Annotated in this window: 53 protein-coding genes and 2 tRNA genes (1 of these 55 cut by a window edge); 23 read left to right on the top strand and 32 right to left on the bottom strand. The window is 67.2% G+C overall.

Going from position 1 to position 55,558, the window contains the following annotated elements:
• The 6 genes from KO490_RS10570 to KO490_RS10545 all read left to right on the top strand — a co-directional run.
• Window positions 1-2,031: the 3' portion of a 3-hydroxyacyl-CoA dehydrogenase NAD-binding domain-containing protein gene (locus KO490_RS10570; protein WP_216019385.1), read on the top strand. 156 nt of this gene lie to the left of the window's left edge; only the last 2,031 of its 2,187 coding nucleotides appear in the window; its start codon lies beyond the left edge, outside the window; the stop codon is at window positions 2,029-2,031.
• A 127-nt stretch (window positions 2,032-2,158) separates the two neighbouring features.
• Complete coding sequence (locus KO490_RS10565) at window positions 2,159-3,334, top strand: toxic anion resistance protein (RefSeq protein WP_216019384.1); 1,176 nt, start codon at window positions 2,159-2,161, stop codon at window positions 3,332-3,334.
• Between the two features lie 2 nt (window positions 3,335-3,336).
• A complete protein-coding gene (locus tag KO490_RS10560) occupies window positions 3,337-4,377 on the top strand; it encodes a DUF2927 domain-containing protein (RefSeq protein WP_216019383.1) in 1,041 nt (346 codons plus the stop codon).
• Window positions 4,378-4,450: 73 nt separating this feature from the next.
• Window positions 4,451-5,572 carry an SPFH domain-containing protein gene (locus KO490_RS10555; RefSeq protein WP_216019382.1) on the top strand — a complete coding sequence of 374 codons (1,122 nt, stop codon included), beginning with the start codon at window positions 4,451-4,453 and terminating at the stop codon, window positions 5,570-5,572.
• 2 nt (window positions 5,573-5,574) lie between these two features.
• Window positions 5,575-6,741, top strand: coding sequence for a zinc ribbon domain-containing protein (locus KO490_RS10550; protein WP_216019381.1), 1,167 nt, complete (start codon window positions 5,575-5,577; stop codon window positions 6,739-6,741).
• A gap of 26 nt (window positions 6,742-6,767) precedes the next feature.
• Window positions 6,768-7,679 carry a carbohydrate kinase gene (locus KO490_RS10545; RefSeq protein WP_216019380.1) on the top strand — a complete coding sequence of 304 codons (912 nt, stop codon included), beginning with the start codon at window positions 6,768-6,770 and terminating at the stop codon, window positions 7,677-7,679.
• Between the two features lie 30 nt (window positions 7,680-7,709).
• Here KO490_RS10545 and hflX read toward each other — a convergent pair whose 3' ends face one another.
• From hflX to dusB, 9 genes are all read right to left on the bottom strand, one after another.
• Complete coding sequence (hflX, locus tag KO490_RS10540; protein ID WP_216019379.1) at window positions 7,710-9,044, bottom strand: GTPase HflX; 1,335 nt, start codon at window positions 9,042-9,044, stop codon at window positions 7,710-7,712.
• Window positions 9,045-9,278, bottom strand: a complete 234-nt coding sequence (gene hfq, locus KO490_RS10535; RefSeq protein ID WP_216019378.1) for an RNA chaperone Hfq — start codon at window positions 9,276-9,278, stop codon at window positions 9,045-9,047.
• A 118-nt stretch (window positions 9,279-9,396) separates the two neighbouring features.
• Window positions 9,397-11,019 carry a TrkH family potassium uptake protein gene (locus KO490_RS10530; RefSeq protein WP_216019377.1) on the bottom strand — a complete coding sequence of 541 codons (1,623 nt, stop codon included), beginning with the start codon at window positions 11,017-11,019 and terminating at the stop codon, window positions 9,397-9,399.
• Between the two features lie 11 nt (window positions 11,020-11,030).
• Window positions 11,031-12,407: a Trk system potassium transporter TrkA gene (trkA, locus tag KO490_RS10525; RefSeq protein ID WP_216019376.1), complete on the bottom strand. Its 1,377-nt coding sequence runs from the start codon at window positions 12,405-12,407 to the stop codon at window positions 11,031-11,033.
• A gap of 82 nt (window positions 12,408-12,489) precedes the next feature.
• Window positions 12,490-13,881: a sigma-54 dependent transcriptional regulator gene (locus KO490_RS10520; RefSeq protein WP_216019375.1), complete on the bottom strand. Its 1,392-nt coding sequence runs from the start codon at window positions 13,879-13,881 to the stop codon at window positions 12,490-12,492.
• Entirely contained in the window at window positions 13,878-16,136 is a 2,259-nt protein-coding gene (locus KO490_RS10515; RefSeq protein ID WP_216019374.1) for an ATP-binding protein, read from the bottom strand. Before KO490_RS10515 ends, KO490_RS10520 begins: the two co-directional genes overlap by 4 nt.
• A 75-nt stretch (window positions 16,137-16,211) precedes the next feature.
• Window positions 16,212-17,669 (bottom strand): sigma-54 dependent transcriptional regulator, encoded by a 1,458-nt coding sequence (locus KO490_RS10510; RefSeq protein ID WP_216019373.1) that lies wholly within the window; start codon window positions 17,667-17,669, stop codon window positions 16,212-16,214.
• Between the two features lie 11 nt (window positions 17,670-17,680).
• Window positions 17,681-18,793, bottom strand: a complete 1,113-nt coding sequence (locus KO490_RS10505) for a nitrogen regulation protein NR(II) (RefSeq protein WP_216019372.1) — start codon at window positions 18,791-18,793, stop codon at window positions 17,681-17,683.
• Window positions 18,790-19,794 carry a tRNA dihydrouridine synthase DusB gene (gene dusB, locus KO490_RS10500; RefSeq protein WP_216019371.1) on the bottom strand — a complete coding sequence of 335 codons (1,005 nt, stop codon included), beginning with the start codon at window positions 19,792-19,794 and terminating at the stop codon, window positions 18,790-18,792. The genes KO490_RS10505 and dusB overlap by 4 nt, the downstream gene beginning before the upstream one ends.
• 256 nt (window positions 19,795-20,050) lie before the next feature.
• Here dusB and KO490_RS10495 point away from each other — a divergent pair, with 256 nt between their 5' ends.
• The 4 genes from KO490_RS10495 to KO490_RS10480 all read left to right on the top strand — a co-directional run bounded on the left by KO490_RS10495 (window position 20,051) and on the right by KO490_RS10480 (window position 24,955).
• Window positions 20,051-21,433: an L-serine ammonia-lyase gene (locus KO490_RS10495; RefSeq protein WP_216019370.1), complete on the top strand. Its 1,383-nt coding sequence runs from the start codon at window positions 20,051-20,053 to the stop codon at window positions 21,431-21,433.
• 108 nt (window positions 21,434-21,541) lie between these two features.
• Window positions 21,542-22,102 carry a COG3650 family protein gene (locus KO490_RS10490; RefSeq protein ID WP_216019369.1) on the top strand — a complete coding sequence of 187 codons (561 nt, stop codon included), beginning with the start codon at window positions 21,542-21,544 and terminating at the stop codon, window positions 22,100-22,102.
• A gap of 37 nt (window positions 22,103-22,139) precedes the next feature.
• A complete protein-coding gene (locus KO490_RS10485) occupies window positions 22,140-24,326 on the top strand; it encodes a YjbH domain-containing protein (RefSeq protein ID WP_216019368.1) in 2,187 nt (728 codons plus the stop codon).
• On the top strand, window positions 24,323-24,955 hold the full coding sequence (locus KO490_RS10480) for a YjbF family lipoprotein (RefSeq protein ID WP_216019367.1): 633 nt from the start codon (window positions 24,323-24,325) through the stop codon (window positions 24,953-24,955). Before KO490_RS10485 ends, KO490_RS10480 begins: the two co-directional genes overlap by 4 nt.
• 153 nt (window positions 24,956-25,108) lie before the next feature.
• Here KO490_RS10480 and KO490_RS10475 read toward each other — a convergent pair whose 3' ends face one another.
• From KO490_RS10475 to KO490_RS10460, 4 genes are all read right to left on the bottom strand, one after another.
• Window positions 25,109-25,399, bottom strand: coding sequence for a hypothetical protein (locus tag KO490_RS10475; protein WP_371822299.1), 291 nt, complete (start codon window positions 25,397-25,399; stop codon window positions 25,109-25,111).
• 111 nt (window positions 25,400-25,510) lie between these two features.
• Window positions 25,511-26,293, bottom strand: coding sequence for a metal ABC transporter permease (locus KO490_RS10470; RefSeq protein ID WP_216019366.1), 783 nt, complete (start codon window positions 26,291-26,293; stop codon window positions 25,511-25,513).
• The gene (locus tag KO490_RS10465) at window positions 26,286-27,053 is read right to left on the bottom strand and encodes a metal ABC transporter ATP-binding protein (protein ID WP_216019365.1); all 768 of its coding nucleotides are present in this window, start codon (window positions 27,051-27,053) and stop codon (window positions 26,286-26,288) included. Before KO490_RS10465 ends, KO490_RS10470 begins: the two co-directional genes overlap by 8 nt.
• A complete protein-coding gene (locus tag KO490_RS10460; RefSeq protein WP_303463018.1) occupies window positions 27,050-27,547 on the bottom strand; it encodes a Fur family transcriptional regulator in 498 nt (165 codons plus the stop codon). Before KO490_RS10460 ends, KO490_RS10465 begins: the two co-directional genes overlap by 4 nt.
• A 115-nt stretch (window positions 27,548-27,662) precedes the next feature.
• On the opposite strand from KO490_RS10460, the gene KO490_RS10455 reads away from it, so the two are divergent.
• Together KO490_RS10455 and hemP are read left to right on the top strand one after the other, a co-directional pair.
• Window positions 27,663-28,679, top strand: coding sequence for a zinc ABC transporter substrate-binding protein (locus tag KO490_RS10455; RefSeq protein ID WP_252727130.1), 1,017 nt, complete (start codon window positions 27,663-27,665; stop codon window positions 28,677-28,679).
• Window positions 28,680-28,815: 136 nt separating this feature from the next.
• Window positions 28,816-28,992 carry a hemin uptake protein HemP gene (gene hemP / locus KO490_RS10450; protein ID WP_084686456.1) on the top strand — a complete coding sequence of 59 codons (177 nt, stop codon included), beginning with the start codon at window positions 28,816-28,818 and terminating at the stop codon, window positions 28,990-28,992.
• 59 nt (window positions 28,993-29,051) lie between these two features.
• Here the strand turns inward: hemP and KO490_RS10445 are convergent, their stop codons facing one another.
• Window positions 29,052-30,677, bottom strand: coding sequence for a pseudouridine synthase (locus KO490_RS10445; protein ID WP_252727129.1), 1,626 nt, complete (start codon window positions 30,675-30,677; stop codon window positions 29,052-29,054).
• Window positions 30,678-30,790: 113 nt separating this feature from the next.
• On the opposite strand from KO490_RS10445, the gene KO490_RS10440 reads away from it, so the two are divergent.
• Window positions 30,791-31,249 (top strand): nucleoside deaminase, encoded by a 459-nt coding sequence (locus tag KO490_RS10440; protein WP_252727128.1) that lies wholly within the window; start codon window positions 30,791-30,793, stop codon window positions 31,247-31,249.
• A gap of 44 nt (window positions 31,250-31,293) precedes the next feature.
• Window positions 31,294-31,367 (top strand) — tRNA-Gly (locus KO490_RS10435).
• 77 nt (window positions 31,368-31,444) lie between these two features.
• On the opposite strand, the gene KO490_RS10430 is transcribed toward KO490_RS10435, so the two are convergent.
• Window positions 31,445-32,287 (bottom strand): fumarylacetoacetate hydrolase family protein, encoded by an 843-nt coding sequence (locus tag KO490_RS10430; protein ID WP_216019362.1) that lies wholly within the window; start codon window positions 32,285-32,287, stop codon window positions 31,445-31,447.
• 122 nt (window positions 32,288-32,409) lie between these two features.
• Window positions 32,410-34,797: a phenylalanine--tRNA ligase subunit beta gene (pheT, locus tag KO490_RS10425; protein ID WP_216019361.1), complete on the bottom strand. Its 2,388-nt coding sequence runs from the start codon at window positions 34,795-34,797 to the stop codon at window positions 32,410-32,412.
• Between the two features lie 177 nt (window positions 34,798-34,974).
• Between pheT and KO490_RS10420 the strand changes: the two genes are divergently transcribed.
• The 3 genes from KO490_RS10420 to KO490_RS10410 all read left to right on the top strand — a co-directional run bounded on the left by KO490_RS10420 (window position 34,975) and on the right by KO490_RS10410 (window position 37,047).
• On the top strand, window positions 34,975-36,210 hold the full coding sequence (locus KO490_RS10420; RefSeq protein WP_216019360.1) for a DVUA0089 family protein: 1,236 nt from the start codon (window positions 34,975-34,977) through the stop codon (window positions 36,208-36,210).
• Window positions 36,211-36,290: 80 nt separating this feature from the next.
• Entirely contained in the window at window positions 36,291-36,593 is a 303-nt protein-coding gene (locus KO490_RS10415; RefSeq protein ID WP_216019359.1) for a TM2 domain-containing protein, read from the top strand.
• Window positions 36,594-36,711: 118 nt separating this feature from the next.
• Entirely contained in the window at window positions 36,712-37,047 is a 336-nt protein-coding gene (locus KO490_RS10410; protein WP_216019358.1) for a TM2 domain-containing protein, read from the top strand.
• Between the two features lie 3 nt (window positions 37,048-37,050).
• Here KO490_RS10410 and KO490_RS10405 read toward each other — a convergent pair whose 3' ends face one another.
• The 8 genes from KO490_RS10405 to pyk form a co-directional block, all read right to left on the bottom strand.
• Window positions 37,051-37,341, bottom strand: coding sequence for a YrhK family protein (locus KO490_RS10405; protein ID WP_216019357.1), 291 nt, complete (start codon window positions 37,339-37,341; stop codon window positions 37,051-37,053).
• Complete coding sequence (pheS, locus tag KO490_RS10400) at window positions 37,338-38,420, bottom strand: phenylalanine--tRNA ligase subunit alpha (RefSeq protein ID WP_216019356.1); 1,083 nt, start codon at window positions 38,418-38,420, stop codon at window positions 37,338-37,340. Before pheS ends, KO490_RS10405 begins: the two co-directional genes overlap by 4 nt.
• Window positions 38,421-38,502: 82 nt before the next feature.
• A complete protein-coding gene (locus KO490_RS10395) occupies window positions 38,503-39,909 on the bottom strand; it encodes a sodium:alanine symporter family protein (RefSeq protein WP_216019355.1) in 1,407 nt (468 codons plus the stop codon).
• A gap of 74 nt (window positions 39,910-39,983) precedes the next feature.
• Complete coding sequence (locus KO490_RS10390; RefSeq protein WP_216019354.1) at window positions 39,984-41,357, bottom strand: cytochrome P450; 1,374 nt, start codon at window positions 41,355-41,357, stop codon at window positions 39,984-39,986.
• A gap of 132 nt (window positions 41,358-41,489) precedes the next feature.
• Entirely contained in the window at window positions 41,490-41,849 is a 360-nt protein-coding gene (gene rplT / locus KO490_RS10385; protein WP_216019353.1) for a 50S ribosomal protein L20, read from the bottom strand.
• Window positions 41,850-41,863: 14 nt separating this feature from the next.
• Complete coding sequence (rpmI, locus tag KO490_RS10380) at window positions 41,864-42,064, bottom strand: 50S ribosomal protein L35 (protein ID WP_022708492.1); 201 nt, start codon at window positions 42,062-42,064, stop codon at window positions 41,864-41,866.
• 109 nt (window positions 42,065-42,173) lie between these two features.
• The gene (locus KO490_RS10375; protein WP_216019352.1) at window positions 42,174-42,401 is read right to left on the bottom strand and encodes a hypothetical protein; all 228 of its coding nucleotides are present in this window, start codon (window positions 42,399-42,401) and stop codon (window positions 42,174-42,176) included.
• On the bottom strand, window positions 42,398-43,843 hold the full coding sequence (pyk, locus tag KO490_RS10370; protein WP_216019351.1) for a pyruvate kinase: 1,446 nt from the start codon (window positions 43,841-43,843) through the stop codon (window positions 42,398-42,400). The genes KO490_RS10375 and pyk overlap by 4 nt, the downstream gene beginning before the upstream one ends.
• Window positions 43,844-43,957: 114 nt before the next feature.
• Between pyk and KO490_RS10365 the strand changes: the two genes are divergently transcribed.
• Complete coding sequence (locus KO490_RS10365) at window positions 43,958-44,698, top strand: N-formylglutamate amidohydrolase (RefSeq protein WP_216019350.1); 741 nt, start codon at window positions 43,958-43,960, stop codon at window positions 44,696-44,698.
• A gap of 4 nt (window positions 44,699-44,702) precedes the next feature.
• On the opposite strand, the gene KO490_RS10360 is transcribed toward KO490_RS10365, so the two are convergent.
• Complete coding sequence (locus KO490_RS10360) at window positions 44,703-45,563, bottom strand: D-amino-acid transaminase (RefSeq protein WP_216019349.1); 861 nt, start codon at window positions 45,561-45,563, stop codon at window positions 44,703-44,705.
• 153 nt (window positions 45,564-45,716) lie between these two features.
• On the opposite strand from KO490_RS10360, the gene KO490_RS10355 reads away from it, so the two are divergent.
• Window positions 45,717-46,676 carry an L-malyl-CoA/beta-methylmalyl-CoA lyase gene (locus KO490_RS10355; protein ID WP_216019348.1) on the top strand — a complete coding sequence of 320 codons (960 nt, stop codon included), beginning with the start codon at window positions 45,717-45,719 and terminating at the stop codon, window positions 46,674-46,676.
• Here the strand turns inward: KO490_RS10355 and KO490_RS10350 are convergent.
• Together KO490_RS10350 and KO490_RS10345 are read right to left on the bottom strand one after the other, a co-directional pair.
• A complete protein-coding gene (locus KO490_RS10350; protein ID WP_368500172.1) occupies window positions 46,663-47,547 on the bottom strand; it encodes a TIGR02186 family protein in 885 nt (294 codons plus the stop codon). The two genes, KO490_RS10355 and KO490_RS10350, sit on opposite strands and share 14 nt — an antisense overlap.
• Complete coding sequence (locus KO490_RS10345; protein ID WP_216019347.1) at window positions 47,547-48,464, bottom strand: sulfite exporter TauE/SafE family protein; 918 nt, start codon at window positions 48,462-48,464, stop codon at window positions 47,547-47,549. Before KO490_RS10345 ends, KO490_RS10350 begins: the two co-directional genes overlap by 1 nt.
• Window positions 48,465-48,676: 212 nt before the next feature.
• On the opposite strand from KO490_RS10345, the gene surE reads away from it, so the two are divergent.
• Genes surE through KO490_RS10330 form a run of 3 tightly spaced genes read left to right on the top strand, consistent with a single transcriptional unit; the run spans window position 48,677 to window position 51,290 of the window.
• Window positions 48,677-49,492: a 5'/3'-nucleotidase SurE gene (gene surE / locus KO490_RS10340; RefSeq protein WP_216019346.1), complete on the top strand. Its 816-nt coding sequence runs from the start codon at window positions 48,677-48,679 to the stop codon at window positions 49,490-49,492.
• Complete coding sequence (locus KO490_RS10335) at window positions 49,489-50,145, top strand: protein-L-isoaspartate(D-aspartate) O-methyltransferase (RefSeq protein WP_216019345.1); 657 nt, start codon at window positions 49,489-49,491, stop codon at window positions 50,143-50,145. Before surE ends, KO490_RS10335 begins: the two co-directional genes overlap by 4 nt.
• Window positions 50,146-50,180: 35 nt before the next feature.
• The gene (locus KO490_RS10330) at window positions 50,181-51,290 is read left to right on the top strand and encodes a LysM peptidoglycan-binding domain-containing protein (protein WP_252727127.1); all 1,110 of its coding nucleotides are present in this window, start codon (window positions 50,181-50,183) and stop codon (window positions 51,288-51,290) included.
• A gap of 3 nt (window positions 51,291-51,293) precedes the next feature.
• On the opposite strand, the gene KO490_RS10325 is transcribed toward KO490_RS10330, so the two are convergent.
• Genes KO490_RS10325 through KO490_RS10315 form a run of 3 tightly spaced genes read right to left on the bottom strand, consistent with a single transcriptional unit; the run spans window position 51,294 to window position 53,839 of the window.
• The gene (locus KO490_RS10325; RefSeq protein WP_216019344.1) at window positions 51,294-51,782 is read right to left on the bottom strand and encodes a hypothetical protein; all 489 of its coding nucleotides are present in this window, start codon (window positions 51,780-51,782) and stop codon (window positions 51,294-51,296) included.
• An 18-nt stretch (window positions 51,783-51,800) separates the two neighbouring features.
• Entirely contained in the window at window positions 51,801-53,180 is a 1,380-nt protein-coding gene (locus tag KO490_RS10320; RefSeq protein WP_371822298.1) for a TolC family outer membrane protein, read from the bottom strand.
• A 5-nt stretch (window positions 53,181-53,185) separates the two neighbouring features.
• A complete protein-coding gene (locus KO490_RS10315) occupies window positions 53,186-53,839 on the bottom strand; it encodes a protein-L-isoaspartate O-methyltransferase (protein WP_216019342.1) in 654 nt (217 codons plus the stop codon).
• A gap of 147 nt (window positions 53,840-53,986) precedes the next feature.
• Between KO490_RS10315 and KO490_RS10310 the strand changes: the two genes are divergently transcribed.
• A tRNA-Cys gene (locus tag KO490_RS10310) sits at window positions 53,987-54,060 on the top strand.
• 68 nt (window positions 54,061-54,128) lie between these two features.
• Here KO490_RS10310 and KO490_RS10305 read toward each other — a convergent pair.
• Window positions 54,129-55,199 (bottom strand): site-specific integrase, encoded by a 1,071-nt coding sequence (locus tag KO490_RS10305; RefSeq protein WP_303463027.1) that lies wholly within the window; start codon window positions 55,197-55,199, stop codon window positions 54,129-54,131.
• Window positions 55,186-55,440, bottom strand: coding sequence for a hypothetical protein (locus KO490_RS10300; protein WP_216019341.1), 255 nt, complete (start codon window positions 55,438-55,440; stop codon window positions 55,186-55,188). The genes KO490_RS10305 and KO490_RS10300 overlap by 14 nt, the downstream gene beginning before the upstream one ends.
• Window positions 55,441-55,558 lie beyond the last annotated feature (118 nt).

The raw sequence follows: 55,558 nt of genomic DNA, 5'->3' as shown, positions 1-55,558 counted from the left end.
GTCATCACCAGCGGCAAGAAGGACTTTGCCGCGGGAATGGACCTGAACGTCATCGCCGGCATGCGCGATCAGGGCGGTGCGCAGGGCGTCTTCGACGGCGTCATGGGCCTGCACCACCTGCTGCGCAAGATCGAGCTGGCGGGCATGGACCGCAAGACGAAGAAGGGTGGCAAGCCCATCGCAGCCGCCCTGCCCGGCACCGCGCTTGGGATCGGGCTGGAACTGCCGCTGGCCACGCATCGCATCTTTGCCGCCGACAATGCCCGCGCCAAGATCGGCCTGCCCGAGATCATGGTCGGCATCTTCCCCGGATCGGGCGGGACGATCCGCCTGACGCGCAAGCTGGGCGCGATGGCCGCGGCCCCCTTCCTGCTGGAGGGCAAGCTGTCGGACCCGAAGAAGGCCAAGGCCGCGGGCATCATCGACGAGGTGTCCGAGGATCCGGTGGCCGCGGCCCGCGAATGGGTGCTGAACGCGACCGATGCGGATATCGTGAAACCCTGGGACGCCAAGGGCTACAAGATGCCGGGGGGCGAACCCTTCCACCCCGCGGGCTTCATGACCTTCGTGGGCGCGTCCGCGATGGTGCATGGCAAGACGATGGGCGTCTATCCGGCGGCCAAGGCGCTTCTATCGGCGGTCTATGAGGGCGCGATGGTGCCCTTCGACCAGGCGCTCAAGATCGAGGCCCGCTGGTTCACCAACGTGCTGATGAACCCCTCCAGCAGCGCGATGATCCGCAGCCTGTTCATCAACAAGGAAGCCCTGGAAAAAGGCGCGAACCGCCCCGAGGCCCCCGATCAGAAGGTGAAGAAGGTCGGCATCTTGGGCGCGGGCATGATGGGCGCGGGCATCGCCTATGTCAGCGCGATGGCGGGCATCGAGGTCGTGCTGATCGACGCGGCGCAAGCCAGCGCCGACAAGGGCAAGGCCTATTCGGAAGGGCTGCTGGACAAGGCGATCAGCCGCAGGAAATCGACCGAGGAGAAGAAGGCCGAGGTGCTGTCCCGCATCACCGCCACGACCGATTACGATGCGCTGCAGGGCTGCGACCTGATCGTCGAGGCCGTGTTCGAGGACCCCTCGGTCAAGGCCGAGGTCACCAAGAAGGCCGAGGCCGTGATCCCCGAGGACGCGATCTTCGCGACCAACACCTCGACCCTGCCGATCAGCGACCTGGCCCGCGCCAGCAGCCGCCCCGAGCAGTTCATCGGCATCCACTTCTTCAGCCCGGTAGACAAGATGCTGCTGGTCGAGATCATCAAGGGCCGCGAAACCGGCCCCCGCGCCGCCGCCAAGGCGCTGGATTTCGTCCGCCAGATCCGCAAGACGCCCATCGTGGTCAATGATGAACGGTTCTTCTATGCCAACCGCTGCATCATCCCCTACATCAACGAAGGCATCCGCATGGTCGGCGAAGGTGTGAACCCGACCCTGATCGAGAATGCCGCCAAGATGATGGGGATGCCCCTTGGCCCGCTGCAACTGGTGGACGAGACCAGCATCGACCTGGGCGTCAAGATCGCCAAGGCCACCCGCGCGGCGATGGGCGATGCCTATCCCGACGATGCGGTCGACGAGGTGATCTTTGCCATGGCCGATGCGGGCCGCATGGGTCGCAAGGCGAATGCGGGCTTCTACGACTATGACGACAAGGGCAAGCGCCAGGGCCTGTGGGCGGAACTGGACACGCGCTATCCCCAGGCGGACGATCAGCCCGAGCTGACCGAGGTGCAGCACCGCCTGATGTTCGCACAGACGCTGGAGGCCGTGCGCGCCCTCGAGGCCGGCGTGCTGGAGGATATCCGCGAAGGCGATGTCGGCGCGATCCTGGGCTGGGGCTTCGCGCCCTGGTCGGGTGGCCCCTTCGGCTGGCTGGACATGCTGGGCGCCGCCCGCGCGGTCGAGATCTGCGATGGGCTGACCGAACGCCATGGCGACCGCTTCAAGGCCCCCGCCCTTCTGCGCGAGATGGCCGAGAAGGGCGACAGCTTCTATGGCCGCTTCGGCGCGGGCAAGCAGGCCGCCTGACGTGTCATGATTGCAAGGGGGCGATCAATTCGCCCCCTTGTCACGTTGCGAATGCGCGATTTCCCCATATGCTGCGTTGCGACAGGGCGTGGCATCCTCGCCGCGCCATTGGACAGGGAAGTTTGTGATGAGTGACGAAATTCGCCGCCGCGCCGAGGCCCTGCGCGAGGATATCGAAAGCGTGACCTCGACCGCGCTGCCCGAACCCGCCCCCGCCGAAGACCTGATCGACGCGCAGGATCCGACCGTGCAGGCGCAGGTCCGCCAGCGCATGGACGAGATCGACCTTGCGGACAGCAGCTCGATCCTTCGGTTCGGCACGCGTGCGCAGGGCGATCTGCAGCAGATCAGCCAGCAGATGCTGGGCGATGTCAAAAGCAAGGATGCCGGCCCCGCGGGCGACAGCCTGCGCGAGGTGGTGACGACCATTCGCGGATTCTCGACCCAGGAACTGGACGTGCGCCGCACGCGCAGCTGGTGGGAAAAGCTGCTGGGCCGTGCCGCGCCCTTCGCCAAGTTCGTCGCCAGCTATGAAAAGGTCCAGACCCAGATCGACCGCATCACCGCCGAGCTGGAAAGCCACGAGCAGACGCTTCTGAAGGACGTGAAATCGCTCGATCTGCTCTATGACCGGACGCTGAACTTCTACGACGAACTCGCGCTCTATATCGCGGCGGGCGAGGCCAAGCTGCAGGAACTGGATCGCAAGGTGATCCCCGCCAAGATCGAGGAGGTCGCCGCCCGCCCCGAGGGCGAGCAGGTGATGGAGGCGCAGGAGCTGCGCGACCTGCGCACGCTGCGCGACGATCTGGAACGCCGGGTCCACGACCTGAAGTTGACGCGGCAGGTGACGATGCAGTCGCTTCCCTCGATCCGGCTGGTGCAGGAAAACGACAAGTCGCTGATCACCAAGATCAATTCGACCCTCGTGAACACGGTGCCGCTGTGGGAAACCCAGCTGGCGCAGGCCGTCACCATCCAGCGCAGCGCCGAGGCCGCGCGCGCCGTGCGCGAGGCCAGCGATCTGACGAACGAGCTGCTGACGCGCAATGCCGACAACCTGCGCAGTGCCAATGCCCAGATCCGCACCGAGACCGAGCGCGGCGTCTTCGACATCGAAGCCGTCAAATCGGCCAATGCCCAGCTGATCGCCACGATCGAGGACAGCCTGCGCATCGCCGACGAGGGACGCGCCCGTCGCCGCGCCGCCGAAGAGGAACTGACCCGGATGGAGGGCGACCTGCGCGTCGCGCTGTCCTCGGCCCGCGCGCAACCGGCGGCAACACAAGGCAAGGCGGGCTGAACATGGCGCAGATCCTGGCCCGACTGCGACCGGGCTTCGTGGCGGCGCTGACGGGCGCATTGATGCTGGCCGCCTGCGATCGCGGACCCGATGCCCCCACCTCGCCCCGGCCGCAACCGGCCCCCGAAGGGCTGGCACCCCCGTCCGAGGCGCCCACGCCCAGCCAGGCGGAACTGCGCCAGGCAAGGGCCGAACGCAATCGGCAGGCCAACAACCAGAGCGCGTCCGCCGTGCCCTCGGATCTCAGCGACGCACAGCGGCAATACTATGCCTCGGTCGAGGCGAAGCTGCTGTCGCGCGGCAAGCTGCGCCGGGACCGCGCGCCGTTGGATGCGCCCATCGACGCCGATACGTTGGCGCGCAATTTCATGGCGATCGCGCTGCATGACGAATACAGCCCCACCGCCGACGGCCTGGTGGCCAAGGGTCGCGACGCGCCCCTGCGCCGCTGGTCGCAGCCCGTTCGCATCCAGCCGGCCTTCGGGACCAGCAACGGGGCGGGCGAACAGGCGGTCTGGCGGTCCGAACTGGCGCAGATGGCGGGCACCCTGTCCCAGGCGACCGGGCACCCCGTGTCCATGTCCGGCGGCGGCGGCAATTTCGTCGTTCTGGTGATGACCGAGGATGAACGCCGCGCCGCATCCGCCCGCATCGCGGAACTGGTGCCGGGCATTCCGGCCCGCGATATCGGCGTGCTGACGGGGCTGCCCGCCTCGATCAGCTGCACGGTCTTCGCCTACAGCCGGGGCGGCGCCGCCGATTACGCCCATGCCATCGCCGTCATCCGGGCCGAGCTTCCGCCCCTGCTGCGGACCTCGTGCATCCACGAGGAGCTGGCCCAGGGGATGGGCCTGTCCAACGACAGCCCCGCCGCGCGGCCTTCGGTCTTCAACGACGACGAGGAATTCGCCCTGCTGACACGGCATGACGAACTGCTGCTGAAGATCCTCTATGATCCGCGCCTGCGCCCCGGCATGTCCGAGGCCGAGGCCGCCCCCATCGTCCGCCGAATCGCGGCCGAGCTTCTGGCCCGCGAGGCGTGATCCCCCGCGACGCTTGATCCCCGCGCCCCCGCGCCCCATACATGGGCGCGGGGTCATCTGAACGGGGAACATCATGTCCATCTTCGACATCCTGGGCGGCGAATTCATCGAGGTCATCGAATGGGTCGAGGACAGTCCCGACACGATGGTCTGGCGCTTCGACACGGTCGGCCGCGCGATCAAGTACGGCGCCAAGCTGACCGTCCGCGAGGGGCAGGCCGCCGTCTTCGTCCACGAGGGGCAGCTGGCCGACGTCTTCGGGCCCGGGCTCTACCTGCTGGAAACGAACAACCTGCCGGTGATGACCCGCCTGCAGCACTGGGATCACGGTTTCCGCAGCCCCTTCAAGTCCGAGGTGTATTTCGTCGACAAGACGCGCTTCACCGACCTGAAATGGGGCACGCGCAACCCGATCATCGCACGCGACCCGGAATTCGGCCCCGTGCGCCTGCGCGCCTATGGCACCTATTCGATGCGGGTGACCGACCCTGCCCGCTTCATGTCCGAGATCGTCGGCACCGATGGCGACTTCACCCGCGACGAGATCGCGCTGCAGATCCGCAACGTGATCGTGCAGGAGTTCTCGCGCGCGATCGCCTCCTCGGGGATCCCGGTTCTGGACATGGCCGCGAACACCGATCAGCTGGCGCAGCTGGTCGCCAAGGCCATCGCCCCGGTCATCGACAGCTACGGCATCACCCTGCCCGAATTCTGGATCGAGAATATCAGCCTGCCCGCCGCGGTCGAGGCGATGCTGGACAAGCGCACCTCGATGGGGATCGTGGGCGACCTGGACCGCTTCGGTCAATATGCCGCATCCGAGGCGATGCTGGCCGCCGCCCAGAACCAGGGTGGCGCCGGTGCGGGCTTCGGCGCGGCGATGGGGGCCGCGATGGGCGCGACCATGCGCGGTCCCTGGGGCGCGGTCCCGCAGCAGGCGGCCCCGCAACCGGCCGCCGCAGCCCCCCCGCCCCTGCCCGGAAAATCGGTCGAGACAGTGTGGCACGTGGCGATCGACGGCCAGGCGCAGGGCCCCTTCGGGCGCGGACATCTGGGCCGCATGGTCGCGGATGGCAGCTTTACCCGCGACACGCTGGTCTGGACGCCGGGCCAGGACGGCTGGCTGCCCGCGGACCAGGTCGATGAACTGGCGCAGCTGTTCACCATGATGCCGCCCCCCCTGCCCCAAGCCTGAACATGCCGGACAGCCCACAGGAACACCGCTTTCCCTGCAGCAGATGCGGGGCAAGCCTGCGCTTCCGGCCCGGCCAGCAGGAGATGGTCTGCGACTGGTGCGGCCATGTCCAACCCATCGGGCCGGGCGATGCGCGCGCACCCGGCCGTCAGCCCGAGGCCGGTCCCCAGGATCCCGCCCTGCAATGGGACGCCGCCCACAAGACCCCCGAGCTGGTCGAGATCCCGCTGGAACGCGGCCTGCATCTGGATGCCACGGGCAGCGACATCACCCACGAGGTCCGCACGCTGTCCTGTCCCAATTGCGGGGCGCGGATCGACCTGGACGATACGCATCACGCCGGGGCCTGCCCCTTCTGCGCGACGCCCGTCGTCACCGATACCGGGGCCACACGGCGCATCAAGCCACAGGGTGTCCTGCCATTTCGCCTGACCGAGGCCGAGGCCCGCAAGGCCATGTCCGACTGGCTGGGCGGGCTGTGGTTCGCCCCGTCGGGGCTGGTGGCCTATGCCCGCAAGGATCGGCACCTGACGGGCGTCTATTCGCCCTTCTGGACCTTCGATGCCGACAGCACCTCGCGCTATTCCGGGCAGCGGGGCGATGTCTATTACGAAACGCATTGGGTGACTGAGACGGTGAACGGCAAGTCGCGTCGCGTCGCCCGCCGCGTGCCGAAGGTCCGCTGGCGACCGGCGCAGGGCCGGGTCGCGCGCAGTTTCAACGACGTGCTGGTGCCTGCCTCGACCGCGCTGCCGCAGCGTTTCACCGGCGCGATGGCGCCCTGGGACCTGTCCCATCTTGCGACCTATCGCCCCGATTTCCTGGCCGGGTTCGAGGCCGAGGGATATACCGTCGCACTGGCCGACGGGCACGGCGCGGCCCGCGCGCAGATGGCCCGCGTGATCGAGGGTGACGTGCGGCGCGACATCGGCGGCGATCAGCAGCGCATCCATGCCGTGAACAGCGATTTCAGCGCCGAGACCTTCAAGCATATCCTGCTGCCGATCTGGACGGCGGCCTACCGCTATAACGGGCGCAGCTTCCGCTTCGTGGTGAACGGACAATCGGGCCGGGTGATGGGTGAAAGGCCTTGGTCGGTCTGGAAAATCGCCGGTGCCACGCTTCTGGCGCTGGTAGCGCTAGCGATTATCATGTATTTCACGCGCTGAATCCACACGCCAAGGGAGGGAATGCCATGATCCTGTGTGCCGGTGAATCGCTGATCGACATGGTGCCGCAGAACGGCAGTTTCCGCCCGCTGGCGGGTGGTGCCGTGTTCAATACCGCCATCGCGCTCGGTCGCCTGGGGATCGATGCGGGCTACCTGTGGCCCATCAGCCGCGACCCCTTCGGTGAACAGATCCTGCGCCCCCTGGCCGAGGCCGGGGTGAATACCGATCTGTGCCCGCGCACCGACCGGCTGACCACGCTGGCGCTGGTCACGCTGGAAAACGGCGATGCGCGCTATTCCTTCTATGACGAGGGTTCGGCGGGCCGGATGATGACGCGCGACGACATCGCCCCCCTGCCCGACGAGGTGACGACGATCTTCGCGGGGGGTATCAGCCTGGTGCCCGATCCCTGCGGCGCGACGGTCGTATCGCTGATCGCCGATCATCATGCCGACCGCGTCGTCATGATCGACCCCAATATCCGCCCCTTCTTCATCACCCAGCCCGATGCCTATCGCGCGCGGCTGGAGCGGCTGCTGCCCATGGCCGATATCGTCAAGCTGTCGGCGGACGACCTGGAATGGCTGCATCCTGACCTGTCGCCCGAGGATGCGGCGCGCAAGGTCCAGGCATCCGGCCCGCGCATGGTCCTGCTGACCGGGGGCGAAACCGGCGCCCGCGCCTTCTGGGACGGTGAAACCGTCAGCGCGCCCGCCGTGCGCACCACCGTGGCCGACACGATCGGCGCGGGCGACACGTTCAACGCGGGTTTCATGGCCAGCCTGTCCAAGCAGGATCTGCTGTCGAAACCGGCGCTGGCGGGGATCACGCCCGACCAGATCCGCGCGGCACTGACGCTTGGCGCGCAGGCGGCTTCGGTCACGGTGTCCCGCGCGGGGGCGAACCCGCCCTGGGCGCACGAGATGCCCGCCTGAAACGAAAAGGGGCCCCTGAGGGCCCCTTCTTCATTCGTGATCCGGCTGATCCATCGCCTCGAACCCGGCGCGCTGCCTTGCGGTCCATCGCAGATGCAGCCGCAGCCCGTCCTCGGTCGCCTCCTCGCGTTCGACGACGCCCGCCTCGTGCAACCAGGCGCGACGACGACCGTCGGCAAAGTCCAGCACCACCTGGGCTTCCTCGCGCGGCTCGTCCAGCGCCAGTTCCAGATGCGCCTCGATCGCCTCGATCAGCGGGGCCAGCCCCTCGCCCGACAGGGCGCTGACGGCCTGCACACCCTCGGTCCGGGCATCGGTCCGCTGCAGGGCAGCCCGCGTGTCGGGTCCAAGCGCGTCGATCTTGTTCCAGACCTCGATCAGGGCCACATCCTCGTCCACGCCCAGGCTTTCGAGGATGTCGGCCACATCGCCCGCCTGTTCCTCGGTCTCGGGGTGGCTGATGTCGCGGACATGCAGGATCAGGTCGGCCTCCAGCACCTCTTCCAGCGTTGCGCGGAAGGCCGCGACCAGTTCGGTCGGCAGATCGCTGATGAAGCCCACGGTATCTGACAGGATGATCTTGCGACCGGAATTGCCGCCCCCCGCATCGGGCAGGCGGATGGCGCGCATCGTCGGGTCCAGCGTGGCGAACAGCATGTCCTTGGCCATCACCTCGGCCCCGGTCATGCGGTTGAACAGCGTGGATTTCCCCGCATTGGTGTAACCCACCAGCGCGACGATGGGATAGGGCACCTTGGCCCGCGCGGCGCGATGCAGCGTGCGCGTCTTGACCACGCGTTCCAGCTGGCGACGCAGGCGGGTCATCTGTTCGTCGATGGCGCGGCGGTCGGCCTCGATCTGGGTTTCCCCCGGACCGCCGACAAATCCCAGGCCGCCCCGCTGCCGTTCGAGGTGCGTCCAGGCGCGAACCAGCCGCGTGCGCTGATAGGACAGCGCGGCCAGTTCCACCTGCAGCACGCCTTCACGGGTGCGGGCACGGTCGGCGAAGATTTCCAGGATCAGCCCGGTCCGGTCCAGAAGCTTGACGCCCCAGTCCTTTTCCAGGTTTCGCTGCTGAACGGGGGTCACGGGACCGTCGATAAGGACCAGTTCGGCCTCGACGGCTTCCAGGCGCTCTCGGATCTCGGCAAGCTTGCCCTTGCCGAACAGCATGCCAGGGTTGGGGTCTCTCAGACGCGCGACTTCCTCGCCCACGATCTCGATGCCCGGCAGGGCATGGGCAAGCGCCACGGCCTCGGCCAGGGCATGCTCGGGCTCTCGGCGCTGCGTGCGCGAGTTCCCCAAGTCGGGGTGAATGACGTAGGCGCGTGTCGGCTTGGCTTCGGTAGAGGTCGGCTCGGCCAATCAGTCCTCGGATTCATACAGATTGATGGGCTGGCCCGGCATGATCGTGCTGATGGCATGCTTGTAGACCAGCTGCGACTGTCCGTCGCGGCGCAGCAGGACGCAGAAATTGTCGAACCAGGTGATCACACCCTGCAGCTTGACGCCGTTGATCAGGAAAATGGTGACAGGCACCTTCGCCTTGCGGACATGATTGAGAAACGCGTCCTGAAGGTTCTGTTTGTCACCGGCCATTATTTGTCGTCCGTTTGTCACTATCCCGATCGGTTCAACACTTAGGCGGTACCGGCACCCCATGCAAGCGCGCGGGGCGACATGGTTCATATTATCGTCAGATTGCTGCCAAAGCGCCTCAGCGGCGCCAGAATTCGGGCGACAGCAGCGCCAGCAGCGCCAGCGTCTCGATCCGGCCGACGATCATGGCCAGCGCAAGAACCCCCTTGGTGAAGTCCGGCAGGCCCGACCATCCCTCCCACGGGGCCGAGGCGATGCCCGCGGTCCCCTCGAAGGCCGGGGTCAGGGGAATGGCGGCTGCAAGCGGGCCGGTATTGGTCAGCGCGGCGATGGACAGGATGGTCGCGGTCTCGAACTCGATCTGGTGGATCGAGACCAGCGCGACCACCACCGCGATCGAGGTCGCGAACAGCATGAAGAAGATGAAGGCCAGATAGGCGCCTTCCCGACGCAGGCGCCGCGCGATGCGCCCCCCGCCCGACACGGAGCTGGGATGGATGATCCTCTCCATCTCGCGCTCTCCGTGGCGCGCAAGGGCATAGACGCGCAGCAGCTTGACCCCGCCCGCCGTGGTGGCGACGCCCCCGCCCATCATGGCAAGCCCCGCAAGGATCAGCCCCGGCGCGGTCAGACCCGACCAGGACCGCGCGCCCTGCCAGCTGACCGAGTTCCAGCCCGTCGTCGTGAGATAGCTGAGCGCGTTGAACATGCCCCCCCACAGCGCCGCCAGCCCCAGCCCGATCCGGTGCAACGGATCGTCATCCTGCATCGGCAGCTCGATCGCGCCCAGGAAGTGGCGCAGGAACAGCACGATGGTGACCAGCGCGACCAGGCCCAGGGCCATGCGCAGTTCGGGATCGTCGCGCAGCTTGTCGGTGGCGCGCAGCTCGGCCCCGCCCGGCCAGAAGCGCCGCGACAGCGCCGGCACGAGGAAGACGAAGACCAGCATCTCGCCCGGAACGCCTGTCACCTCGCCGGGGGGGCCCACCACGGGCGAGATCCCCGAGGTGGACAGCGTTCCCATCGCACGGGTCAGCGCAAGAAAGGACGGATCGCCCAGCAGCAGCAGCCCTACCCACAGCGCCAGCGTCAGCGCCAGATAGATCGGTCCCACCTCGACGCCCGCGCGCAGCAGGCGCAGCGCCGGATCGGCCAGGGGACTGTCATAGACGGGATCGGACAGATGCGGCTGACGCGTGCGCGGATCCGACGATTGCGGCAGCCTTTCGCGGTATTCCTCGCGCCCCGAAGGGCTGGACATGATCTCGAACCCGCCGACGCGCAGGGGTGCAAGGATCGCGACCGCCGCGACCAGGATGAAAAGCCCGCCCATCCAGCCGACCATCGCCCGCCACAGATGCAGCGGTTCCGGCAGCAGGTCCGCCGAATAGAGCGACGCCCCCGTGGTCGTCAGCGAGGACACCATTTCCCACCACGCGTTGACATAGCCCGTGTCGGGCAAACTCTCGGCGAAGGGGAAGGCCATCAGCACCGGCAGCAGGCCGAAGACGCCCAGCATGGTCAGAAGCGTCTCGCGCGATCTTTGCGGGCGCGGGTTGGCATGGGTCGCCAGCCCGATCAGCCCGCCCACGATCAGGATCAGCAGGGACGCGTAAAGAAACGTCCGCGCGATCGCGTCCTCATCCGTGACCGAGGCATAGGATGCGGGGATCAGCATCATCAACGCGACCCCCACGCTCAGCAGGATCAGCAGCGGCAGTCGGGACAGGGTGCCGATCATGGCATGCGCCTTCAGAAGAAGTCGATCGAGACCTGAAGCAGGCGCTCGACCTCGGGGACGTCATGGGTCAGCGCGAAGATGAGGACGATGTCGCCTTCCTCGATGCGCGTGTCGGCGGTGGGCTTCACGACGCGGTCGCCCTTGCGGACAGCCCCCAGAAGCGCGCCTTCGGGGAAATCGATGTCGCGGATCGCACGGCCCGACATCGGGCTGGTGGACAGGACCTGCGCCTCCATCACCTCGGCCTCGGCATCGCCCACGGAATAGATGTCGCGCACCCGCCCGTGGCGGATATGGCGCAGGATCGTCGAGACGGTCGTCGCACGCGGGTTGATATAGGCGTCGATATCCAGCGCCCCCATCAGCGGCACCAGCGTCGGGTCGTTGATCAGCGCGATGGCCATCTTCGCGCCGGACTGCTTGGCACGAACGGATGCAAGGATGTTCGTCTTGTCGTCATCGGTCACGGCCAGCACCGCATCGGCACGCGGGACGCCCGCCTCGTCCAGCAGTTCCGCCGACAGCCCGTCGCCGTTCAGCACGATGGTCCGTTCCAACCGGTCCGCGGCGAATTCGGCACGTCCGCGATCCCGCTCGATCAGCTTGGCGCGGATCCGTTCGGTCCGGCGTTCCAAGGTCTGCGCGACCGCAAGGCCCACGTTCCCCGCCCCGATGATGGTCAGGCGTTCCTGCTTCTGGGGCGGCTTGCCGAAGATGTCGAGCGTGCGCCCCACATCCTCGGCATGGGCGAAGACATAGATCTGGTCGCCCGCGAACAGCTGATCGCCCGGTTCCGGCGCGAACAGCCGCCCTTCGCGACGCACCCCCGCCACGATGGCCCGCAGGCTTGAGAACAGCTCAGTCAGCTGGCGCAGTGGCGTGTTCAGCGCCGGGCAATCGCGTTCCAGGTCGATCCCCAGCAGCTGGATCTTGCCGTCCATGAAGGTCTCGACATCGAAGGTCGAAGGCGCGGATAGGCGCTGCAGCGCGGCCTTCGCGACCTCTTGTTCGGGGCTGATGACCACGTCGATGGGCAGATGTTCGGTGCGATAGAGGTCGCTGTAGATCGCATCCAGATAGGCCGCGCTGCGCAGGCGGGCGATCTTGCGCGGGACCTGGAAGACGGAATGGGCCACCTGGCAGGTGACCATGTTCACCTCGTCCGAATGGGTGGCGGCGATGATCAGGTCGGCATCGCGCGCGCCGGCCTTGTCCAGGATGTCGGGATGGCTGGCAAAGCCCGTCACGCCCTGGACGTCCAGCGTATCCGTGGCGCGGCGGATCAGTTCGGGGTTGTTGTCGATCACCGTGACGTCGTTGCGTTCCCCGGCCAGGTGGCGCGCGATCTGCCAGCCGACCTGCCCTGCGCCGCAGATGATGATCTTCATGTCGTGCCCCCGAATGGCCCATGCGCGTGGCGCGCCCTGCCCCCTTGCCTATGACGCGGGGTCGGGGCGCGCAAGCGTGGCTCTATTTGCCCAGCACCATCTCTTCGTCGCTGCGCGCGCCGCCGACGACCCCGAGCGATTTCAGCTTGCGATGCAGCGCGCTGCGCTCCATCCCCACGAATTGCGCGGTGCGGCTGATATTGCCGCCGAAGCGGTTGATCTGCGCGACCAGGTATTCGCGCTCGAACAGCTCGCGCGCCTCGCGCAGCGCCATCGAGGTGATCTGCGGGCCGAGGCTCAGCGCGTCGCCATTCTCGGGCGTGGCGCCCTGGGGCTCCAGTTCCGAGGGCTGGATCGCGCCGCTGCCCTCGGCCAGGATCAGCACCCGCTCGATCACGTTGCGCAGCTGGCGGATATTGCCGGGCCAGCGCATGGATTGCAGCGCCGCGATCGTCTCTTCGGGCAGGTCGCGCGGGGTCAGGCCCTGCTGCTGGTGGAACACCTCGATGAAATGCCGCGCAAGATGGCCGATATCCTCTCGGCGGTCGGCCAGCGACGGCACGGCGATGGGGACCACGTTCAGCCGGTCGTACAGTTCCTGCCGGAACCGGCCCGCCGCAATCTCGGTCGGCAGGTCGCGATTGGTCGAGGACAGGACCCGCAGATCCACCCGCACCCGGTCGGTGCCGCCCGCGCGCATGAACTGCTGTTCGGTCAGCACGCGCAGGATCTTGGGCTGGGTGCCCACGGGCATGTCGCCCACCTCGTCGAAATAGATGATGCCGCCATGGGCCTGTTCCAGCAGCCCCGGTTCGATCCCGCGTTCCGGCGTCTCGCGACCGAACAGCACCTCCTCCATGCGCTCGGGTTCGATGGTGGCGCAGGGAACGGTGATGAAGGGCGCCGAGGCACGCGGGCTGTGCGCATGGATATAGCGCGCGGCCAGCTCCTTGCCGGTACCGGGTTCGCCCGACAGCATCACCCGGCCGTTCGACTTGGCGACCTTGTCCAGCCCGTCGCGCAGGCGCTTGAAGGCGATGGACTGGCCCAGCATCTCGGTGTTGCGTTCGCCACCGCGGCGCAGGGTGCTGTTCTCGCGGCGCAGGCGGCTGGTTTCCATCGCGCGGTTGATGACCACCATCAGCTGGTCGATGTTGAAGGGCTTCTCGATGAAATCGTAGGCGCCCTGCTTGATGGCCGCCACCGCGATCTCGATGTTGCCATGCCCCGAGATGATGATCACCGGTACGTCGGGATTGTTGCGCTTGACCTGCTTCAGGATGTCGATCCCGTCCATCCGGCTGTCCTTCAGCCAGATGTCCAGGATCATCAACGAGGGCTCCTGTTCGTTCAGCGCGCCCACCGCCTCGTCGGAATTGGCGGCCAGACGGGTCTCGAAGCCCTCGTCCTTCAGGATGTCCGAGATCAGTTCACGGATATCGCGTTCGTCATCGACGATCAGGATGTCACTCATGCAGTCGCCTCGCTGTTTTCCTGTCTGCTCTTCTTGGCCGCGCGCACCGGATGGCGTTCGCGCGGCAGTCGGATTTCGGCCAATGCGCCCTGCCCGTCGGGCGCATCCGTCAGGGTCAGGCTGCCGCCATGTTCCTCGACGATCTTCTTCACGATGGGCAGGCCCAGCCCGGTCCCCTGCGCCTTCAGCGTCACATAGGGCTCGAACAGGCGCGACCGGTCGGCGGGCAGGCCGGGGCCGTTATCCTCGACCTGCATCACCACCATCTCGGGTTCGGCCTGCATCCGGACCTCGATCCGGGGCCGCCACCCCTCGGGGGCGTCGGCCGCCCTTTCCTCGACCGCCTCGCCCGCGTTCTTGAGGATGTTCGTCAGTGCCTGCCGCAACATGCCCGGATCGCAATCGACGATCACCGGCTGATCGGGGATCCGCGTCACCACGCCGCCCGGCAGCGCGTCCTGCTGCAGGATCACGATCTCGGACAGAAGGGCCGCGATGTCGGTTTCGGCGCGGTCGGGTTCGGGCATCCGGGCAAAGCGGCTGAACTCGTCCACGATGCGCCGCAGGTCGTTCGTCTGGCGGATGATCACCTCGACATACTGGTCCAGCGCCGGGCGGTCCTCTTCGGGGGCCAGGGGCGCGAACTTGCGGCGCAGACGCTCGGCCGACAGCTGAATCGGCGTCAGCGGGTTCTTGATCTCGTGGGCGACACGGCGCGCGACATCGCCCCATGCGGCCATGCGCTGCGCGCTGACCAGCTCGGTCACGTCGTCGAAGGCGACCACGTAACCCTCCAGCGCGCCATCGTTGCCGCGCCGGACCGCCATGCGCACCAGCAGGCTCTCCAGTCGCGACTGGCGCATCAGGCGCACCTCGTCCTGCACGGTTTCCGCGACCGAGGAGGACAGCTTCTCGAACAGCGGCTCGAATTCGGGGACCAGCTCGGACAGCAGCGCGTCGATATCCAGCTTGGGGTCCAGCCCCAGCAGGCGGCTGGCCGAGCGGTTGACGAAATCGATCTCTCCGGCGGCATCCAGGCCGATCACCCCCGAGGTGACCGAGCCCAGCACGTTGTCGAACAGGCGGCGCTGCTCGTCGCTGACGCGGTAGCTCTCGATCAGCTCCTCGCGCTGCGCCTTCAGCTGCCGGGTCATGCGGTTGAAGGACTGCCCCAGGGTCTGGATCTCGTCGCCGGTCCGGGGTTCGGGGATCTGCAGGTCCAGATCGCCCCGGCCCACCTGTTCGGATGCCTGCGCCAGCAGCCCGATGGGCCGCGACAGGCGGCTTGCGAACCACAGGCCCAGCCAGATCGCCACCGCCACCAGCAGCAGCGCGAAGCCCAGATAGACCAGCGAGAATTCCAGCAGCACCTGGCTGCGCATCTCCTCGAGCTGGCGGTAATCGCCGGCCGTCGCGCGGGTGTCGTCCACCAGCCCCAGAAGGCTGCCATCGACGTCCCGCGTCACATAGAGGTATCGGTCGGCCAGCGGCGGCAGCGCCACGAGGGCGCGGAACTCGTCATTGTCCCAATCCTCGATCAGGACCAGCCCGTCGGTCTGCGCCCGGTCCAGATCGTCGCTGCCGGGCTGTTCGTACCAGAACAGGTAGCTGCGTTCGCCGCGCGCGCGGATCTCTCCGGCGCCGTTGATGATATAGGCCTCGCGCAGGCCGCGCTGGATCAGGCTCTGGCCCTGCGCCAGCAGCTGGCGCATCTCGCCATCCTCGATCAGCGGGTTCGCCCGCCCCGCTTGCATCAGGACGCCCGCCAGGGCGCGCGCATCCTCGGCCAGGTCGCTGCGATGTTCGGCCTGATAGGCCTCGGCCGCGGCCTGCGAGGTGGTCACCACCTGCTGCACCCGGTCCGAGAACCAGCCCTCGAGCCCGATATTGACCAGAAAGCCCGCGAACAGCGCCACCAGCACCGTCGGGATCAGCGCCAGCCCCGCGAAGATCGCGACCAGCCGCGCATGCAGCCGGGACGCCGGCGCCGCACGTCTGCGCGCCGAGATCAGTCGTGCCATGCGGGCCACGATGAAGGCCACCAGCACCAGAAGATACAAAAGATCGGCCAGCAGAACGGCACGCAGCATGTGCCCCGGCCAGTCCCGTCCGAAGGGGGTCATCACGGCGAATGTCGCGACGGCCAGCACCATGCCGGTGATCAGCACGATCCAGGTCGTCGCGCCCCGCCAATGCCGCGGCAGGCGCAGACGCGCCAACCTGTCCCAGCTCAAACCTGCCACGAGGCCCGACATAACCCCCACTTGCCGTCTGACGCGGCTTCCAGAATGGCCAGCGCGTTGTATTCGCGCTGCGCCCCTGTGGCGGTTTTACATCAGTTTGCGGCGCCGTGTCACCTCGATATTCAGCTCGGTCAGCTTCTTGCGCAACGTATTGCGGTTGATGCCCAGCAGATCCGCGCAGCGAAGCTGGTTTCCGCCGGTGGCATCCAGCGCCACCTGCAGCAGCGGACGCTCGACCTCGCGCAGGATGCGGTCGTACAGCCCCGGAGGCGGCAGGCTGTCGCCATGCAGATCGAAATAGCGCTGAAGGTGCTGTTCCACCGAATCCGACAGGTTCGCGCCCGTCCCGTGGCTGGCCATCGGCGTCGCTGCAGGTTCGCTGTAATCGGGCATGGCGGCAGGGGCCGCGGCCTGCTGCGCCGGGGCGCCGCGACCGCCGCCATGCTGGGCCAGCGCCTCGCGCATCTCGTCGATGCTGATGACCGGACCGCTGGCGGTCAGCGCCAGGCGGCGCATCATGTTCTCCAGCTCGCGGACATTGCCGGGGAAGGGATGGGCGCGCAGAAGCGCTGCCGCATCGTCCGACAGGTTGCGTTCCGGCAGGCCGTAGGCCTGCGCGCGTGCCAGCAGATGCGCGGCCAGCGGCAGGATGTCATCCACCCGCGACCGCAGCGGCGGCACGCTGATCGTCACCCCCGCCAGGCGATAGTAGAGATCCGAGCGCAGGCGCCCCGAGGACACGTCCGCCTGCGGATCGGGTCCGGTGGTCGCCACGATGCGGGGGGCGTTGGCGCGGTCGGGACCGGTCTCCATCGCCTCGATCAGGCCGATCAGGCGGGCCTGTGCCGCGGTGTCGAAACCTGCCGGGTTCTCGATCACGATGGTGCCGCCGCGGGCCTTCTCGGCGGCACGAGAGACCGCATCCTCACCCGCATCGGCCGAGGTCAGGAAGGCCAGCCCCCCGTCGCGGCGATCGGACAGTTCGTGGAAGCTGCGCGCGATGGTCGTCTTGCCGACGCCGGCCTCGCCCGCGATGATCACGGCCAGATCGGCGTTCAGCACCCGCGCGACCATGCGGAACAGCGCCTGCATGGCCGGGGCATGACCGATCAGCGGCATGGCGGGATCGGCCGCCTCTCGGGATATCTGCAGCGGCTCGGGGACCGGGTCCGACTTGCGCGGGCGGCGCGACAGGGCCTGATTGGCCTTGGTCATCAGGTCCGGCAGATCGAAGGGCTTGGGCAGGTATTCGAAGGCCTCGGCCTCGGTCGCGCGGATCGCGGTCACGATGGTGTTCTGCGCCGAGATCACGATCACCGGCAGGTCGGGCCGCGCCTCTCGCATGGCGGGGATGCGGTCGATGCCGTTGCCGTCGGGCATCATCACGTCGGTGATGACAAGGTCGCCGCGCCCCTCGTCGACCCATTTGGCCAGCTGCGCAAGGCTGCCCGTGGCATGGACCCTGCATCCGGCGCGGGTCAGCGCCTGGGTCAGCACCGTGCGGATGGTGCGGTCGTCATCAGCGATCAGAACGGTTCCGTCCATGTGTCGGGTCCTTATGCCTTGGGCAGAGAAATGCGGAAAACGGTGCGTCCGGGGCGGCTGTCCACCCGGATCAGCGCACCGTGGTCGGTGACGATCTTGCTGACCAGCGCCAGCCCCAGGCCGGTGCCGTTCTCGCGCCCCGAGACGAAGGGCTCGAAGACCTGATCGGCGATCTCGGGGGGGAAGCCCGGCCCGTTATCCTCGATCTCGATCTGCAGGGGCAGCGCGCGGCCGGCGGGGTCGGCGTCGCTCGGGGGGCGGCGCAGCGTGTGGTCATAGAAGCTGTGCAACCTGATCGTGCCGCCGGCCTTGTCCTTCAGCGCCTCGGCCGCGTTCTTGACCAGGTTCAGGCAGACCTGCATCAGCTGGTCGGCATCGGCCAGCGCCACCGGCAGCGACGGGTCGTAATCGGTGACGATCTTCACGTCCTTGGCAAAGCCCACCTGCGCCGAGCGGCGCACCTGTTCCAGCACGTCATGCACGTTCAGCGGGCCCAGCGCCGGAGGAGAGGTGTCGCCGAAGCGTTCCACCTGGTCCAGCAGCGCCACGATGCGGCGGCTCTCGCTGACGATCATCTCGGCCATCTCGCGATCCTCGGGGGATGCGTTCATGCCCATCAGCTGCGCGGCCCCGCGAATGCCCGCCAGCGGGTTCTTGATCTCGTGGGCCAGCATCTCGGCCATGCCGATGGCGCTGCGCGCGACGCTGCGCACGCTGCGGGTCTGGTTCATCGCGTCGGCCTCGTCGGGGACGATCATCAGGCTGACGCCGCCGCCCAGACCGGCCGAACCCGCATGGATCGCCGCGCGGCGCGACTGGTGACCGCCCGCGCGATCGCCGATCTCGAACACCGCCTGGCTGTGATAGAAGGCATCCTCGGTCGTATCGACGCGGGCCACCAGCGACGCCACCGGGGGCGAGATGCGCAGCCGCGTCGCCATGTCGTCGCCTTCCAGATGCTTGCCCAGCGACCAGTTGCGCGACACGTTCAGCCAGAATTCGGCCGCGTCGTTCATGGCGGCCACGCGCCCCTCGGCATCGAGGATCACGGCAGGCAGCGGCAGCGAATGCCAGCAGGGTCCGGGATCGGCCTCGATGAAGTCGCGGGGGCGCGGTGTCGTCATGCGGCGGCCTCGGTCGTGGTATCGGTGAAGGCCTGCCGGATCAGCGCCAGCGTCGCCTCGGGGGTGGGCGCGCGCAGCATCTCGGCACGCAGCGGTGCGCCGTTTGCCTCGGCATACCAGCCCAGATGCTTGCGCGCGACGCGCAGGCCCAGCTCGGCCCCGTGGAAATCGAGGATGTCCTCGTAATGCTCGGCCACAAGATCGGCCAGGGCGGCACCCTGCGGGATGACGGGCGCGGGCGTGCCCCACAGCTGATGTGCGATCTGCGCCAGGATCCAGGGCCGACCCTGCGCACCGCGCCCGATCATCACCGCATCGGCGCCCGATTGCGCGAAGGCGCGGCGGGCGCTGTCGGCATCGACGATGTCGCCATTGGCCACCAGCGGCGGGCGGTTCGGCAGATCGGCCACCGGGCGGATCGCGTTCCAATCCGCCTGGCCCTTGTAGAATTGCGACCGCGTGCGGCCATGCACCGTCAGCATCGCCACACCCGCATCCCGCGCCCGCGCCGAAAGCTCGGCGGCGTTCAGGCAGGTCTCGTCCCAGCCAAGACGCATCTTCAGCGTGACGGGCACGTCCACCGCCCCCACCACCGCGTCGATCAGGCTCAGCGCGTGGTCCAGATCGCGCATCAGCGCCGATCCCGACAAGCCGCCCGTCACCTTCTTGGCGGGGCAGCCCATGTTGATGTCGATGATGCGCGCACCCATGCCCTCGACGATGCGGGCGGTTTCGGCCATGGCCCCGGCCTCGCGGCCCGCGATCTGGACGCTGACGGGCAGCGCGCCCTCGGTCAGGGCCTTGGCGCGCACGGCGGCACGGGTCGAGGGGCGCGGGGTCACCATTTCCGAGGACGCGACCATCTCGCTAACCAGCAGGCCCGCGCCAAAACGCGCGACCGCCCGCCGGAAGGGCAGATCGGTGATCCCCGCCATCGGCGCAAGAAAGACCGGTGCGCCGAGCGTGTTGTCCCCAAGTATGATCGGTTCGGGTCGCTGCATAACTGTTCCTTCACCTTGGTTGATAACGCCCGCAAGTCGGGCAGAGCGGCCATCGCCTGCCTATTTCGCAGGCGCGGCCTTGCTGTTCTTTATTTGTGCATCATGCCATAATAACAGGCAGACTGGACAGCCCACCAGAACCGCATCGCGATGTCGCAACCGGTGGGCGAAATGGTCGCGGGAGGCATGGCGGCATGGTCGTCGTCGTGCTTGGATGGCCCGCAAAGCGCAACCCCCCAAAGGCAGCGAGGGCAGCATGTTCCTGTCGGTTTTCGACCTTTTCAAGGTCAGTGTCGGACCTTCCTCCTCTCATACGATGGGACCGATGATCGCGGCGGCACGGTTTCTCGAATCGCTGCGCGCGCAGCCGTTCCGCGCCCATGGCCTTCGCGTCAGCCTGCACGGAAGCCTTGCATTCACCGGCAAGGGCCATGCGACCGACCGTGCCGCGATCCTCGGGCTGCAGGGTTTCACCCCCGATGCGATGGACCAGGACCGGGCCGAACAGGCGCTGGAGCTGATCCGCCGCGACCGCCGCCTGACGCCCCCGGACCTGCAGCCGCTGGCCTTCGATCCCGACGCGGATCTGCGCTTCGACTACGACACGCCCCTGCCCGGCCACACGAACGGCATGACCATCGCCGCGACCGATGCGCAGGGCGACGTGATCTTCCACAAGGTCTACTACTCGATCGGTGGCGGCTTCGTCATGACGGCCGAGGAACTGGAACGGCGCGGCGACCAGGATCGCAGCGACGCCGCCAATGCGGTCCCCTTCCCCTTCGCGACCGCGGGCCAGATGCTGGAGATGGCCGCATCCTCGGGCAAGTCCATCGCCCGCATGAAGGAGGAGAACGAGCTGTGCTTCCGGTCCCGCAACGACCTGCATCGCGGGATCGAGCGGATCTGGGAGGTGATGTCGGATTGCCTCGACCGCGGCCTTGCGACCGACGGGGTGCTGCCCGGCGGGCTGAACGTGCGCCGCCGCGCGCCGGGCATCCACCGCGCCCTTATGGAGGAGCGCGGCATGAACATGACCGCGCCCCATGTGGTGAACGACTGGATGTCCACCTATGCGATGGCCGTGAACGAGGAGAACGCGGCAGGCGGTCGGGTCGTGACGGCGCCCACCAACGGTGCGGCGGGAACGCTGCCCGCCGTGCTGAAATATTGGCTGGACCATGTTCCGGGCGCCTCGACCCGGCTTCTGCCCGATTTCCTGCTGACCGCGGCCGCCGTGGGCGGGCTGATCAAGCACAACGCCTCAATCTCGGGGGCGGAATGCGGCTGCCAGGCCGAGGTGGGCAGCGCCAGCGCCATGGCCGCCGCGGGACTGGCCGCCGTGCTGGGCGGCAGCCCCCGCCAGATCGAGAACGCGGCCGAGATCGCGCTGGAACACCACCTTGGCATGACCTGTGATCCGGTGCGCGGCCTGGTCCAGGTGCCCTGCATCGAACGAAACGGGTTGGGCGCGATCAAGGCGGTCAGCGCGGCCAGCCTGGCGCTGCGCGGGGACGGCGATCACATCGTGCCGCTGGACGCGGCGATCGAGACGATGCGCCAGACGGGGCAGGACATGAGCGAGAAGTACAAGGAGACATCCCTGGGCGGGCTGGCGGTCAACGTGCCCAATTGCTGAAAGCCGCCTGAAGGGGGGCCGATGGGGCGGCGGCGCTTGCCCAAGGGGGCCGCGATTGCTAACGCTGTCGTGACAGAGACCGATCCCGAAGAACAAAGGCCGGAACCCATGACCCTGCGTCCCGCACCCGCGCGCCTCGCCCTTCTTGCCCTGATCACGCTGCCCCTGGCAGGCTGCGACAGCGCCGCCATGACCGATCTGCGCCGCAATATCGGGCTGGAAGAAGCCGCCCCCGAACCGCAGGATCCCGCGCAGCCGCGCCCGCCTGCCGTCAGCCCGCTGGAACAGCCGATCGAGACCGGCGCCGAGGCTCCGCGCGCCATTCCGGGCGCCGAGCCCCTGACCTACAACGCCACCGCCTTCGTCGCGCGCGGCAACGAACCCTTCTGGAATGTCGAGATCAGCGGCGGCAGCGCCACCTACAGGACACCCGACAACCAGAACGGCCGCAGCGTCTCGGTCGACCGCATCGTCTTTGCCGACGGGGTCGAATATGTCGGCGTGCTGGATGGCCGCCCCTTCGTGGTGAACCTGCGCGCGCAGGAATGCCAGGACACGATGGCCGACGAGAAGTTCCCCCTGACCGCCAGCCTGACCGTTCGCGGACAGAAGCTGTCGGGCTGCGGCCAGACCGCCACCGTCAACACCGCCGCCCCCACCGAAGGCTGATCCTGCAGCCCACCGCCCAAGGAAAAGGACCCACAAGATGCGCCGCTCGCGCCTGACACGCCATTTGATGGCCACAGCCCTGCCCGCGGCCCTGCTTCTGGGATCGGGCACCGGGACCGCCGTGGCGGACCCCCTGATCGCGCGGAACATGTCGACCTACGGCATGCCGGGCGGCATCGATACCCCCACCGCCGAGACGCTGGCCGACGGCACCCTGGGCGCGACCGTGTCCTGGTCCGATTATGCCCGTCGCGGCAACATCTTCTTCCAGGCGCTGCCCGGACTGACCGCCGTGCTGCGCTATGGCCGGGTGGACGGGATCAACGATTACCGGAACGAAGGCTACATCTCGGATCGATCGCTGGACCTGCGATACCAGATCTTGGGCGAGGATGGCTGGCGGCCGGCCGTCGCGGTGGGCCTGCAGGACTTTCTGGGGACCGGGGTCTATTCGGGCGAATACATCGTCGCGACCAAGTCTGTGACCCCTCGGGTCCGCGTTTCGGCGGGCTTGGGTTGGGGCGTTCTGGCCGGCAACCCGCGCACCATCGACGTGGGCGACGAAGGCGGTACTCCGAACGTGGACGACTGGTTCAGCGGCAGCCCCAAACCCTTCGCCTCGGTCAGCTGGCAGGCCACCGACAAGCTGAACCTGATCGCCGAATATTCGAACGACGAATATGTCGCGAATTACAGCAACGGCAACAGCTTCCAGCAGGGCGACGAGCCGGGCAGCAGCGTGAACCTGGCCGCGAATTATCGCTTCGGTCGCAACTACGAGGCCGGTCTCTATACCATCGGCGGCGAGAAGGTCGGCGCGTCCTTCACCATCGCGCTGAACCCGCGCGAGGCGGCCTATCCCTCGGGCCTGGAAAAGGCCCCCGCGCCCGTGCGTCCGCGCCCCTCGCCCGCAGCCGATCCCGAAGGCTGGTCGGGGGCCTGGTCGCAGGATCCGACCGCACAGCCCGCCATCCAGAAGGCGCTTGGCGACGCATTGGCGGATGAAGGCCAGACGCTCGAGAGCATGGGCCTGAGCGCGACGCGTGCCGAGGTCCGCATCCGCAACACCCGCTATATCAGCCAGGCCGAGGCCGTGGGCCGCACCGCGCGTCTGATGACCCGCGCCCTGCCCGCCTCGGTCGAGACCTTCGCGATCACCTCGACCGCGAACGGGATGCCCACCTCGACCGTGGTCCTGCGCCGTTCGGATGTCGAGCGGCTGGAGAATACCGAGGCCGGGCAGATCGCCGCCGCCTCGCAGCTGGTCGACGCGCCCCGCAGCGCGCCGGGTCTGGTCGCAACGCCGGGTGTGACGCCGCGCTTCCGCTGGTCGATCAAGCCCTATGTCGATCTGGGCATCTTCAGCGCCGAGGACGGCCTGACCCACGAGGTCGGCGCCGAAGCCCGCGCCAGCTACGAGATCACGCCGGGGCTGATCCTCAGCGGTGCCATCCGCCAGCGTGCCTTCGGCGATATCGGCCAGCGCGGTCCGGGTGTCCCGGGCGAACGCGGCGAATATTATTCGCCCGAGGAATACGAATCCAACGCCGCGCTGGAAACCACGCCCGAGGGCGTCCCGCGCGTGCGATCGGATACGCGCATGTATACCGGCAATTCCAGCCCGGTCATTCCCGACCTGACGCTTGCCTGGTACGAGAAGCCTACCGACACGGTCTATACCCGCGTCACGACCGGCCTTCTGGAACGCGCCTATGGCGGCGTGTCCGCCGAGGCGCTGTGGAAGCCCGCCAATTCGCAGCTGGCCATCGGCGCCGAGGTGAACCACGTCAAGAAGCGCGATTTCGATCAGCTGTTCGATTTCCGCGACTACGAGGTCACAATGGGCCATGTCTCGGCCTATTACGAATTCACCGAAGGCTTCACCGGCAAGCTGATGGTCGGCAAGTACCTGGCTGGCGATGTCGGCGCGACGGTCGCGTTGAACCGCGAATTCGCCAATGGCTGGTCGATCGGCGCCTATGCGACCAAGACCGACCTGTCGGCCGAGGAATTCGGCGAGGGCAGCTTCGACAAGGGCATCACCCTGTCGATCCCGCTTGGATGGGCGACGGGCCAGGCCAGCCGCGACCGCGTGTCGACCAACCTGCGGTCGCTGTCGCGTGACGGCGGTGCGCAGCTGGACGTGAACGGGCGTCTCTATGACCGTGTGCGCGAGGCGCAGACCGTCGATCTCTATGAAGGCTGGGGGAGGTTCTGGCGATGATCGGTTCAGTCAAGCTGACGATGGCCCTGGGCGCACTGGCAGCCCTGGCCGCCTGCGGGAACGATACCGCCGCGACCGGCCCCCTGGGCGTGCTGGCGCAGACCGCGGGGCAGGTCGTGGCCGATCGGCGCGCGGAACCCGCGGCCCCCGCCCCCACCCCGGCCCAGGCCGCGGCCGAGGCGCTGCGCGTCAATCAGGGGCCGCTGATCCAGGCGGGCTTCGAGGGGCTGGGCCGCACGCAGGTCATGGCCATGACCGGGCAGAACGGTGCGATGCGCACCTACATGACCCCCTCGGAAGAGGCGCTGATCATCCGCGACGGCCTGCTGATCGGCACGCGGGGCCTTGGCAACGACCTGTCCGTGGCCGAGATCGGCACCGCGGCGGCGATCCGCGCGGGCGCGGGTTCGGGCACACGGGTCATGCGCTATTATTCCGGTGACGGGCTGGAACGCCCGCTGGAATTCGACTGCACCGTCGGTGCAGGTCCGAAGCCCGGCGTCACGGTCGAGAATTGCGAGGGCCACGGCGTGAGCTTCCAGAACAGCTATGCCGGTCAGGGCGCGGTCTCGCGCCAGTGGATCGGCCCTGCGGCGGGCTATGTGACCATTCAGACGCTGCGGCCCTGATCCCGATTTGAAATGCGAAAAACCGGCCCTGCGGGGCCGGTTTTTTCATGCGCGACCGCGGAATTCGAGACCCCTGTCCGCCAACGATAAAGGGGGGCCGGCACAAGGCCAGCCCCCCTTGAAACAGATCGGAAGAACCGATCCGTTCCGAAATCAGCTGTCGTCGTCGTCCGAAGCAACTGCGGCGATGACGCCCAGCAGCAGCAGGGCCGGAACCACCAGGCCGGCGTTCGACGAAGCAGCCTGCTCCTCGACGACGACGGGCTCGACTTCAACGACGGGGGCGACGTAGCCACCGGCCAGAGCCGAAGTTGCGGTCAGGCCGAGAGCGGCAGCGAAAGTAGCGAATTTGGTCATGATCATGCTCCGTTTCGGTTGAAAGCTGCCGTCACCGGCAACATCGCTGCGACAGTTACACAAACCCGATGAGTTGAAAAGCAGCATTGATTTCCATCCTCCGTCGGGTTGCGGCCACTGTTGCATATTGGCCAACACCGTTCTCGGGGCCTCGTTCCCGATCGTGCAAACCTCGGGAAAAACTGTGTCTTTTCGGCACTAGCCCCTGCGAACGCCCTGCGACAGCAGGAAAAATATTGCTGCCGCTGCAACTATCGACGGCCCGGCCGGAGTGTCGAGTCGCAGACTGGCCCACAGGCCCGAACCGACCGATGCCGCGGCCAGAACCGCCGCGACGGCGGCCATCCGCTCGGGGGTGCGCGCCCATATGCGGGCGGCCGCCGCCGGAACGATCAGCATTGCCGAAATCAGCAGCGATCCGACGACGCGAATCGCCAAGGCGACGACGATGGCAAGGGCGATGGACAGGATGAGCCGTTCGGTCCGCGGATCGATGCCCGCGGCCACGGCCAGCTCCTCGTTCATGGTGGATGTCAGAAGGTTCTGCCATCGCCATGCCAGCATTCCCATGACCACGATGGCCCCCGTCCAGATCAGCGCGAGGTCGGTCTTGCCGACCGCCAGGATGTCACCGAACAAATAGCTGGAAAGATCCGTGCGCGCCTGCGGCACGAAGCTGATCGCGACCAGCCCGAAGGCCAGCGCGGAATGCGACAGCACCCCCAGCATCGTGTCCATCGCCTGCCCACGCGACACCAGCGCCGAGACGATGACGGCCATCAGCCCCGCCACGCCCAGCGTGCCGACATAGATCGAGATGTCGAAGGCCAGCGCCACGGCCACCCCAAGAATCGCGGCATGGGCCGTCGAATCCCCGAAATAGGCCATCCGCCGCCAGACCACGAAACTGCCCAAGGGGCCCGCGACCAAGGCAAGCCCGAGGCCCGCCAGCACGGCGCGGATGAAGAAATCGTCAAGCATTGTGGTGATGTCCGCAATCGGGGCCGTGGACATGTCCGACGGCATCGTGGTCGTGATCGTGCTTGTGGCGATAGAGCGCGAGCGTGCCCTCGGCCTCGGCCCCGAAAAGCGCACGGTATTCGGGGGCCGAGCTGACATGCTGGGGCGTCCCCTCGCAGCAGACATGCCCGTTCAGGCAGACCACCCGGTCCGAGGCGCGCATCACCACCAGAAGGTCGTGGCTGACCATCAGCACGGCAGCCCCGGTTTCACGGCGCACCTCGTCGATCAGGCGATAGAAGGACAGGATGCCCGGCTGGTCCAGGCCCTGCGTGGGTTCGTCCAGCACCAGCAGATGCGGGTCGTTCAGCAATGCGCGCGCCAGCAGCACGCGCTGGAACTGACCGCCCGACAGCTGCGTCAGCTGGCGGCTGCCCAGGCCCTCGACGCCGGTGCGGGCCAGCATCGCCTGCGCATCGGCATCGCCGACGCGGCGGGGCAGCGACAGGAACCGCCGCACGGTCATGGGGATCGCCGTGTCCAGATGCACCTTCTGCGGGACATAGCCGATCCGCAGCCCGGGCATCCGCTGGACCTGCCCCCGCGCGGTCTCCAGATGCCCCAGCAGCGCCCGCACGAGCGAGGATTTCCCCGATCCGTTCGGCCCGACCACGGTCACGATCTCGGACGGAAGGATGCGGAAATCGACCTTCGACAGAACGGGCTCGGTCGTACCGGGGCGATGGACGGTCAGCCCGCGGGCCTCGATCAGCGCGCTCATGCGCGGGCCTCGGCGCAGATCGCGCAGGTGCCCACGGCCTCGACCGTCACGCGGTCCACGACAAAGCCCGCCCCCGACGCGACATCGCCCAGGGCGTCGCGCATGGGGCCTGACGGCACCTCGGCGATGCGGTCGCATTCGCTGCAGATCAGAAAGGCCGGCTGGTGGTCCGCGCCCGGATGCAGGCAGGCCGCGAAGGCGTTCAGCCGCTGCAGCCGGTGCGCCAGTCCGTGCTGGACCAGGAACTCCAGCGCGCGATAGGCCACGGGGGGCTGGCGCCCGAACCCTTCGGCGGCAAGGCGGTCCAGCACCTCGTAAGCCCCCATGGCGCGATGGCTCTCCAGCAGGATCTCCAACGTGCGACGGCGCACGGGCGTCAGGCGCCCACCTTCGGTCGCCAGCCTTTCGGTCGCGTCGTTCAGCGCACGGCTGCTGCAATGGCTGTGATCGTGCGGCGCGAATGCCGCGCCGATTCCATCGGGGTTCTCGGGCACGCGCTGCGCTCCGTTCTGTTATAGTGTTACAGTCGTCTTGACTTGTTATGCTGTAACATGGACAACCCCGGCACCGCAAACAAGCCCGCAACCGCAGCAAATCCGAAGGATGACCATGCGCCTGACCCTGACCGCGATCCTGTCGCTGACCGCCCTGCCCGCCCTTGCCGATCCCGGCCGCATCATGGTCGATCTGCCCCCCACCGGCGCCCTTGTCCGCGAAGTGGTGGGCGACCTGGCCCAGGTCGAGGTCCTGCTGAGCTCGGGGGCCAGTGCCCACAGCTATCAGATGCGCCCTTCGGATGCGCGGAACCTGCAGGACGCCGCATTGCTGGTCTGGATGGGCCCCGAGATGACCGCCTGGTTGGAGCGCCCGGCCCAGAACATCGCGGCCGAGGCGGTGCAGCTGCAACTGCTGCATGTGGATGGCACCCGGCTGCGGGATTATGCCGACGGGGATGGCCACGAGGATCACGAGGATCACGAGGATCATGGGGGGCACGACCACGACCACGACCACGACCACGACCACAACGACCACAACGACCATCACGACCATGATGATCACGGCCATGGCGAACATGAAAGCGCGGGCCATGAGGGCCACGACCATTCTGGTATCGACCCCCATGCCTGGCTCGACCCGGCAAATGCCGGCCCTTGGCTGAACGCCATCGCCGACGCCCTGTCGCAGATCGACCCCGAGAATGCCGAAACCTATTCGGCCAATGCCGAAGCCGCATCCGGCCGGATCGAGGCCTCTGCTGCCGAACTGAAGGCCCGTCTCGCCCCCCATGCCGAGAAGGGTTTCGTGGTCTTTCACGATGCCTATGGCTATTTCACCGACGCATTCGGGCTGATGCCCGCGACTTCGGTGGCGATCGGCGACGCAACCTCGCCCTCGGCCGCACGACTCGAAGAAGTTCGCCACCGAATCGAGGAATCCGACGCCGTCTGCGCCTTTCCGGAATATGCCCATGATCCCCGCCTGGTCGAAACCGTGATCGAGGGCAGCGGGATCCGCATGGGCGACGCCCTCAGCCCCGAGGGTGGATCCGAGGAAATGCCGGGTTACGAGCAGATCCTGGCGTCGCTTGGGACCGCGCTGATCGATTGCTTCGAGGCCGAATGACCTGATTTCATGGCCGGATCGTCCCACGGGAACACCCGGATAACGTACATTCCAGATTCCTGAGTGTTTTACTTTGACAAACCCGAACGAATTTGTCAGCAATAGGGAAAGCAACACTCATTGGAAAGGGATGACCATGACCGCCACGCGCCCCGCAGATTTCGTCCGTCCCGGCAACACGCTTCTTTCGCGCTTGCCGCAGCATGACGCCACCGAACTGACCGCGGGTGGGAACCAGGCCCTGATCGTGCTGGACGAACAGGTCTACCAGCTGCGCATCACGCGTGCGGGCAAGCTGATCCTGACCAAATGAAAAAGGCCGGGCGATGACCCGGCCTTTTTGATGATGCGAATGCGACAAGCCGCTGCGGATCACCCGCGCGGCTTGTTGCCTTTCGGGCCCGTGGAACGCGGCCCGTTCGAACGCGGCGCACCGGAACGCGGCCCATCGCTGCGGGGTGCATTGCTGCGGGGGCCCTTGCTGTGGGGGCCGTCATCCCGCGACCCTTCGCTGCGGGGGCCCTTGCCGAAGGGCTTGCCGCCCCGGTCGTTGCCACCGCGATCCTCGCCCCGCGCTTCTCCGAAGCCGCCGCGCTTGCCCGCGAAACCACCCGGCTTGCCGGAGAAGCCGCCCGGCTTGCCCGGACGGTCGCCGCGCGGCCGGTCACCTTCGGGGCGATCGCCCTTGGGCTTGAAGGGCTTGCGCGCATCGTCCGGCTTGCTGCCGAAGCGCGCCGGACGATCATCGCCATCCTCGCGCTTGCGGAAATCGGGACGGTCGCCGCCCGCACGACCCTTGAAGCCGGGCGAATCGCCATCGCGCCGAGGGCGGAAGCCCCCCTTGTCGCCATCGGGCTTGCCGCCGAACTTGCGTGCCGGACGGCCCTCGTCGCCCTCGCGGCGCGGCTTGAACCCCTCGCGGCGTTCACCGTCACCGCGCGGCTTGAACCCCTCGCGACGTTCACCGTCACCGCGCGGTTTGAACCCTTCGCGACGTTCGCCGTCACCGCGCGGCTTGAACCCCTCGCGGCGCTCACCGTCACCACGCGGTTTGAACCCCTCGCGCCGCTCACCGTCACCGCGCGGCTTGAAGCCATCGCGGCGATCGCCGTCACCACGCGGTTTGAACCCCTCGCGGCGTTCACCTTCTCCACGCGGCTTGAAGCCATCGCGACGATCACCGTCGCGGCGCGGACGGTCGCCCTCGGCGCCGCGGGGGCGCATCTCGCGCGGACGCTCTTCGGGTTCGCCGGTCAGCAGCCCGCCCAGCTGGTCGCGCAGCACGCGACGCTTCACCTCGGAGACTTCGTTCTTCTCCAGCGCGCCCAGCTTGAAGGGGCCATAGCCCACGCGGATCAGACGGTTCACCTGCAGACCCACATGCGACATCGCGCGGCGGATCTCGCGGTTCTTGCCCTCGCGGATGCCGACGGTCAGCCAGGCATTCGCGCCCTGCTGGCTGTCCAGCTTGATCTCCATGGGGGCGAAATCCTCGCCCTCGATGGTGACGCCACGGCGCAGCGGATCGAAGGTCAGGTCGTTCGGCGTGCCGTTCACCCGCACGCGATAGCGGCGCAGCCAGCCCGTCGCGGGCAGTTCCAGCCGGCGCTTCAGATCGCCGTCATTGGTCAGCAGCAGCAACCCTTCGGAATTGAGGTCGAGCCGCCCCACGGTCATCACCCGCGGCAGATCGCGCGGAAGCGCGTCGAACACGGTCTGGCGGCCCTTCTCGTCGGATTCGGACGTCACCAGCCCCAGGGGCTTGTAGTAGAGCCACAGCTTGGTTTCCTGCGGGGCGTCCATCTTCTTGCCGTCGATGGTCACGCGGTCGGTCGGCAGCACGTCCAGCGCGGGGCTGGAGATCTTCTCGCCGTTCACGGCGACGCGGCCTTCCATGATCATCCGTTCGGCCTCGCGGCGGCTGGCGACGCCTGCGCGGGCCATCACCTTGGCGATACGTTCGGGGGTGTCCTTGCGGGGGGACAGGTCTTCGGTCATGCGATCTCTCCTGCGCATCTCTGCGGTGGCAAAGAGGCCCTTCTACGTCACCGCCCCCCGGCTTGGAAAGCCCCGTCTTGCGGCCCGTCGCGGATCGGTGCGACAAGCAGCCGATGAGCCGCTTTCACAGCCATATGGACCTTGCCCTGTCCGAAGCCCGCGCCGCCGCCCTGCGGGGCGAGGTGCCCGTCGGCGCGGTGGTGACCGACCCCCAGGGCCGGGTCGTGGCCAGTGCGGGCAATCGCTGCCGGGAACTGTCGGACCCCACCGCCCATGCCGAGATCCTGGCGATCCGCGCGGCCTGCGCGGCGCTCGGGTCGGAACGCCTGCCGGGGCATGACCTGTGGGTCACGCTGGAACCCTGCCCGATGTGCGCGGGCGCCATTTCGGGGGCGCGGATCGCGCGGCTTTACTATGGGGCGTCCGACATTCGGATGGGGGGCGTGGCGCATGGGGCGCGGGTCTTCTCGCATCCGCAATGCCACCACCGTCCCGACATCTACGACGACATCGCGGCCGGGCCGTCGCGCGTCCTGCTGCGCGAATTCTTCGCGGATCGCAGGCAGGGCTGAACCCGCTTGCAAGCCGTCGCGGCTTTGCCTATACCGAAACCCGCGCGGGTGTAGCTCAATGGTAGAGCCGCAGCCTTCCAAGCTGATGACGTGGGTTCGATTCCCATCACCCGCTCCACCTTCCTCGCCAGAATCACGAGATGACCGCGCCCCTGGTGGCGGGCGATCCGTCGGACGGACCGCCCTGCACTGTTGTCAGCGGCGCGTCACCATCTGGCGCTGCTCGCCCAACCCTTCGATGCCTAGGCGCATGGTTTCGCCCCCGCGCAGGAAGCGGGGCGGCTTCTTGCCCATGCCGACGCCCGGCGGGGTGCCGGTGGCCACGACATCGCCCGGTTGCAGCGACACGCAGCGTGACAGATAGGCAAGCAGCGTCTTGACCCCGAAGATCATCGTCGCGGTGCTGCCGTCCTGCTGACGCTGGCCATCGACCTCCAGCCACATCCGCAGGCGCTGCGGGTCCGCGATCTCGTCGGTGGTGACCAGCCATGGGCCGATGGGGCCGAAGCTGTCAAAGCCCTTGCCCTTGTCCCAGCTGCCCCCGCGTTCGGCCTGCCATTCCCGTTCGGACACGTCGTTGACGATGCAATAGCCCGCCACATGGGACATGGCCCGATCTTCGGGAATGTCGCGACCGCCGCGACCGATGACGAAGCCCAGCTCGACCTCCCAATCGGTCTTCTGGGATCCGGGCGGGATTTCGACATCGTCGTTCGGCCCCGAGATCGAGCTGGTGAACTTCGAGAAGACGATCGGCTCGGAGGGAAGGTCCATCCCGGCCTCGGCCGCATGATCGGCATAGTTCAGACCGATGCCGATGAACTTGCCCACCCGGCCCACGCAGGGACCAAGCCGGGTGCCGGGATCAACCTGCGGCAGCGCAGAGGTGTCCAGCGCCGCGATCCGGGCCAGCCCCTCGGGGGTCAGCACGTCGCCTGCAATGTCATCGACATGGGCAGAAAGGTCGCGGATCACGCCCTCGCCGTCCAGAAGCCCCGGTCTCTCCTGCCCTTTAGGTCCGTGACGCAGAAGCTTCATCGTAATCCCCCCTGTTTTTGTCAGGAGTGATCTTGACACAGCTTGACGTAGTGTAAAGTGCAGATGATGAAAAAAGGACGCCCCGCCATGGGACGCCCTTTCGAACTGCCTGTCCGCTGGCCTCAGCCCCGCAGGGTGGCGCCGGTGGCCTTCTGGACCTTCTCGACGATCTTGGCGCTGACGGCCTCGATATCGGCATCGGTCAGGGTCTTGTCGCGCGGCTGAAGGCGCGCGGTGATGCCGATGGACTTGCGGCCATCCTCCAGCCCGGTGAACTGGTCGAAGACCGTCACGCTGTCGATCAGCGCCTTGTCGGCACCTGCGGCGGCATTGACCAGGGTCAGCGCCTCGACCTGCGGATCGACGACGAAGGCGAAATCGCGTTCCACCGCCTGCAGTTCGGATGCCTGCAGGGCGGGGCGTGTCGCGGTGCGGGTCTTGGGGAAGGGCACGGCCGCGATGCGGATGGTGAAGGCGGCGGCAGGTCCCTTCACGTCCATGGCCTTGAGGACGCGCGGATGCACCTCGCCGAAGGTGGCCAGCACGTTCGGGCCAAGCGCCACGTTGCCCGCGCGGCCCGGATGCCACCAGCCGTCCAGCTTGCGGTTGATCTGCACGCGCGCCGGTGCGCCGATGGCCTCCAGCACCGCTTCGGCATCGGCCTTGGCGTCATACAGATCGACCTTGCGGCGCGTGCCGAAGGGATCGCGCGGCCCGGTCGAACCGACCAGCAGGCCCGACAGCTGCACCGCCTGATCGCCCGGTTCGCCGCCGCTGAAGACGGGCCCCAGTTCGAACAGGGCCAGATCCGCGAAACCGCGTGCCTGGTTGCGGGCGGCGGCGGCCAGCAGGCCCGGCAGCAGGTCGGGGCGCAGATGCGTCATCTCGCTGCTGATCGGGTTCTCGATCCGCAGCGCATCCGTGCCGCCGCCAAACAGCGTGGCCGATGCCTGGTCGATGAAACTGTAGGTGACGCATTCGTTGTAGCCGAGCAAGGCCGCCATGCGCCGCGCGGTCTTCTCGCGCATCTGCAGCGGCGTCAGGACCGGGCGCGGGACGCCTGCCTGCGGACGCGGCAGCGGCTTGCCCACAAGGCGCGTCAGGCTGGCGATGCGGGCGATCTCCTCGACCAGGTCCGCCTCGCCCAGCACATCGGGGCGCCAGGACGGCACATGGGCCATCTCGCCCTCCATCCGGAAGCCCAGGGCCTCCAGCGTGCTGCGCTGCGTTTCCTCGGGGATGTCCATGCCGACCAGGCGCGAGGTCCGCGACGGGTCCAGGCGATAGGCGCGCGAGGTGTCGGGCAACGCGCCCGCGGTCACCACCTCGGACGGGGTGCCGCCGCACAGATCCATCACCATGCGGGTCGCCAGATCCAGCCCCGGCAGGGTGGATGCCGGGTCGATCCCGCGTTCGAAGCGATACCGCGCATCGCTGAGGATCTTCATCGCGCGGCCCGTGGTGGCGATGGCGATCGGGTCGAAATAGGCGGCCTCGATGAACACGTCCACCGTGTCGTCCGACGATCCCGAGGCAAGGCCACCCATGATGCCCGCGATGCTCTCGGGGCCGTTGTCGTCGCAGATCACGACCGCACCCTCGGGCAGGTCGTAGGTCTTCTCGTCCAGCGCCTCGATCCGCTCGCCCGCGCGGGCGGCGCGCAGGGTCAGATCGCCCGCGACCTTGGCCGCGTCGAAGACGTGCAGCGGGCGGTTCAGGTCGAAGGTGAAGAAGTTGGTGATGTCCACCAGCGCGCTGATCGGGCGCAGGCCGATGGCACGCAGGCGCTTCTGCAGCCATTCCGGCGACGGGCCGTTCTTGACGCCGCGCACCACGCGGCCCGCGAAGAAGGGCGCCTTGTCGGCGACATCCTGCGCGATGGTCACGCCGACGGGGCACGGGAACTGCCCCGCGATATCGGCCCCGGGGGCGGGCTTCAGCGCGCCTAGCCCGCGGGCTGCCAGATCGCGCGCCACGCCGCGCACGCCAAGCGCATCGGGGCGGTTCGGCGTGATCTTAATATGGATCATCGGGTCGATCTTATCCGGCGCATTCGCGGCCAGCCAATCGACATAGCGCTGCCCGACTTCGCCCGAGGGAAGCTCGATGATGCCCTCGTGTTCGTCCGACAGTTCCAGCTCGCGCTCGGATGCCATCATGCCGTGGCTCTCGATGCCGCGGATCTTGCCGACGCCCAGGGTGACGTCGATGCCGGGCACGTAATCGCCGGGCTTGGCCAGCACGACCGTGATCCCCGCACGCGCGTTGGGTGCGCCGCAGACGATCTGCTTCTCGCCCTCGTCGGTGGTGACGCGGCAGACGCGCAGGCGGTCGGCATCGGGGTGCTGTTCGGCGTGGTCCACCCGCGCCAGGGTGAAGCTGCCCAGCTTGGCCGCGGGGTCGCGGACGTCCTCGACCTCGAGGCCGAGATCGGTCAGCGCCTCGACGATCTCGTCGAGGGTGGCGGAGGTGTCGAGATGCTCCTTGAGCCAGGAGAGGGTGAACTTCATGGCGCTCGCTTTCGGTTCCTGCCCGCGCAAGCGCGCGGGAATGGCATTCCCTCGCCTTGAACCGTGCAAGTCGCCGGGGGTCAAGCCGCAAGCGCGGATTTCCCCGCCCCGCACGGGGTTGCGACCCGGCGGCACGGGTGATTAGTTGCGCACAAATCAACAAATGCAGGTGTCCTCATGGTCCGTCAGACCCCCCTTCGCATCGCCTTGATGGCGGCCATGTTCCCGGTCGTTCCCGCCTTCGCTCAGGATGCTGCCCCCGCAGAGGGCCTGACCTGTGGTGGCGAGCCTGCGCAGTGGATGGGCGGCACCCGCGAAGGCAGCGACATCGCCACCGCCGAAAACGTGCTCGGGCTGTCGCTGACATCCAGCGCCGAACGCGAACCCTATGCGGCCTTCACCATCACCGGCGAACCGATCGAGATCCGCCTCGAGGCGCAATCCTCGGGCGATCCGGCCCTGCGGCTGGAAACTGCCGATGGCGACGTGATCGAGGAGAACGACGACGCCCCCGGCACGCTGAATTCGCGGATCGAGACGCGCCTTGCGCCCGGTGATTACTGCGCGCGGCTGATCCCGGTGGGCAATCCCGACATGACCGCCCAGCTGCAGCTTTCGACGCTCGGGATGGAACCCCTGCTGTCCGCCCCGCAAAGCACCGAGATCCAGGCCTGCACGCCCCAGACCGAGGCCACGGCCCTGGCCGAGGGTTCTCTGTCGGGCCATCTGCCCGTCGCGACCCAGACCGAAGGCGCCGTCACCTATCACCGCTTCACCCTGGATGAACCGACCAGCCTTCGGCTGCAGGCCGAAAGCGACCTTCTGGACCCCAACATGGTCCTGTTCGAAGGCGACGGACGCCGGATCGCCCAGAACGACGATACGAACGGGCTGAATTCGCAGCTGGATTTCCCGCAAGGGCTGGCCGCGGGCGATTACTGCATCGGGGTCGGACCCATCTCGGCGGGTGTCGGCACCATCACCGTGTCCGCCAGCGAACTGAACCGGGAAAACTATCTTGCCTCGGCCCATCGGCGCGGCGAGGTCGCCCCGACCATCGGGGGCGATTATCCGATGCAGCAGCTGGAATTCCCCCGCGACCGCGAAACCATCGTCCTGCAGGACGGCACCGCGCAATGGCTGAGCTTCACGCTGGATCAGTCCACGATGATGGTGATCCATGCCCACGGGACGTTGACCGGCGTCGATACGCAGCTGACCCTGTTCGGCCCCGATGGCGCGGTCATCGCACAGGATGACGACGGCGGCTCGGATACCGATTCGAAGCTGGGACCGACGCTGCTGTCGCCCGGGCAGTATCGCATCGCGCTGACCGACGTGAGCCGCAACGGCGTCCAGGGATCGATCCGTCCCGTGACCATGGTTTTCCAGCGTTATCTGCCGGCCGATTGAGGGGGCCCCACGGGTGCCGGCCTTGTCTGGCGGGCATCCGTCCCCATCTTTGACGATCAGTCGAACCGATGGGGGAAGCCATGGACACGCAACGTGAACTGCTGATCGAACAGCGCGTCGCCAACGATGCGAAATCGCCCATCGTGGCCTATCTGCTGCTGATCTTCCTGTGGGGGTTCGGCGTGCACCGCATGTATCTGGGCCGCTGGATGAGCGGGCTGATCATGCTGGCGATCTGGGTCGTGGGCTGGTTGATGACGCCGATCCTGATCGGCTGGATCCCCGTCGCCTTCGTCGCGATCTGGTGCGTGATCGACCTGCTGCTGATCCCCGGCATGATCCAGGCCGACAAGGACGACATCCGTCGCCGCCTGACGATCTGACGGGGTCCGGCTTAATCATTGTTTCACGCCTTGGTGCCTAACCTGCGCCGTTACCGGTCGTTCCCGACGGGACGATCCGGAATGACGCATTTCATCATGGCACAGACAAGGAACGACGATGGCCCTGGATATCCAACAGCAGATGCTGATCGAACAACGCATCGGAAACGAGGCGAAATCACCCGTGGCGGCATATCTGCTGTGCCTGTTCCTCGGGTGGTTCGGCGCACATCGGATCTATCTGGGGCGCACGGGCAGCGGGGTGGCGATGCTGATCATGTCGCTGACGGGCATCGTCCTGTCCGTCCTGATCCTGCCCCTTGCACTGCTGGTCGTGACCGGGATCTGGGCCTTCGTGGACCTGTTCCTGATCGGCGGCATCCTGCGAGAGGAGAAGGAGGCGCTGCGCATGCGCCTCTCGACCGGGATGGAAGGCGGCGCGATCGCGGCCTGATCGCTACTCGGCGCGGTCCGCCAGCTGATCGGTCTTGCCCATGCGATAGAGCTTCACCTCGCGCCACAGGCGCAGGGTGGGCTTCACGCAGAACAGGACCGATCCGATGGTGAAGAACCAGGTCGCGGGCGTCTGCCATTCTTCGGAAAAGAACATGATCGACCCGATCAGAAAGCAGATCGCCGCGCCGAAATCGACGAAGGTATGGGCCAGCTCGACCTTGGCATAGAGCGTGCGCGAGGCATGGCTTGCCTCGCGACGGTGATGCCTGAACGCGCCGGCCCAGAAGCTCATCTGCTCAGCCCACCCGCGACCGAAGGCATGTCACCCGCGGCAAAGCCGTAATGGCGCAGCCAGCGCAGATCGCTTTCGAAGAAGGCGCGCAGGTCGGGAATGCCGTATTTCAGCATGGCGATCCGGTCGATACCCATACCGAAGGCGAAGCCCTGCCACTGATCGGGGTCGATCCCCGCCGCGCGCAGCACGTTGGGATGGACCATGCCCGAGCCCAGGATCTCCAGCCAGGAATTGCCCTGCCCGATCTTCAGCTGGCCGCCTTCCCAGGAACAGCGGATATCCACCTCGGCCGAGGGTTCGGTGAAGGGGAAGTGGCTGGCGCGGAAGCGCAGCTCCACCTCGTCCACCTCGAAGAAGGCGCGGCAGAATTCCTCCAGCGTCCATTTCAGCTGCGCCATGCTGATGTCGCGACCGATGGCCAGACCCTCGATCTGGTGGAACATCGGCGTATGCGTCTGGTCCATGTCCATGCGATAGACGCGGCCCGGCGCGATGACGCGGATCGGCGCGCCCTGTTCCTGCATCGCGCGGATCTGCACGGGGCTGGTATGGGTGCGCAGCACATGCGGCGGCCGGTCGTCGCCCGGTTCGCGATGCATGAAGAAGGTGTCGTGTTCCTGGCGCGCGGGATGTTCGGGCGCGATGTTCAGCGCGTCGAAATTGTACCAGTCGCTTTCGACCTGCGGACCCTCGGCCACGGCAAAGCCCATATCGGCGAAGATCGCCGTGACCTCTTCGGTCACCTGGCTGATCGGATGGATCGTGCCCTGGCGACGCGGACGTCCGGGCAGCGTGACGTCCAGCCATTCGTCCTTCAGCCGCGCATCCAGCGCCGCATCCTCCAATGCCAGCTTGCGGGCACGCAGGGCGGCGTCGATCTCGTCGCGCAGCTCGTTCAGGGCGCGGCCGGTGGTCTGACGCTCTTCCGGCGTCATCTTGCCTAGCTCGCGCATCTTCAGGCTGATCTCGCCCTTCTTCCCGAGGGCGGCAAGACGCACTTCCTCGATCTGGGCGGGATCGGCGGCACCGGCGATACGGTCGAGCCAGGTCTGGCGAAGGGGGTTCAGATCATCCATCGAGGGCCTCATTCCAGTCGGCCACCGGTTAGCATGGGTGCGCGCGCGGGGAAAGCCTGTCCGCCCCCGCGCGCGCCGTTCTTCAGTTCCAGATGTCGCGCGTCACGCCGGGCGCGATGCCGGGATGCTTCTCGATATGGAACTCGGGTTCCTGCCCGGCCTTGCGCTGACGCAGATAGTCGCGCGTGACATGCACGACCGTCCCCGACAGCAGCACGATGGCGATCAGGTTGATCGTGGCCATCAGGCCCATGCTGGCATCCGCGAAGTTGAACACGGTCGAGACGGCCTGAAGCGCGCCCCAGACGACCATGCCCAGAACGGCGATCCGCAGCACCATGATCCCCGACTTGCCTGCACCCAGGAAGACCAGCGCGTTCTCGGCATAGGAATAGTTGCCGATGATCGAGGTGAAGGCGAAGAAGAAGATCGCGATCGCGACGAAGATGTGGCCGAAGCCGCCGAAATGGTCGGCCAGCGCCGCCTGCGTCAGGTTCACGCCGGTCAGCTCATCCGACGGCATGACATCGGCCAGCAGGATCATCACCGCCGTGGCCGTGCAGACCAGGATGGTGTCGATGAAGACGCCCAGTGCCTGCACGAAACCCTGGCTGGAGGGGTGATGCGGATCGGGCACGGCGACCGCCGCGATGTTCGGGGCCGACCCCATGCCCGCCTCGTTCGAGAAGAGCCCGCGCTTGATGCCGTTCATCATCGCGGCCATCACGCCGCCGGTCACGCCGCCCACGGCCTCTTGCAGGCCGAAGGCCGATTTGACGATGCCGATCAGGATGCCCGGCACCGCACCGATATTCATCACAAGCACGATCACCGCAGCCAGCAGATACAGCCCCGCCATGATCGGGACGACCAGCTGCGCGGTCCGCGCGATCTGGGGAATGCCGCCGAAGATGATCACCCCCGACAGGGCCGCGACCACCAGGCCCACGGCCAGCGTGCTGACGCCGAACGACCCCTCGACCGCCTGCGCGATCGAATTGGCCTGCACCGCGTTGAAGACCAGCCCGAAGGACACGATCAGCGCGACCGAGAACAGCGCCGCCATCCAGTGCTGGCCCAGCCCGCGCGCGATGTAATATGCAGGTCCGCCGCGATACATCCCCTGCCCGTCACGCACCTTGTAGAGCTGCGCCAGAAGGCTTTCGGAATATGCGGTGGCCATGCCGACCAGCGCGACCATCCACATCCAGAAGATCGCCCCCGGCCCGCCAAGGGTCAGCGCAACCGCGACGCCCGCGATATTGCCGGTGCCCACGCGGCTTGCCAGCGACACCGCCAGCGCCTGGAAGGGCGAGATGCCCGCGCGGTCGACTTCGCCCGAGCCCTTCACGCAGCGCCACATCTCGCGGAAATGCAGGAACTGGACGAAGCCCAGACGGATCGTGAAATAGATGCCCACGGCCAGAAGGCCGTAGATCAGGACATAGCCCCAGAAGATATTGTTCAGAAAATCGATGATGACGTCCATGCCGACCCTTCCTGTGCCGAGATTTGCGGCAGTCATTAACAGGGATGCCGGTAATCGCAAGCGCGAGAGGTCCGTCAGTCGCGGGGCTCGGCCGTCAGCCAGACGCCGTTCTCGGGGCGCAGGGTCAGGATCATGCGCGGCCGGGGATCGCGGCCCGGCACGCGGCGGAAACGAAAGCGCGACAACAGCGTGGCCAGGATGATCACCGCTTCCTGCATGGCGAAGCTGGCGCCGATGCAGATGCGCGGCCCCGCGCCGAAGGGCAGAAAGGCATACCGGTCAGGCGTTTGCAGGAACCGGTCGGGATCGAAGCTGTCGGGCCTGTCCCATAGCAGGTGATGGCGGTGCAGCGCGTAGATGGGCAGGATCACCGTATCGCCTGGGCGCACCTCGCGCCCGCAAAGGCTGTCATGCGCCTGCGCCGTGCGCGACAGGAACGCCGCCGGCGGATAGAGCCGCAGCGTCTCGTGGACGATGCGCGTGACGATCGGCAGATGCGCCAGATCTTCGGCGGTGGCGGCGCGTCCCTGCAGCAGGTCGCGCGACTCGGTCGCGGCACGTTCCTGCCAGCCGGGGTCGAAGGCCATCAGATAGAGCGCCCAGGCCAGTGTCAGGGCCGTCGTCTCGTGGCCCGCGACGATGAAGGTCAGCAGGTTGTCACGCAGTTCGTCGGGGTTCATCGCGCGGCCCGTTTCAGGGTCCGCGGCACCCAGCAGCAGGTCCAGAAGATCGGGCACGCCCTGATGCGGTCGCTGCGCGCGGGTGGCGATGGCCCGATCCGCGATGGCCTTCATCCGCTTCAGCCCCTGCCCGGCGAACAGCCGCCCCGGACGCGGCAGCCATGCGGGCAGGCCCATCACGTCCATCAGCGACACCTTGGCCGTCTGCGCGATATAGCTGTCGATCGCCGCATGCACCCCATCGCGGTCGAAGGCCCCTTCCCCGCCCGAGAATGTCACGTCCGAGATCACCTCGAAGGTTGCCGCGACCGTTTCCTCGAAGATGTCCATCGCGCCGGGGGCGGCGGCGATGCGGCGGCACGATGCCTCGGCCGCGGCGGTCATCACGGGGGCCAGCGCCTCGACATTGCGGCTGGAGAAGGCGGGCGCGGCCGCGCGACGCTGCCAGCGCCAATGCGCGCCCTCGGCCACGAACAGGCTGTCGCCGATGGCCGGTTCCAGGATCAGCTTGGTCGTGGTGGATTTCGGATAATCCTCGACCCGCTCCTTGAGGATGCGGCGCAGGCTGGCGGGGTCCATGACCATGTGCCAGCGCAGGCCGGTGGTGCCGGACACGATGGGCTGGCGCGTGGCGATGGCGGGGATCAGTTCCAGCACGTTGCGGCGCGCGGTCATCGCCGTGCCCCACAGCCCCAGGGGCCGCATCGCCAGGGGGACGCGGACGGGTTCGCCCCGGACGGTTCGTGTGCTGCTGGGACCTGCTTCCATGCGCGCAGGCTAGGGTCGCGCGGGGTGCCGGGCAAGCCTGTCGGGCGGGGCATGATGTCGCAAAGGCCCCGAACGGAAGAAGGCCCGCGCATCGCTGCGCGGGCCTTCCCCTGAATTGCGAACCCGATCGGATCAGGCTGCGGCTTTCGCCTTCTCGACGATCGCGCCGAACGCTTCGGGCTCGTTCACGGCCAGATCGGCCAGAACCTTGCGGTCAACCTCGATGCCGGCTTTCGACAGCAGGTTGATGAAGCGCGAATAGGTCATCTCGGCGTCGATCGCACGGACACCTGCGTTGATCCGCTGGATCCACAGCGAGCGGAAGCTGCGCTTGCGGTTCTTGCGGTCGCGGGTGGCGTACTGGTTCGCCTTGTCGACGGCCTGCGTGGCGGTGCGGAAGTTGCGCGAACGGTTACCGTAGTAACCTTTGGCAGCCTTCAGGACCTTCTTGTGGCGGGCGTGGGTAACCTTGCCGGATTTGACTCGTGCCATGTTTCAGTCCTCGATCAGCGGTTGTAGGGCATGTACTTCTTGACGATGTTGGCATCCGCGTCCGACAGGACGGTGGTGCCGCGCGCATCGCGAATGAACTTCGTCGTGCGCTTGATCATGCCGTGGCGCTTGCCGGCCTGGCCGGATTTCACCTTGCCCGAGGCCGTGAACGAGAACCGCTTCTTGGCGGCCGACTTGGTCTTCATCTTCGGCATTTTCATCTCCTTCATCAGAGTGAACGTGCGACTCGGCAATGCCATATCGGCCGGACGCACGGGATCGGAAGCGCGCCGTATAAGCGCGTGCCGGGGTTTTGGCAAGTGGTCAGTCGGCCTTTTGCGGCAGAACCGAACCGAAGGCGGTGGCCACGTCAGAAGGGCTGAACGGACCGGGCTGCAACTGCGCGCCCGCGAACAGCGCAAGGATGCCCGCGACCAGCGCCAGGACGGCCAGGCGCGGCGGCTGCAGCCGCAGCAGCTGGACGACCGCCAGCACGACCGAGGCCACGCAGAGCGCGACCCCGATCACCAGCAGGATGGCGGGCAGGCTCATTCCGGATCCGAGGCGAAGATCAGACGCTCGTCACAGGGGGCGATGCGCAGGATGTTCGTCGAACCGGCCACGTTGAAGGGCACGCCCGCGACGACCACGACCTGGCGCGTCTCATCGGCAAAGCCGTAATCGCGCGCGGCGCGGGTCGCGTTGACCACCGCCTCCTTGAAGCGCGACAGGCGGCCCGTGACGACGCAATGCGTCCCCCAGGTCAGGCACATGCGGCGCAGCACGGTCTCGATGGGCGACATGGCCAGGATCGGCACGCGAGGACGTTCGCGCGCGACCAGGCTGACGGTCTTGCCCGACTGGGTGAACACGCAGATCGAGGCCACATCGGTCGTCTCGGCGATCTCGCGCGCGGCGGTCACGATGGCGTCCGGCACGGTGGACAGGCTTGCGCGACGCGCCGCGTCGATGATCGAGCGATAGTTCGGATCGGCCTCGACCGAACGGGCGACGCTGTCCATGGTGCGCACGGCCTCGATCGGGAAATCGCCGGCGGCGCTTTCGGCCGACAGCATGACCGCATCGGTGCCCTCGTAGATGGCGTTTGCCACGTCGCTGACCTCGGCGCGGGTGGGCATCGGGCTCTCGATCATGGATTCCAGCATCTGGGTGGCCACGATCACCGGCTTGGCGGCGGCGCGGCACTTGCGGACCAGGCGCTTCTGGATCGGCGGCACCGAATGCACGGGCAGCTCGACCCCCAGATCGCCGCGGGCGACCATGATGCCGTCGGATGCCTCGAGGATCTCGTCGAAGGCGCGCACGGCGGCCGGCTTCTCGATCTTGGACAGGACGGCGGCGCGACCGCGGGCAAGCGCCTTGGCCTCCTCGACATCCTCGGCGCGCTGCACGAAGGACAGGGCCAGCCAGTCGGCGCCCAGTTCGCAGGCGAATTCCAGATCGGCGCGGTCCTTGTCCGACAGCGCGGCCAGCGGCAGCACCACGTCGGGCACGTTCACGCCCTTGCGGTCGCTGATCGCGCCGCCGACGGTGACGGTGCAATTGGCGAAATCGGCGCCGCATTCGTCCACGCGCAGGCGGATCTTGCCGTCATTGACCAGCAGCTCGCTGCCCTCGATCAGGGCGGCGAAGATCTCGGGGTGGGGCAGCTGCACGCGCTGGCCGTTGCCCGGTGCGTCGTCCAGGTCGAAGCGGAAGCTGTCGCCCGGCGTCAGGTCGTGCGGGCCGTCCGCGAACTTGCCCACGCGCAGCTTCGGACCCTGAAGGTCGGCCAGCACGGCGATGGGGCGACCGGCCTCGGCCTCGATCTGGCGAATGATGTCGTAACGCTCGCGGTGATCCTCGTGGCTGCCATGGCTCATGTTCAGGCGGAACACGTCCGCGCCCGCCTCGAACAGGGCCGAGATCATTTCCTTGGTCGAGGACGCCGGCCCGAGGGTAGCCACGATCTTCACGTTGCGATGTCTTCTCATATCCCGTCCCTTCTCGAATTTAGCGCTATCTATGCCGCAATCATTGCGTGTCGGCAACTGGCGTATGGCGGCGCGACGTCGTAGACAACCTGCATCATGATGGATGACCAAGGCATGACGGACACCCCCTATCACGTCGAGGGCGCGGACCGCCCCTCGCGCTGGCTGATCACCTGCGACCACGCCACGAACCGCGTTCCCGGCTGGGTCGGCGGCGGCGATCTGGGCATCGCGCGGGACGACATGGACCGCCATATCGCCTTCGACGTGGGGGCAGCGGGCCTGACGCGCCAGCTTGCGCGGATCATGGACGCGCCCGCGATCCTCTCGGATTTTTCACGGCTCGTGATCGATCCGAACCGGGGCGAGGACGATCCGACCCTGCTGATGCGGCTCTATGACGGGACGGTGATTCCCGCCAATCGCCACGCCGACGCGGCCGAGCGCGAAAGGCGGCTGCAGCTGCTGCACCGCCCCTATCACGATGCGCTGAGCTGCCTTGCCGACAGGCATCCGGCGCGCTGCATCTGCGCGGTCCACAGCTTCACCCCGCAGTTGCGCGGCCGTCCGCCCCGGCCCTGGCAGGTCGGCATCCTCTACAGCCACCGCGATGCGCGGCTGGGGCCCGCGATGGTGCAGGCCTGCCGCGACGAAGGCTGGATCACCGGGCAGAACGAACCCTACAGCGGTCATCTGGACGGCGATTCCATCGACCGTCATGCGCTGGAACAGGGTCGTCCGAACCTGCTGATCGAGCTCCGCAACGATCTGATCGCCACCCCGGAGGGGCAGGTGGAATGGGCCCGCCGCCTTGCGCCCGTCATCGAACGGGTGCTGGCAGACAGCGGGCTCTAGGGGCTCAGACGCCCAGTTTGCGGCTTTCCTCGAGATAGATCTCGCGCAGGCGGGCCGCCACGGGACCGGGCGTGCCCGAACCGATCTTCGCGCCGTCGATCTCGACCACGGGCATGACGAAGGCCGAAGCCGAGGTCACGAAGGCCTCGTCGGCCTCCTGCGCCTCCTCGATGGTGAAGCTGCGTTCCTCGACCTTCATCTGCGCCTCGGCGGCAAAGCGCAGCACCGCGGCCCGCGTGATGCCATGCAGGATGTCGTGGCTCAGTTCACGGGTGACGATGGTGCCGCCCTTCACGATATAGGCGTTGTTCGAGGTGCCTTCGGTGACGCGGCCATCCTCGACCAGCCACGCATCGTCCACGCCGCGCGCCTTGGCCTCCATCTTGGCCATCGAGGGATAGAGCAGCTGCACGGTCTTGATGTCGCGGCGGCCCCAACGCAGATCCTCGACGCTGACGATGCGCCAGCCGGTCTTGGCGGCGGGGCTGTCGGCCAGGCCCGGCTTCGACTGGGTGAACATCACCACCGTCGGCGTCACCTCGGCCGAGGGATAGGCGAAATCGCGGTCGCCCGGATTGCCGCGCGTCACCTGCAGATAGACGAGGCCGTCCTCGATCCCGTTCTTCTTCAGCAGGGCGCGATGGGCCTCCAGATACGCGTCGTCGCTCAGCGGATTGGCGATCTGCAGTTCCGACAGCGACCGCTTCAGCCGCACCATGTGGCCGTCGAAATCGATCAGCTTGCCGCCCAGCACGCTGACCACCTCGTAGACGCCGTCGGCCATCAGGAAGCCGCGATCGAAGACGGACACGCTGGCCTCGCCCTCGGGCAGATAGGTTCCGTTCACATAAACAATGCGCGACATCGCGTGCCTCCTTGCCATCCGCGTTCGCGCGCGGTCCTGCGCCCAAAGATGCGGCAGGTCAAGCATGCTGCGGTGCAGGAAAACGCTTGATGCATCCGCAGCGCAACATTATTGCTTAGGAAGCCATGCAAACTTTATGAACTGGACCCAGTGATGAGCTTTCGCCTGCAGCCCGCACCCCCGGCCCGCCTGAACCGCTGCCAGCTTTTCGGCCCCGGTTCCCGCACCGCCCTGTTCGAGAAGATGGCCCGGTCCGAGGCCGACGTGATCAATCTCGACCTCGAGGATTCGGTCGCGCCCGACGACAAGGCGCAGGCCCGCGCGAATATCGTGCAGGCGATCGGGGACGTGGATTGGGGCGACAAGACGCTGTCGGTGCGCATCAACGGGCTGGACACCCCCTATTGGTATCGCGACGTGGTCGATCTGCTGGAACAGGCGGGCGACCGGATCGACCAGATCATGATCCCCAAGGTCGGAAACGCATCCGACATCTATGCCGTGGATGCGCTGGTCACGGCGGTCGAACGTGCCAAGGGGCGCCAGAAGCCCATCGATTTCGAGGTGATCATCGAAAGCGCCGCCGGCATCTGCCATGTCGAGGAGATCGCGGCGGCCTCGCCCCGGATGCGGGCGATCAGCCTGGGCGCGGCCGATTTCGCGGCCTCGATGGGCATGGCCACCACCGGCATCGGCGGCACGCAGGAAGATTACTACATGATCCGCGAAGGCCAGAAATACTGGCCCGATCCCTGGCACTGGGTGCAGGCCAAGATCGTGGCCGCCTGCCGCACGCACGGGCTGCTGCCGGTGGACGGCCCATTCGGTGATTTCAGCGACCCCGACGGCTATGTCGCGCAGGCACGGCGATCCGCGACGCTTGGCATGGTCGGCAAATGGGCCATCCATCCCAGCCAGATCGCCCTTGCGAACGAGGTGTTTTCCCCCAGCGACGCCGCCGTCACCGAGGCGCGCGAGATCCTGTCCGCGATGGAGGAGGCCAAGGCCAGCGGCGCGGGGGCCACGGTCTACAAGGGGCGACTGGTCGATATCGCATCGATCAAGCAGGCCGAGGTGATCGTGCGCCAGGCCGAACTGATCAGCTGCGCCTGAGCCTGCGGAACGCGGCGGATGCCCCCCAGCCCGCCGCGACCGCGACCGCCAGCGACATCAACCCGTAGAGAAGCGGCTGCTCGAAGGCGAGGTTGTAGAGCCAGCGTTCCACCCCGACCTTCCGCACCTCGATCCCGGCACGATAGACGTCGATGACCCGCCCGTCGCGCAGCAGGAAGATGCGGGTCTTGTAATCGCCCTCGATCAGGTTGGCGGGCAGGCGGATATCGGTGCGGAACAGCGTGTCCTCGACCAGGGTGACGCTGGATTCCTGCAGGCGGTAATGGCCGTTCTGACGGCGCAGGCGGATCATCGCCTCGGTGAAGGGGCGGGTATCGACCACGTCCGGCGTGCCCGCGAAGGCCCGCAGCGCCTGCGGCAGGGAAATGCGGAAGCGGCTGTCCCAGGCGGGGTCGAGGATCTCGTCCAGGGGCCCCGAGGTCGCCACCGCATAGAAGCTGGGGGCCGCGCCGATGCGCACGCTCTCGGTATTGACCCAGATCCCGAAGCGGCGCTGCTTTTGCCAGATCGTAGCGGGTTGGGACGGGGCCTCGATGGTGACGATCACGTCCAGATCGCCTTCGGGCATGGGCTCCTCGCGCTTGACGGCGCCATAGATCAGGATCTCGGACCCGTCGAAGCTGGTGGTGATCGACACGGATGCGTTGGACAGGCCCGCCACGACCTGCTCGCCCATGGCGCGTTCCTCGGCCTCGATCGGGCTGCGGGGTTGGCCCGGATCGGGAAACAGCGGCCAGCCCATCTCGTCGGTGGGCAGGATGCCCCCGGTTTCGGGAACGGTGGAGCCGGCCCCCTGCCCCAGCGCCGGCCCGCCCGCCAGGATCGCAAGCGCGACGATCAGCGCGCGCATCACCCCGCCCCCGTCGCGATCGAGAACAGATCGTCCGGCGTCAGGAACAGGTCCAGCGCCAGCTTGCCGCAGACCGCCAGCACCAGCAGCGCCAGCAGGATGCGCAGCTGTTCGGCCCGCAGCCTGGCCCCCAGCGTTGTGCCGATCTGTGCGCCGATCACGCCGCCCACGATCAGCAACACCGCCAGCATCACGTCGACCGTGTTGTAGTTCACCGCATGCATCAGCGTGGTGAAGGCCGTCACGAAGGTGATCTGGAACAGCGAGGTTCCCACCACGACCTTGGTCGGCATCCCCAGAAGATAGATCATCGCGGGCACCATGATGAAGCCGCCGCCCACCCCCATGATCGCGGCCAGGACGCCCACGGCCACGCCCACCAGCAGGGGCGGGATGACGCTGATATACAGCCCCGAGGTCCGGAACTTGACCTTGAAGGGCCAGCGATGGATCCAGCTGTGCTGATGCGACCTTCGCCTGCCCCCCGTCGCATTGCGCGACCGCGACAGGGCGCGGACGCTTTCCTGCAGCATCATGCCGCCGATCAGGCCGAGGAACACGACATAGCAGAGCTGGACGACCAGCTCGACCTGGCCGATGCGCTGCAGGATGGTGAAGACCAGCACCCCCAGCCCCGACCCGACAAGGCCGCCCACAAGCAGCACGCCCCCCATGCGGAAATCGACCGTCTTGCGCTTCATATGCGCCAGAACGCCGGAGACAGAGGATGCCACCACCTGGTTCGACCCCGTGGCCACCGCGATGGCCGGGGGAATGCCGATGAAGAACAAAAGCGGCGTGATGAGGAAGCCCCCGCCCACGCCGAAAAGGCCGCTCATGACGCCGACCAGCCCGCCAAGCCCCGTCAGCGTGAAGGCGTTGACCGAGACCTCGGCAATGGGAAGGTAGATCTGCATCCGCGCGGCCCGTCCTTTTCACCGCTCAGGATGACGCGGGGACGCGGCATCGTCAAACCGCTTTCGCATTCCCGCCCCCACGGTCGCCCGCATTAACCATGATCGCCACGCGGCTACGGGTTGAAGCGCAATGCCCGCGCGGCTAATCGTTACGGATCACGATCGCGCGGCGGCGGATTGGCCCCCGACGCATATCTTTCCCGGGGGACCCGATGCGCATTCTCATCACCAATGACGACGGCATCAACGCACCCGGATTGCAGGTGCTGGAACAGATCGCCACCCAGCTTGCGGGCCCGGAGGGCGAGGTCTGGACCGTCGCCCCCGCCTTCGAGCAGTCGGGCGTCGCCCATTGCATCAGCTACAGCCACCCCACCATGATCGCGGAACTGGCGCCCCGACGCTTCGCGGCCGAAGGCAGCCCCGCCGATTGCGTGCTGGCGGCGCTTGGCGACATCATGAAGGACGATCTGCCCGACCTGGTCCTGTCGGGCGTGAACCGCGGCAACAATTCGGGCGAGAACGCGATGTATTCGGGCACCATCGGCGGCGCGATGGAGGCGGCGCTGCAGGGCATGCCCGCAATCGCCCTGTCGCAATACATGGGCCCCGAGACCGCCGTGCTGGACGATCCGTTCGAGGGCGCACGCCTGACCGGCGCCTCCGTCATCCGCCAGATCCTCGATCACGGCGACTGGACGTCGGATGCGGATTTCAGGCTGTTCTACAATATCAACTTCCCCCCTGTTCAGGCATCCGACATCCGCGGGTTGCGGGTGGTCCCGCAGGGCCGCCGCCGCGGGTCGCGCTTTGGCGTCGAACCCTATGTCGCGCCGAACGGGCGGCGCTTCATGTGGGTGCGTGGTGGGTCGCAGCAGGTTCCCGCGACCGAAGGCAGCGACGTGGCGGTCAACATGGACGGCTTCGTCTCGGTCACGCCGATGCGCGCGGACCTGACCTGCCATGCCTCGCTGGACGGGCTGTCGCGGGCGCTGGATGCCACGCCCTTGAAACGGACCGCCGGATGAGCGGCCCGCTGCCCGAGGACGAGGCCGAGCGCAAGATGCGCTTCCTCTTCCAGCTGCGGTCGCGCGGGGTGACCGATCCGCGCGTCCTGGCCGCGATGGAACGGATCGACCGCGGCCTGTTCGTCAAGGGACAGTTCGCGGATCGCGCCTACGAGGACACTCCCCTGCCCATCCCCTGCGGCCAGACGATCAGCCAGCCATCCGTGGTGGGGCTGATGACGCAGGCGCTGGCGGTCGGGCCGCGCGACACCGTGCTGGAAATCGGGACAGGGTCGGGATACCAGGCGGCGGTCCTGTCGGGGCTGTGCCGCCGCATCTACACGGTGGATCGTCATCGCCGCCTCGTGCAAGAGGCCGAGGCCGTGTTCGCGGAACTGGGGCTGCACAACATCGTGGCGCAGATGGCGGACGGATCGCGCGGCCTGCCCGATCAGGCCCCCTTCGACCGCATCCTCGTGACCGCCGCCGCCGAGGATCCGCCCGGTCCGCTGTTGGCGCAGCTGAAGATCGGGGGTATCATGGTGGTGCCTGTCGGACAGTCGGACGCGGTGCAGACGCTGATCCGCGTCAGCCGGACGGAAACCGGCTTCGATTACGACGAATTGCGGCAGGTGCGGTTCGTGCCGCTGGTCGAGGGGTTGGGCCAGACATGACCCCCGGCAGGCATGCAGGCAAAGGGGCAAGAACGATGGGCATACCAAGATCCCGGACCGGCGCGGCGCTTCTGGCGCTGATGGCCGTGGGTGCATGCGCGAATGGCAGCTTCGACCCCGATCTGCGGGGCATCATCGGGGCCGGCGGGCTGGATACCAGAGGCGCGGCCGCACAGGCCGCCGCACGTCCCGCACCCGACAGCCGTGGCGTCATCACCTTCCAGAACGGACAGGTCGCGCTGGCCAATGGCGGCGACACGCCCGCAACGGTCGCAGCACGGCTGGGCATAGATGCCGCGCGTCTGGCGGCCCATAACGCCCTGCCCGTCGATGCCCCCCTGAATGCCGGGGCCGTGCTGGTCCTGCCGCAGGCCGTGGCCACGGCACAGGCCGCCGCACCAGGCACCGCCCCAGGCACTGCCACCGTGACCGACCCCTTCGCGGGCCAGGCGGGCAATGCCACCCGCGCGACCGACACCGCACCCCGCAACCACGTGGTTGCCAAGGGCGAGACGGCTTGGTCGATCGCGCGCAAATACGACATCTCGGTCCAGGATCTGGCGTCCTGGAACGGGCTGCCCGCGAACATGGCCCTGCATCCGGGACAGCGCCTGATCATTCCCAAACCCGGCCAGAACGCCCCTGCCAGCGGCAACACCCGCCCGGGCGAGGGCACGCCGACGCCGGTCCCGCCATCGGCCGCGGCCCCCCTGCCCGACGAGGAGACGGCCCCCGCATCCGAACCGCCCCCCGAAGCGCCCCGGACGGATCTGGGCGCGACGCGCACCGCCGCCTCGGGCAGCGGCCGCTTCGCCATGCCGGTCGCCGGCTCGATCATCCGCGATTACGAGAAGGGCAAGAACGACGGCATCGACATCGCGGCCCCGGTGGGCACGGCGGTGAATGCGGCGGGCAACGGCACCGTGGCCGCGATCACCCGCGACACCGAGGGCACGCCCATCGTCGTGGTCCGTCACGACGGCGATCTGATGACCGTCTATGCGGGCCTCGACGATGTCAGCGTGGCCAAGGGCGACAGCGTGCAGGCGGGCCAGGGGATCGGCAAGGCGGGCAGTGGCGGCTCGGTCCATTTCGAGGTCCGCAACGGCTTCGACAGCCGCGACCCCACCGATTACCTGAACTGACGCTCAGCCGATCAGGGCGCGTTCCTCGGCCACCGCGATCTCGCGCCGGACAAGGGCGCGCAGATTGGCCGAGAACCGCTGGCCCATCTCTCCCTCCAGCTCCTCGCGGACCAGTTCGGTCAGCTGCGTGGCCAGCGCAGGGTCCGTCAGCACGGCCATGACGACCGGTTCGACCTGCGGCGCCTCGGCGGGCATCTGGATCACGATGGGCGCAGGCGGGGCCGCGGGTTCAGGCACATCCTGCACAGGGGGGCGCATCCGCATGGCGATCCGGTCGCGCCAGGCACGGATCGGGCCGGGGCGCACCATCCGGGGCGCGGGCTTGTGCGGCAGCGGTTCGTGCGGCAGCGGTTCGGGCAGCTCACCGCTGTCCAGCATGTCGCGAATCGATCGGATCGTTGTGCCGATTTGGCTGCGGATCGCCTGCGCGTCCCCTGCCGATACGGCGGCGGCGTCGCTGAACGCCTGCGGGTGGCGGACGGGCCCGCTCATTGCGGTCCCGCCTGTCTGTCAGTCGCGCCCGATGGCGCGCAGGACGCGGTCCAGACGCTCGCCCTGCTTGCTGGTGAAGGGCGCGTCGCGCACGGCGTTGTAGTATTGCGATGGGTCATAGGTCGGAACCCCCAGTTTCAGGTTTTCTACCGTCAACAAACCCATAGCGCCCATAAGTTGATAATGCGCTAATTGCAGATTGGACTCGGCCGAGATCCGGTCGGCCCGCGCCTCGAGAAGCGATTGTTCCGCATCCAGCACGTCCAGCGTGGTGCGCGCACCCAGAAGCGCCTCTTCGCGCACACCGTCATAGGCCTGCTGCGCGGCGCGGATCTGCTGCTCGATCGCCCCGATCTGCGCGCGTGCCACGTCGATATTGGCCCAGGCCTCGCCCACGGTCTGGCTGATCTGGCGGGCCCCGTTCAGCAGGGCGGCACGGGCCTCGTCGCGCTGCGCCATGGCCTTGCGATGCGCCGCCGACAGCGCACCGCCGGAATAGATCGTCTGGCTGAGCGTCAGCCCGAACCCCGAACTGTTGGAGCTGACCTGCCGACCCGGCGTCAGTGTGCTGGCAGGCGCGCGCGTCACGCCGACATTGGCCGTGCCCGTCAGTTCCGGATTGCGTTCGGCGGCGGCGGCCGCGACCCCCAGTTCGGCCGCGGCGGCGGTGCGTTGCGCCTGCAGGATCGAGGGATGGGTGCGCTGCGCGATGCCGCGGGCCTGGTTCAGGTCCGCCGGCAGGTTCGGCAGCGCGGGCGGTGCCGACAGGTTCTGCGGCATGGCGCCGGTGACCAGCATGTAGGCCTCTCGGGCGATCTCCAGATCACCCTGGGCGGATGCCAGCGTGGCACGCGTCGCGGCCAGCTGCGCATCGGCCAGTGCCACGTCCGTGACGGTGATCTCGCCCACGTCGAAGCGATCCTGCGCGGCCTGCCGTTCGCGGGTCAGAACCTCGACCGAGTTCTGCTGCAGCGCGACCTGCTGCAAGGCCTCGCGCACGCCGAAATAGGCGCTTGCCGCATCGAACAGCACCTGCTGCTCGACCGAGACCAGCGCCTGGCGCGTCGCCAGCACCTGCTCCTTGGCCGCGTCGATGGCCAGCTGCGAACGCCCGAAATCATAGAGCGTCATCGAGAAGTTCAGATCGAGCGAGGTCTGGTGCGTCGTCGTGATCCCTTCGGTCCGAAGGGCCCCGTATTCGGCCACCCATTGCACGACCGGGCGCAGCGCCGAAACGGCATCCGCGACATCTTCGTCGGCGGCGCGCAGGACGGCGCGGTTCTGGTCCAGCAGGGCCGAATGGCGATAGGCGGCGACCATGGTGTCGGCCAGGCTCTCGGCCCGCGCGGGCACGGTCGCGACCAGCGTCAGGATGGCAGCCGCGGCGATGCGCTTCATTCCCATCACAGCGAGAACCCCCGTTCCCGAACGAATCCCGGCAGCAGCGGGGCATTCGCGTTGAAAAGATATCGCCAGCTGACATGACCGTTGCGCATCAGGCCCATGCGGACCACGCCCAGCGACCCTTCGCGGAACAGCGCGACGATGCGCCCGCCCTCGTTCAGCTGATCGAGAATGCCCGCCGGGATCTCCTCGACCGCGCCTTCGATCAGGATGGCGTCGAACGGCCCCTGCTTGGGGGCGCCTTCGGTCAGGGCGGCCTGCAGGACGGCGACGTTGAAGATCCCGGCCTCGGTCAGGCAGCGTTCGGCCTCGGATGCCAGTTCCTCGCTGTCCTCGATCGCGACGACCGCCTCGGCCATGCGGGCGATCAGCGCGGCGGTATAGCCCAGCCCGCAGCCCAGATCGAGCACCATGTCGTCGGGCTGCACGTCCAGCGCATCCAGCATCTTGCCCACGGTGCGCGGCTCCAGCATCACCCGATCCTCGGAGATGCGCATGTTCTCGCCCAGATAGGCGATGCCGCGCTTGGAGGCCGGCACGAAATCCTCGCGCGGGACGATCAGCATCGCGTCCAGCACCGGAAAGCTGAAGACATCGTTTGGGCGGACCTGCGTATCAACCATCATCGTGCGGCGCGTGGCGAAATCGGTCATCCTTGGGGAACCTCTGCTCGGGCTTACATCATCGCTTATTGCCATGTTTGGGGTGACTGGGCAACGTCGCACATGGACCCGCCCGCCGCACGATCACGTCTTGCGCGTCCTGCGGCGATGGGTTATCTGGCTGCCACTCTCGACGGCGGTGGGTTGGCGGAGAGGTTACGCACCGGATTGCAAATCCGTGAAGACCGGTTCGATTCCGGTACCCACCTCCATTTATCTTCAAGCACTTGCGTCACCCCTTTCAGTGTAGCGGCCCTGCCGTTTACATATGCGTTTACATTCATCGCAAATTTTCTTGCTGTTTGGCTCGCTCAAGCTTCCCGCTTACCTCGTCACTTTCGTCTGGACTAACGCGAGCGTAAATTTCGATGACTTGCGATGCATAGCGGACAGACCACCCCATCAAGGTTGCAATCTGGCGTAGGGAGAGGTCCGCATTGAGCAAGCGAGTAGCCGCTGTGCCCCGTGTGTCGGCTAACGTTTTCTCGCGGCCATCTTCCCAAGGTGGTATCTTGGCTTCGCGCCGCCACTTAGTGATCTGGTTGGAGGCCCAGCGAGCAGATAGTTGATGGCCAAGCTGGCTGACAAGAAGTGTCTCTTGGCCTGCTGGCGTCGCTTCGACCAGCTCCGCCAAGCCAGTAGTCACGGGTATATAAGCAACCCAGCCACGCTTGCCTGTCTTGAAGCGCAGGCGTTTCCCAGACCTGGTATCTTCGAAGTGATCAATCCGAACCTCCACTAGGTCTGACACTCGCAGTCCGGTCTCACAGCCCAACAACAGGATGCGCTGCACCCAACTCGGCGCCACCTTCTTGAATGCCGCAATGTCTGCCGGGGTCCATACAATCTCGCTACGATTTGAGGAGTAGAGCTTCTTCAGACGATTACAGTGGTGCTCCTTGATCCGTCCTTCACTGACAGCCCAGTTTAGGAGTTTGACGGCGTGAGTTCCCGCCATGTCATACTGCTTCGGTGAATGTATCCAACGCTTCCGCCAAGCGTTAAACTCCGCCCGAGACGCAGGTTCTTCGAACATTGCGACCGGATCCTCACCAAACTCGACCTGGAAACGCTTCACCCAGAGCTCGACATCTTCCCGCGAGCGAGCCTTTGGAGGCATCGCGTCGCTGCTCAGGAACTCGTCAACAAGCTGCGCCACCAAATGCGCATGCTGCTTTGGCTTTGAAGTGCTCGCAGCAAAGGCTTGGAAAAAGTCAGGCACGCGAGGAGTGCGCGCCATGTCCTCCCAGAACTTCGGGCCGCCGCGCCAAGCATAGAAATGATACTTATAGCCTGCTGAGACTTTGCGCCGAACTCGATGCATCCCTTTCGGCAAGTCACTGCTGCGCACGGCGTAACCTCCGCTGAGCCACCAGCCCAGTCTCTTTGCGCTCACCTTCTGCGGGGTGGGGCGGGATGTGCTGGGCCTTGTCCAGCTGGAATCGAACGTGAACGGGGTCGAAGTAGTGTGGCTTGCGGCGGATCGGCTGGATACCGACGCGTGCGCAGAAATTCCGGAAAGGTCCGCTGGAGTTCGCGAATCCTAGACGCGTCGCAAGTTCATGGGCGGACATCAGTTCAATCATCAGCATCACCTAGGCTCCTGCGATCGAGGGGAGCCACGGTATTCCGCTCAAGAAACTCGTCTATCGCTTCTGGCGGGATCAGATTCCTCCGGCAGACCCGAACATACTGAACCGCTCCGGGTTT

The sequence above is a fragment of the Paracoccus sp. C2R09 genome (assembly GCF_018860625.1).
Lineage (GTDB): Bacteria > Pseudomonadota > Alphaproteobacteria > Rhodobacterales > Rhodobacteraceae > Paracoccus.
This window is presented reverse-complemented; position numbering and strand designations above follow the sequence as displayed.

Excerpts from the sequence above, each read along its gene's own strand:
- KO490_RS10565 (WP_216019384.1), top strand. The coding sequence starts at position 2,159 with ATGAGTGACGAAATTCGCCGCCGCGCCGAGGCCCTGCGCGAGGATATC.
- KO490_RS10560 (WP_216019383.1), top strand. The coding sequence starts at position 3,337 with ATGGCGCAGATCCTGGCCCGACTGCGACCGGGCTTCGTGGCGGCGCTG.
- KO490_RS10555 (WP_216019382.1), top strand. The coding sequence starts at position 4,451 with ATGTCCATCTTCGACATCCTGGGCGGCGAATTCATCGAGGTCATCGAA.
- KO490_RS10550 (WP_216019381.1), top strand. The coding sequence starts at position 5,575 with ATGCCGGACAGCCCACAGGAACACCGCTTTCCCTGCAGCAGATGCGGG.
- KO490_RS10545 (WP_216019380.1), top strand. The coding sequence starts at position 6,768 with ATGATCCTGTGTGCCGGTGAATCGCTGATCGACATGGTGCCGCAGAAC.
- hfq (WP_216019378.1), bottom strand. The coding sequence starts at position 9,278 with ATGGCCGGTGACAAACAGAACCTTCAGGACGCGTTTCTCAATCATGTC.
- KO490_RS10530 (WP_216019377.1), bottom strand. The coding sequence starts at position 11,019 with ATGATCGGCACCCTGTCCCGACTGCCGCTGCTGATCCTGCTGAGCGTG.
- trkA (WP_216019376.1), bottom strand. The coding sequence starts at position 12,407 with ATGAAGATCATCATCTGCGGCGCAGGGCAGGTCGGCTGGCAGATCGCG.
- KO490_RS10520 (WP_216019375.1), bottom strand. The coding sequence starts at position 13,881 with ATGAGTGACATCCTGATCGTCGATGACGAACGCGATATCCGTGAACTG.
- KO490_RS10515 (WP_216019374.1), bottom strand. The coding sequence starts at position 16,136 with ATGTCGGGCCTCGTGGCAGGTTTGAGCTGGGACAGGTTGGCGCGTCTG.
- KO490_RS10510 (WP_216019373.1), bottom strand. The coding sequence starts at position 17,669 with ATGGACGGAACCGTTCTGATCGCTGATGACGACCGCACCATCCGCACG.
- KO490_RS10505 (WP_216019372.1), bottom strand. The coding sequence starts at position 18,793 with ATGACGACACCGCGCCCCCGCGACTTCATCGAGGCCGATCCCGGACCC.
- dusB (WP_216019371.1), bottom strand. The coding sequence starts at position 19,794 with ATGCAGCGACCCGAACCGATCATACTTGGGGACAACACGCTCGGCGCA.
- KO490_RS10495 (WP_216019370.1), top strand. The coding sequence starts at position 20,051 with ATGTTCCTGTCGGTTTTCGACCTTTTCAAGGTCAGTGTCGGACCTTCC.
- KO490_RS10490 (WP_216019369.1), top strand. The coding sequence starts at position 21,542 with ATGACCCTGCGTCCCGCACCCGCGCGCCTCGCCCTTCTTGCCCTGATC.
- KO490_RS10485 (WP_216019368.1), top strand. The coding sequence starts at position 22,140 with ATGCGCCGCTCGCGCCTGACACGCCATTTGATGGCCACAGCCCTGCCC.
- KO490_RS10480 (WP_216019367.1), top strand. The coding sequence starts at position 24,323 with ATGATCGGTTCAGTCAAGCTGACGATGGCCCTGGGCGCACTGGCAGCC.
- KO490_RS10475 (WP_371822299.1), bottom strand. The coding sequence starts at position 25,399 with ATGCTGCTTTTCAACTCATCGGGTTTGTGTAACTGTCGCAGCGATGTT.
- KO490_RS10470 (WP_216019366.1), bottom strand. The coding sequence starts at position 26,293 with ATGCTTGACGATTTCTTCATCCGCGCCGTGCTGGCGGGCCTCGGGCTT.
- KO490_RS10465 (WP_216019365.1), bottom strand. The coding sequence starts at position 27,053 with ATGAGCGCGCTGATCGAGGCCCGCGGGCTGACCGTCCATCGCCCCGGT.
- KO490_RS10455 (WP_252727130.1), top strand. The coding sequence starts at position 27,663 with ATGCGCCTGACCCTGACCGCGATCCTGTCGCTGACCGCCCTGCCCGCC.
- hemP (WP_084686456.1), top strand. The coding sequence starts at position 28,816 with ATGACCGCCACGCGCCCCGCAGATTTCGTCCGTCCCGGCAACACGCTT.
- KO490_RS10445 (WP_252727129.1), bottom strand. The coding sequence starts at position 30,677 with ATGACCGAAGACCTGTCCCCCCGCAAGGACACCCCCGAACGTATCGCC.
- KO490_RS10440 (WP_252727128.1), top strand. The coding sequence starts at position 30,791 with ATGAGCCGCTTTCACAGCCATATGGACCTTGCCCTGTCCGAAGCCCGC.
- KO490_RS10430 (WP_216019362.1), bottom strand. The coding sequence starts at position 32,287 with ATGAAGCTTCTGCGTCACGGACCTAAAGGGCAGGAGAGACCGGGGCTT.
- pheT (WP_216019361.1), bottom strand. The coding sequence starts at position 34,797 with ATGAAGTTCACCCTCTCCTGGCTCAAGGAGCATCTCGACACCTCCGCC.
- KO490_RS10420 (WP_216019360.1), top strand. The coding sequence starts at position 34,975 with ATGGTCCGTCAGACCCCCCTTCGCATCGCCTTGATGGCGGCCATGTTC.
- KO490_RS10415 (WP_216019359.1), top strand. The coding sequence starts at position 36,291 with ATGGACACGCAACGTGAACTGCTGATCGAACAGCGCGTCGCCAACGAT.
- KO490_RS10410 (WP_216019358.1), top strand. The coding sequence starts at position 36,712 with ATGGCCCTGGATATCCAACAGCAGATGCTGATCGAACAACGCATCGGA.
- KO490_RS10405 (WP_216019357.1), bottom strand. The coding sequence starts at position 37,341 with ATGAGCTTCTGGGCCGGCGCGTTCAGGCATCACCGTCGCGAGGCAAGC.
- pheS (WP_216019356.1), bottom strand. The coding sequence starts at position 38,420 with ATGGATGATCTGAACCCCCTTCGCCAGACCTGGCTCGACCGTATCGCC.
- KO490_RS10395 (WP_216019355.1), bottom strand. The coding sequence starts at position 39,909 with ATGGACGTCATCATCGATTTTCTGAACAATATCTTCTGGGGCTATGTC.
- KO490_RS10390 (WP_216019354.1), bottom strand. The coding sequence starts at position 41,357 with ATGGAAGCAGGTCCCAGCAGCACACGAACCGTCCGGGGCGAACCCGTC.
- rplT (WP_216019353.1), bottom strand. The coding sequence starts at position 41,849 with ATGGCACGAGTCAAATCCGGCAAGGTTACCCACGCCCGCCACAAGAAG.
- rpmI (WP_022708492.1), bottom strand. The coding sequence starts at position 42,064 with ATGCCGAAGATGAAGACCAAGTCGGCCGCCAAGAAGCGGTTCTCGTTC.
- KO490_RS10375 (WP_216019352.1), bottom strand. The coding sequence starts at position 42,401 with ATGAGCCTGCCCGCCATCCTGCTGGTGATCGGGGTCGCGCTCTGCGTG.
- pyk (WP_216019351.1), bottom strand. The coding sequence starts at position 43,843 with ATGAGAAGACATCGCAACGTGAAGATCGTGGCTACCCTCGGGCCGGCG.
- KO490_RS10365 (WP_216019350.1), top strand. The coding sequence starts at position 43,958 with ATGACGGACACCCCCTATCACGTCGAGGGCGCGGACCGCCCCTCGCGC.
- KO490_RS10360 (WP_216019349.1), bottom strand. The coding sequence starts at position 45,563 with ATGTCGCGCATTGTTTATGTGAACGGAACCTATCTGCCCGAGGGCGAG.
- KO490_RS10355 (WP_216019348.1), top strand. The coding sequence starts at position 45,717 with ATGAGCTTTCGCCTGCAGCCCGCACCCCCGGCCCGCCTGAACCGCTGC.
- KO490_RS10350 (WP_368500172.1), bottom strand. The coding sequence starts at position 47,547 with ATGCGCGCGCTGATCGTCGCGCTTGCGATCCTGGCGGGCGGGCCGGCG.
- KO490_RS10345 (WP_216019347.1), bottom strand. The coding sequence starts at position 48,464 with ATGCAGATCTACCTTCCCATTGCCGAGGTCTCGGTCAACGCCTTCACG.
- surE (WP_216019346.1), top strand. The coding sequence starts at position 48,677 with ATGCGCATTCTCATCACCAATGACGACGGCATCAACGCACCCGGATTG.
- KO490_RS10335 (WP_216019345.1), top strand. The coding sequence starts at position 49,489 with ATGAGCGGCCCGCTGCCCGAGGACGAGGCCGAGCGCAAGATGCGCTTC.
- KO490_RS10330 (WP_252727127.1), top strand. The coding sequence starts at position 50,181 with ATGGGCATACCAAGATCCCGGACCGGCGCGGCGCTTCTGGCGCTGATG.
- KO490_RS10325 (WP_216019344.1), bottom strand. The coding sequence starts at position 51,782 with ATGAGCGGGCCCGTCCGCCACCCGCAGGCGTTCAGCGACGCCGCCGCC.
- KO490_RS10320 (WP_371822298.1), bottom strand. The coding sequence starts at position 53,180 with ATGAAGCGCATCGCCGCGGCTGCCATCCTGACGCTGGTCGCGACCGTG.
- KO490_RS10315 (WP_216019342.1), bottom strand. The coding sequence starts at position 53,839 with ATGACCGATTTCGCCACGCGCCGCACGATGATGGTTGATACGCAGGTC.
- KO490_RS10300 (WP_216019341.1), bottom strand. The coding sequence starts at position 55,440 with ATGCTGATGATTGAACTGATGTCCGCCCATGAACTTGCGACGCGTCTA.